Here is a 45,561-nt window from a genome sequence, read left to right as displayed (position 1 = left end):
GGGCGCCTACACCCCCCCCGCGGGGGGGGCCCGGGGCCACCCCCCCCCCCCCCCCCGTTGAGGGGGACGGTGGGGCCCCTTGTTAACACACGTGTGTTAACAAGGGGCCCCTCCTTGCAAGCGGTAGCGGTTCGACTGTCTCGGCCCGAGGCCGGCACGCTGCCGACTACGGTGGGTGAGGAGAGCGCGGTCGGGAGGTGAGGCGGGATGGCCACGCCCACCAACGACGCGGTGGTGGTCGGTGTCGGCGGCTCCGAGGAGAACCTCCAGGTGGTCCGCGTGGCCGCTCGGGAGGCCGCCGCGCACGACCGGCCACTGCACCTGCTGCACGCCTTCGACTGGACGGCGGCCCTCAAGGAGCCCTCGGTGGCCGGGCCGCGCGACGCCGCGGAGGAGCTGCTGAAACGCGCCGAGCGGGCGGCCGCGGAGGTCGCCCCGGCCGTCCCGGTGCAGGGTGAGATCGTCGAGGGTTCTGCCGTCGAGGCGCTGCTCCGGGCCGCCGAATCGGCGTACCTGGTGGCCCTCGGCGACGGCGGAATGGCCACCTGCCCGACCTGCGTACCGTCCGACGCCCCGGCGGTGCAGGTCGCCGCCCGGGCCGGCTGTCCGGTGCTGGTGGGCCGGGCCGGGCCGCCACCGCAGGGGCCGGTGCTGGTCGGCGTGGACGGCTCGGAGGCGGGCGACACCGCCCTCGGCTATGCCTTCGACTGCGCGGACCGCCGTGAGGCTCGGCTGCTCGCGATCCGGGTCATCGAGCCCGGACGAGCGGACGACAACGGCGACCTGCTCGCCGAGGCGGTGTCCCGGTACGCCGCCCAGCACGCCACGGTGGCCGCCGAGTGTCACACGGTGCGCGGCGATCCGGGCAACGTCCTCGTCGAACAGTCCCGCTCGGCGCAGCTCGCCGTGGTCGCGGCGCGGGGCGAGGAACCACTGCGGGGCATGCTGGGCGCGGTCAGCCAGACGCTGCTCTACCATTCGCCGGCCCCGGTAATCGTCGTCCGTGGACTCGGCTCCGGGGGCGTGGCAGGGTCAGGGTCATGGACAGCCCCCTGACCGAAGAAGAGCTGCGCAGGCTTGACGCCTACTGGCGGGCGGCCAACTACCTCACCGTCGGGCAGATCTACCTGCTCGACAACCCGCTGCTGCGCGAGCCGCTGACGCCGGAGCACGTCAAGCCGCGGCTGCTGGGGCACTGGGGCACCAGCCCCGGCCTCAACCTGATCTACGCGCACCTCAACCGGGTCATCGTCGACCGGGACCTGTCCGCCATCTTCGTCACCGGCCCCGGCCACGGTGGCCCCGCCCTGGTGGCGAACACCTGGCTGGAGGGGACGTACAGCGAGCTATACCACTCGGTGAGCCGGGACGGGACAGGCATGGCCCGGCTGTTCCGCCAGTTCTCGTTCCCCGGTGGCATTCCCAGCCATGTGGCGCCGGAGGTGCCCGGCTCGATCCACGAGGGCGGCGAGCTGGGCTACGCGCTCAGCCACGCGTACGGGGCCGCGTTCGACAACCCGGACCTGCTGGTCGCCTGCGTGATCGGCGACGGCGAGGCGGAGACCGGGCCGTTGTCCGGAAGCTGGCTGTCCAACGTCTTTCTCAACCCGGCCCGGGACGGGGCGGTGCTGCCCATCCTGCACCTCAACGGTTACAAGATCGCCAACCCGACGGTGCTGGCCCGGATCCCCGCCGAGGAACTGCTCGAGCTGATGCGCGGCTACGGCTACCAGCCGTACGTCGTCGAGGGCGACGACCCGTCCAGGGTGCACCAGAGCCTCGCCGCGACCCTGGACCGGGCGGTCGACGAGATCGCCGCGATCCAGCGCCGGGCCCGCTCCGGCGGTCCCGTCGAGCGCCCCCGCTGGCCGATGATCATTCTGCGTACGCCGAAGGGCTGGACCGGTCCCGGACAGGTCGACGGCAAGCAGGTCGAGGGCACCTACCGGGCCCACCAGGTGCCCATCGACCAGGTGCGAAGCAATCCCGAGCACCTGGCCGAGCTGGAGCGCTGGCTGCGCGGCTACCGGCCGGAGGAGCTCTTCGACGACACCGGCGGCCCGGTCGCCGAACTGGCCGCCCTGCCGCCTCGGGGCGACCGGCGGATGAGCGCCAACCCGGTGGCCAACGGCGGGCGGCTGCTGCGCGACCTGGACCTGCCCGACTTCCGTGACTACGCGGTGGATGTGCAGCGGCCGGGCGAGCCGATCGTCGGGGCGGCCGGCGCGCTGGGGCCCTGGGTCCGCGATGTGATCAGCCGAAACCCGCAGACCTTCCGACTCTTCGGGCCCGACGAGGTCGCCTCCAACCGGCTCGGCGCCGCCTTCGAGGTCACCGACCGCGCGTTCGTCGGCGACACGGTCCCCGGCGACGACCACCTCTCCCCCACCGGGCGGGTGATGGAGGTGCTGTCGGAGCACCTGTGCCAGGGCTGGCTGGAGGGCTACCTGCTGACCGGCCGGCACGGCATCTTCACCAGCTACGAGGCGTTCATCCACATTGTCGACTCGATGGTCAACCAGCACGCCAAGTGGCTCAAGGTGACCCGGCACATCCCGTGGCGGGAGCCGGTGGCCTCGCTGAACTACCTGCTGTCCAGCCACGTGTGGCGGCAGGACCACAACGGCTTCTCGCACCAGGACCCGGGCTTCATCGACCATGTGGTGAACAAGAAGGCCGAGGTGGTCCGGGTCTATCTGCCGCCGGACGCCAACACCCTGCTCTCCACCATGGATCACTGTCTGCGCAGCCGGCACTACATCAACGTGGTGGTGGCTGGGAAGCAGCCGGCACCGAACTGGCTGACCATGGACGAGGCGATCCAGCACTGCCGGCGCGGTCTGGGCATCTGGGACTGGGCCAGCAGCGACGCCGGCACCGAGCCGGACGTGGTGCTGGCCTGCGCCGGCGACGTGCCGACGCTGGAGACCCTGGCCGCGGCCGACCTGCTCCGCCAGCACCTGCCCGAGTTGAAGGTCCGGGTGGTCAACGTCGTCGACCTGATGCGCCTGCAGCCGCCCTCGGAGCACCCGCACGGCCTGCCGGACAACGAGTTCGACACCATCTTCACCCGCGACCGGCCGATCATCTTCGCCTACCACGGCTACCCGTGGCTGATCCACCGGCTCAGCTACCGGCGGACCAACCACGGCAACCTGCACGTGCGCGGCTACAAGGAGGAGGGCACCACCACCACGCCGTTCGACATGGTGATGCTCAACGACCTGGACCGTTTCCATCTGGTCATCGACGTCATCGACCGGGTGCCCGGGCTCGCCTCGCGGGCCGCGCACCTGCGGCAGGAGATGATCGACGCCCGGCAGTCCTGCCGCGACCACACCCGGGAATACGGCGAGGACGACCCCCGGGTCGTCGAGTGGCGGTGGATCCGGGAGACCGAGCAAGGGCTGCTGAGCGACCGATGAGTTCCGAGGAGATCCTGGTCGGCTACGACGGTTCCGCCGACGCCACGGTGGCCCTGAACTGGGCGCTGGACGAGGCGGACCGCTCGGGCCGCCCGGTCCGGCTGGCGTACGTCTTCGAGTGGCTGACGGTGGTCGGCTGGGTCGGCCCCGGCGTGGCGCCCGGGATCTGGCCGGACGACACCGCCCGCCGGCAGGTCGAGGAGCTGGTCCGGTCGGCGGCGGCGCAGGCCGCCGCCGACCGGCCCGGTCGCACCGTGCACGGCGAGGTCTTCGACGGCCCGCCCGCCCTGGTGCTGCAGGAACGCTCGGCCGAGGCGGGGATGCTGGTGCTCGGCAGCCGGGGGCACGGTGGGTTCGGTGGTCTGCTCGCCGGCTCCACCGCGGTCTCCGTGGCCGCCCACGCCCACTGCCCCGTCGTGGTGGTACGCGACGGCCAGGCGGCCACCTCCGGGCCGGTGGTGGCCGGCGTGGACGGCTCCGAATCCTCGCTGCGGGCCCTCGGCTTCGCCGTCGAGCGGGCGGCCCAGCGGGACGTGCCGGTGCGGGTGCTGCGGGCCTGGGGGCCGCCCGGTGACCGATGGGTGCCCGGCTTCGACCCGCAGGAGGCCGCCGCCACGGCACGGGCGGCGGTCGAGCAGGAGCTGGCCCAGTGGCGCAAGACCTTCCCGGACGTGCCGGTCGAGCTCCGGGTGCCGCCGGGCAACCCGGCCGCGCTGCTGGTCGAGGCGAGCCGCGAGGCGCAGCTGGTGGTGGTCGGCAGCCGGGGCCGGGGCGGGCTGCGGGGCATGCTGCTCGGCTCGGTCAGCCAACAGCTCATCCACCACTCGCGGTGCCCGGTGGCGGTGGTCCGCGAACGCTGAACCTCACCGGCCGGCGGCCGGTCCCTCCTCCGGGTTCAACGAGAAGTAGTCCTCCTCTTCCTGCGCCAGATGCAGCCGCAGCACCGCGTCCAGGCCGTACAGGGCGGCGAGCAGGTCGGGTACCTCGTCGTGGCGCAGCCGGCCGTCCAGGTGCTGGGCCAGGTGGCCGCCGATCCGGTCCACCAGCCGGCCGATCTCCACGTGCCCCCGGCTCATCGTCGAGGTCGCCTCGGCGCTGCCGAGCAGCCCCGCGACAGCCGGATAGAGATGCCGTTCCTCGGCCGCCTCGTGCGGCAGCACCTCGTCGACCAGCCGGCGGTGCACCTCCCGCAGCGCCGGTACGCACTCCGGCGCGTCCGGGCGGGTCGCCACCAGGTCGGCGGTGTCGCGCAGCCGGTCCAGCACGTCGCGTACACCGTGGTGCTCACCCGCGTACCGGTCGAGCAGTTCCCGGGTTTCCGGCGGGACGTCCTGGCGGCGCAGGCCGCCCCGAAGGGCACGCAGCGCGTTGACGATGACGAGCACGTCGATGCCCTCCTGGAGAAACGCGCCGGCGACCGGGGGCAGCCCGCCCGCGGCGGCCGCCACCATCGCCACGACGGCCAGGCCCATCCCGACGGTGGCGCTCTGCACCGCGATGCGGCGGGCGTACCGGGCGATCTCGACGGCGTCGGCGAGCCGGTCCAGCCGGTCCACGGTGAGCACCGCGTCGGCCACGTCGGCGGAGGCGGTCGCCCCGGTGGCGCCCATCGCCACCCCGACGTGCGCCTCGGCCAGCGCCGGCGCGTCGTTGACGCCGTCACCGACCATCACGGTCACCGCGCGACCGGACTCCTCCTTCACCCGGTCGACCTTCTGCTGCGGCGAGCACTCGGCGATCACGTCGTCCACGCCGACGGTCTGCGCGACCTGTTGGGCGGTACGCGGCCGATCGCCGGTGACCATGACCAGGCGGTTCAGCCCGCTCTCGCGGAGCCGCCGCACGGTACGCCGGGCGTCGGGGCGTACCGGATCCTCCAGCAGGATCGCGCCGAGCGGGGCACGGTCATCGCTGACCCAGACGGTGGACCGGCCCGCCAGCTCCGCGCGCTCGCGTACCCGATGCGCCCAGTCGGGGGGCTCGCCGGCGAGCTGGCCCACCCGGACCAGGCGGCCTGCCACCCGGCCGGTCACCCCGCGCCCCGGCTCCTCCGTGACGTCCGTCGGCTCTTGCAGGCGAAGCCCCTGCTCGCGGGCCTGCCGGACCAGGGCGGCGGCCAGCACGTGCGGGGAGAGCTGCTCGACGGAGGCGGCCAGCCGCAGCACCTCGTTCCGGTCTCCGCCGGGCGCGACCACCGTCTCGGCGGCGCGCGGCCGGCCGGCGGTGAGTGTCCCGGTCTTGTCCATCAGCAGGGTACGGGCGCGGCCGAGCAGCTCCAGCGACCCGCCGTCGCGGACCAGCACCCCGCGCCGGGCCACCCGGGACAGCCCGGAGACGATGGCGATCGGGGTGGCCAGCAGCAGCGGGCAGGGGGTGGCCACCACCAGCACCGCCACCGCGCGCAGGAACTGGCCGGACAGCGCCCAGGCCACCCCGGCCACCACCAGGGTGAACGGTACGAACGCGGCGGCGTACCGGTCGGCGAGGCGGACCATCGGGGCCTTGCGCGCGGTGGCCTCCTCGGCGAGCCGGACGATCCCGGCGTACGTGCTCTCCGCCGCGCTCTTGCGGGCCCGCAGCCCGAACCCGGCGCCGGCGTTGACCACCCCGCTGGCCACCTGCTCGCCCGCGGCGCGGGTGACCAACCGCGACTCGCCGGTGACCACCGACTCGTCCAGCGTCGCGGGCTCCTCGACGGTCCCGTCCACCGGCACCACGTCGCCGGGGCCGACCACCAGCCGGTCCCCCACCGACACCTGGTCCAGCGGCACCACCTCGATACTCCCGTCGGCGGTACGCCGGCGGGCCCGGCGCGGGGCGCGTTCCAGCAGCGCGCGCAGGTCCCGGCTGGCCCGCCGCTCGGCGTAGTTCTCCAGCGCCTGCCCGGTGGCGACCATCACCGCGATCACCGCACCGGCCAGGTACTCCCTGGTCAGCAGCGTGCCGAGCAGGGCCAGCACGGCGATCACGTCCACCCCGAACTGCCGGCGCCACAACTGTCGCAGCGTCGCCCAGGTGGTGGGCACCAGCGCCACCACGGTCACCGCCGCCCAGATCAGCTGGGCCACGCCGCGCAGCCCGGCGAGCCACAACCCGGCGCCGACCAGCCCGGCCACCGTGAGCAGGGTCAGCGGGGCCCACTGCCGCCAGTCCACCCGGCGCCGCCGCGCCGGCCGCTCGGATACGCACTCGCGCGGTTCCGCGTCCACGTGCGGATCGTCTCAGCGGTCCGGCAGGGGGAACAGGGCAAACGCGGGTATTCCAGCGGGTCGAAAGGCCCGGGCGGCGCGGGGCTCCCGTACCCTGCGACCGGCCACCGGATGGCAGAGGATGAAGCGGCATACCCCGCTCGGGCGCCACCGGCGTGGGGCACGATGGGCAGAAACGGAAAGGTCGAGACGATGAGCCACGAGACGCCGGCTACGGACCAGGCGCTGACCACCGCGCTCGCCAAGGCCGCCGCGACGTCCGGTCGCGCCCCCTCGGTGCACAACACTCAGCCGTGGCGCTGGAAGGTCCTTCCCGACGCGCTGGAACTGCGGATGGTGCGCGACCCCCGGCTCGCCGCCACCGACCCGGAAAACCGGCTGGTCACGCTGAGCTGCGGCGCGGCGCTGCACCACGCGCGCGTGGCGCTGGCCGCCGAGGGCTGGACGGCGCAGGTGCGGCGGCTGCCCGACCCCGAGCAGCCGGAGCTACTCGCCCGGCTCACCGACGTCCGGCACGCCGGGGCGGACCCGGACGCGATGCGCCTCGTGCAGTGCATGCAGGTCCGGCGCACCGACCGCCGGCCGGTGCGCGAGGAGCCGGTGCCGGGCCCGGCCCTCGACGAGATCGTCCGGGCGGCCGACGCGGAGGGCGTACGGCTCCAGATTCTCCACCGCGACCAGGTGATGGAGCTGGCCGCCGCCGCGGCGCAGGCCGCCGCGGTCTCGGCGGAGGACCCGGAGCTGCGCGAGGAGCTGGAATATTGGACCAGCCGGGCCGGCACCGGCACCGGCCTGCCGCCCGAGGTGCTGCCCGAGCAGGCCCCCCAGACCACCGTGCCGGGCCGGGACTTCGGCCGGCCCGGCACCCTGCCGATCAGCTCCGGGCACGACCGGGCCGCCGTCTACGGCATTGTCTGGGACACCGAGGACGAGCCGGAGAACTGGCTGCGCGCCGGCGAGGGGCTCTCCGCGGCCTGGCTGGCCGCCACCCGGCTCGGCGTGTCGATGGTGCCGCTCAGCGGCGTGGTGGAGGTGGAGGGCACCCGCCTCACCGTACGTCGGATACTGGCCGGGCTCGGCTACCCGTACCTGGCGCTGCGGCTGGGGCTCGCGGACCCGGCACACGCGGGACCACCGCACACCCCGCGGTTGGCGACTGAGGAAATCGTCGACACCTCCGCGGTACGCGCCGGCCACGCTTGACGCGTCGTTCCCGGCGGTCGCCGGGCGATATCATCGCCCGGTGGCCAGCGCACCGAATCCCCGGCACGAACACGTCACTCCCTCGCTCGGGCTGACCCCGCTGTCCCGGGTACGGCTCGACGAGCTGTTGCAGGAGATGCTGGACCGGGTCGGTGAGGTGGTCACCAGCCGGGAACGGCTGCGGGCCCTGCTCGACGCGGTGGTGGGCATCGGCACCGACCTCGACCTGCGCAGCACCCTGCAACGGATCGTGCAGGCGGCGTGCGAGCTGGTCGGCGCGAAGTACGGCGCGCTCGGGGTGATCGGCCCCGACCGGCTGCTGCACGATTTCATCGTCCACGGCATCGGCGACGAGCTGCGCGCGACGATCGGCGACCTGCCGCACGGCCGGGGCGTGCTGGGCCTGCTCATCGACGAACCCCGACCGCTGCGCATGCCGGACATCACCCGGCATGCCAAGTCGTACGGCTTCCCGCCGAACCACCCGCCGATGCACAGCTTCCTCGGCGTGCCGGTCCGCATCCGCGACCACGTCTTCGGCAACCTCTACCTCGCTGAGAAGCAGGGCGCGGCCGAGTTCACCGAGGACGACGAGGAGATCGTGGTGGCGCTGGCCGCCGCGGCCGGCGTGGCGATCGAGAACGCCCGCCTCTACGCCCTCGCCCACCGGCGGGAACGGTGGCTGGCCGCCACCGCCGAGATCACCTCGGTGCTGCTCGGCGAGGTGCGGCGCACCGACGCGCTGACCCTGGTGGCCCGCCGGGCCCGGGAGGTCGCCGAGGCGGAGCTGGCGTTGGTGCTGCTCTACGACGAGGACGAGGAGCAGTTCACCGTCGAGGTGGTCGACGGCATGGACGAGGACGCCCGGGCGATGGTCGGCGCGGTGCTGCCGGCCGCCGAGACCACCTTCGCCGGCTCGGTCATCGAGCGCCGCCACGACCTGCTGGGCAACCTCGCCGAGGCCGCTTCCTGGCCACGGCCGGTGATCGCCGGCCCGGCGGTCCTCGCCCCGCTCGCCACGGCGGACATCCTGCACGGTGTCCTGGTGATCGCCCACCGCGCCGACCACGCGGGCGGCGATGACGACGTCGCGCTACTGAACAGCTTCGCCGGCCAGGCCGCGCTGGCCATGGAGCGGGCCCGCGGCCAGGAGGAGCGGGAGCTGCTGGCGGTCCTGGAGGACCGCGAGCGGATCGCCCGTGACCTGCACGACGTGGTGATCCAGCGGCTCTTCGCCACCGGCCTGCAGTTGCAGAGCACCGCGCCGATGAACGCCCGCCCCGAGGTGGCCAAGCGGATCAACGCGGCCGTCGACGACCTGGACGCCACCATCCGGGACATCCGGCGGACGATTTTCGAGCTGCGCACGCCGATGAGCGCCGCCCTGCGCACCGAGATCCGCGACGCGATCGAACTCGCCGCCGAGTCGCTGGGTTACCGGCCCCACCTGGACCTGGTCGGCCCGATCGACAGCGCCGTGCCGGACGGGCTGCGCCCCGAGCTCACCGCCGTGCTGCGGGAGGCGCTGTCCAACGCCGTACGCCACGCGCAGGCCGACCGGGTGTCGGTGACGGTCAAGGTCGACGCCGGCTGGGTGACGGTGACGGTCAGCGACGACGGGGTCGGGTGCGATCCGGAGGCGGCCCGTAGCGGCCTGGTGAACCTGCGCGAACGGGCCGAACGCCTCGGCGGTGAATTCCAGTTGAGCCGGGTGCGGCCGCACGGCACCGAGGTGCGCTGGAGCGTCCCGCTGCACGACTGAGCGGCCGGGCCGCCGGACGCGGCCGTCCGGGGCCGGCGGCGACGCCTCAGTGCCGCTGGCCGAGCAACCGGGTGGCCAGCACGGCCGCCTGGGTACGCCGCTCCAGGCCGAGCTTGGCCAGCACGCTGGAGACGTAGTTCTTCACCGTCTTCTCGGCGAGGAACATCTTGCCGGCGATCTCCCGGTTGGTGAGCCCCTCGGCCACGTACTCCAGGATCCGCCGCTCCTGCTCGGTGAGCGACTTCAGCTCGCGCGGCTGCTCGACGCCGCTGCGGATCCGCTCCAGCACCCGGGTGGTGATCGCCGGGTCGAGGAGGGACTGCCCGGCCGCCACCCGGCGCACCGCGTCCACCAGGTCGGTGCCCCGGATCTGCTTGAGCACATAGCCGGCGGCACCGGCCATGATCGCGGCGAAGAGCGCCTCGTCGTCCTCGTACGAGGTGAGGATCAGGCCCTTGATCGAAGAGTCCACGGCACGAACGTCCCGGCACACGTCGATGCCGTTGCCGTCGGGCAGCCGGGCGTCGAGGATCGCCACGTCGGGGCGGAGCGCCGGGATGCGGCGGGCCGCCTCCGGGGCGGAGCCGGACTCGCCCACCACCTCGATGTCACCGCTACTGGTGAGCAGGTCGGCAAGGCCACGACGGACGACCTCATGGTCGTCGAGCAGGAACACCCGGATCATTCGTCCTTTCTACCGCCACGCCCCGGTGTCGCGCACGGGCCGAAGGTCCCTACCCGTGACGCGGCCGTGTGGGCAGACGGTCCCGCCGAGGTGGGGACCTTGGGCCCTGCTCGCAAAACCCCTGGTTGACGCAGTGTTGAGGGGAACCAACCGGGCGGCGGCACCGCCCACCGCGGAAGGAGCAGCACCATGACCACCGGCTTCACCGTCGAGCAGCTGCGGTCCGCCGTCACCGACGCCGTCCGGGCACCGTCCCTGCACAACACCCAGCCGTGGCGCTTCCGGCTGCGCGACGGCGGAATCGAGCTCTCCGTTGACCCGCTGCGCCGGCTGCCGGCCACCGACCCGAGCGGCTGGGGCGCCCGGATCGCCGCCGGGGCGGTCCTGTTCAACCTGCGGCTGGCGCTCGCCGTGGCAGGCACCCCGGCCACGGTCCGGCTCCGCCCGTACCCCGCCGACCCGAACGTGGTGGCCCGGCTGGTCCCGGACGTGCCGCGCCGCCCCACCCCCAACGAACAGATCCTCCACGCGGCGATCAGCCGCCGGTTCAGCAACCGCGCCCCGTTCTGGCCCGATCCGGTCCCCGCCGATGCCCGGTGGCGGATCGGCGAGGCCGCCCGGGCCGAGCACTGCTGGCTGGAGCTGCTGATCGGCACCGGCGCGGTCAACGCGTTCGCCGAGATCACCCGCAGCGCCCACCGCGTCCTCGAACGCGACCCCGCGTACGTGGCCGAGCGGACCGCCTGGATCCGCTCCGAGCCCGCCCCCGACGGCGTGCCGGCCGCCGCCGGCGGTCCGCGGGGCGAGCCGCAGGACCTGCTGCCGCAGCGCGGCTTCGGAGGCCGCGACCGGGCCCCGGGACGGGACTTCGAGCCGGAGCCGCTGGTCGCGGTGCTGGGCTCGGCGGGCAACACCACGGCCGACCAGATCGTCGCCGGCCAGGCCCTGCAACGGGTGCTGCTGACGGCCACCGACGCCGGGCTGAGCGTGTCGATGATCTCCCAGCCGATCGAGGTGTCCGGGGCGCGGGAGGCGCTGCGGCTCTCCCTGGGCCGGTTCGGCACCCCGCAGATGGGCCTGCGGATCGGTTACGGCCAGCCCGGCACCGCCACCCCGCGCCGCCCCGTCGACGAGGTGCTCGACCTGCCGGTGGCGTCGGCCTGAGCCCGCCGCCCTGCCTCCCTCGACGGGGAGCGGCCGGCGGCACCCCTCCTCAGACCGCCCGGTCGACGCCGGCCAGCAGTTCCGCCTCGCGCTCGGAGTCGAGCCCCACCGGGGCCCGGGCCGGCCGGCCGGCGCGGGGCGGCACCTGGCCCACCTCGCACAGCCAGCGCCAGGTGTCGGCGACCGTGTCCGCGACCGGCCGGCAGACCAGCCCCGCCGCGTACGCGCGCTCGACGTCGCGCTCCTGCATCCACCGGAACTCGTGGCCCGGTGGAATCCAGATCGGCAGGTCGTTCCAGGGCATGACGCCCGCGGCCAGGATCGGCTCCGGGTCCGTCCAGCGCAGCGCCGCGTCGGCACCGGTCACCGCCACCGCCGCGTCGAGCAGCTCACCCATCGTCGTGTGCCCGCTGCGGCCCACCACGTTGTACGCCCCGCCGACGCCCTCGGCACACCGATCCAGCAGCCAGCTCGCCAGGTCCCGGACGTCGATGTACTGCACCGGCAGGTCGCGTGGCCCCGGGGCCAGCACCTCCCCGCCCCGGGCGATTCGCCGCAGCCACCACGGCAGCCGCCCGATGTCCTCACCCGGCCCGAGGATCAGCCCGGCGCGGGCCAGCAGCGCCCGCTCGCCGAAGACCTCCACCGCGGCCCGCTCCGCGCCGGCCTTGAGCTGCGGATAGTCGCCGTCGACCGCGTCGGCTGACGCCTCGACGACCGGCGCTTCCTCGGCCGAGCCCGGCTGCACCGGCTCGGCGTAGACCGAACCGCTGGAGACGTAGCCGTAGTGCCCTACCGAACCGGCGAGCGCGCGGGCGGCGTCCCGCACGGCCCGGGGCGCACCGTCCCAGGTGTCCACCACCAGGTCCCACTCACCGCTGGCGAGCGCCGCCAATCCGTCGGGTGCCGTCCGGTCACCCCGCAACCGGCGTACGCCCACCGGCACGCCGCCGTGCAGCCCCCGGTTGAACACCGTCACCGACCAGCCACGCCCTACCGCCTCGGACACCACGGCCCCACCGACGAATCCCGTCCCACCCAACACCAGCAGTCTCATACGCCCCAGCCTGCCCCGGGGCGGCCTGGCCAGGGTGTCCCGTTCACGGTGAGCGGATCTGCCCAGGGCAGAAGGCACAACCGGGGCGCCCACCCGTGATCAGGCCGCCTCGAGAAGCCCGCAATCTTGGGGTTTTAGGGGTGTCGCCGGTTCCGCGCCGCACGTTACTGTCCGTCAAGCCCGAACCCCGACGGGTGTTCCTCGGGCACATCGATACGTGTGAGAGTGGGGAGGCTCAGCGGTGTTCGAGCGTGTCGCGATCGTCAACCGAGGCGAGGCCGCGATGCGGCTCGTCCACGCTGTCCGGGATCTCTCGGCGGAAACCGGTACGCGCATCCAGACGGTGGCTTTGTACACCGACGAGGACCGTAGCGCGACCTTCGTCCGGGAGGCGGACCTCGCCTACCCCCTGGGTCCCGCCGCCGCCCGACCCTACCTCGACCACGCCGTGCTGAAGAGAGCCCTGGTCGAGACCGGGGCGGACGCCGCCTGGGTGGGCTGGGGCTTCGTCGCCGAGGATCCGACGTTCGCCGAGTTGTGCGAGTCGATCGGGGTCGCCTTCGTCGGGCCGAGCCCGGAGGCGATGCGCAAGCTCGGCGACAAGATCGGCTCGAAGCTGATCGCCGAGGAGGTCGGCGTGCCGGTCGCGCCGTGGAGCCGCGGCGAGGTGGCCACGCTGGAGGAGGCGCTGCGCGCCGGCGACGAGATCGGCTATCCGCTGATGCTCAAGGCCACCGCGGGCGGCGGCGGGCGCGGCATCCGCATGGTGGCCTCGGCCGCCGACCTGACCGAGGCGTACGAGCGCACCAGCCAGGAGGCGCTGCGAGCGTTCGGCTCCGGGGTGGTCTTCTTGGAGCGCCTGGTCACCGGCGCCCGGCACGTCGAGGTGCAGGTCATCGCGGACGGCCAGGGCACCGCCTGGGCGCTGGGCGTCCGCGACTGCTCCGTGCAGCGCCGCAACCAGAAAGTCATCGAGGAGTCGGCCTCCCCCGTCATGACTCCTGAGCAGGCCGCCGAGTTGAAGTCGTCGGCCGTGCGGCTGGCCCTGGCGGTGGGCTACCGCGGCGCCGGCACGGTCGAGTTCCTCTTTCACCCCGGGGAAAAGCTGTTCGCCTTCCTCGAGGTCAACACCCGGCTCCAGGTGGAGCACCCGATCACCGAGATCACCACCGGCACCGACCTGGTCAAGCTCCAGTTGCACGTGGCCGCCGGCGGCCGGCTGGAGGGCGCGCCGCCGGCCGAGGCCGGGCACGCGGTCGAGGCGCGGCTCAACGCCGAGGACCCCGACCGCGACTTCGCGCCGTCGCCCGGCCGGATCACCCGACTGTCGCTGCCGGCCGGGCCCGGCATCCGGGTGGACACCGGGGTCAGCGAGGGCGACCGCATCCCGGCCGCCTTCGACTCGATGATCGCCAAGATCATCGCGTATGGGCGGGACCGGGCCGAGGCGCTGGGCCGGCTGCGCCGGGCGATGGCCGACACGACCGTCATCATCGAGGGCGGCGCCACCAACCGGAGCTTCGTGCTCGACCTGCTCGACCAGCCCGAGGTCATCGACGGTAGCGCCGACACCGGCTGGATCGACCGGGTACGCGCACAGGGCCGCCTGGTCTCCCACCGGCACTCGGCCGTCGCCCTGGCCGCCGCCGGCATCGAGGCCTACCAGGACGAGGAGGAGGTCACCCGGCAGCGGCTGCTCGCCACCGCCCGGGGCGGGCGTCCGCAGACCCGGCACGAGAGCGGCCGCCCGCTGGACCTCAAGCTCCGCGGCGTCGGCTACCGCGTCCAGGTGGCCCGGGCGGACGGCAACCGTTTCCGGGTCGGCATCTCCACGGCTGGCGGTGACGTCCACCACGCCGACGTTGCGGTCGAGCGGCACGACGCGCACACCGGCCGGCTGACCGTCAACGGGCGCCGGTTCCGGGTGGTGTCGGCAACCCACGGCCCGGTCCACACCGTCCAGGTCGACGGCGTGACCCACCGGATCAGCCGGGACGAGGGCGGCGTGGTCCGCGCCCCGGCCCCGGCACTGGTGGTCGCGACGCCCCTCGCGGTGGGTGACGAGGTGGCCGCGGACGCCCCGATCCTGGTGCTGGAGAGCATGAAGATGGAGACCGTGCTCCGCGCCCCGTTCCGGGCCCGGGTGCGCGAGTGCCCGGTCGCCGTGGGCAGCCAGGTCGAGACCGGCGCGCCGCTGCTGCGCCTGGAGCCGATCGCCGGTGCGGAATCCGCCACGGCCGACGCGCGACCCGACGCGAAGATCGAGATCGACCTCCCGGCCGAGCCGCCGCAGGCGCCCGCGACCGACCGGGTCGAGCGTGGCCTGCGCGAGCTACGTGCCCTGTTGCTCGGCTACGACACCGACCCGGAGCACCGGAAGCAGGTCCTCGCCGGATACCTGGCCGCTCGCGCGGAGCTCGACAGCACCCCCCTGCCCGGTGAGCTCGACCTGCTCACGGTCTTCGCCGACCTGCTCGAGCTGAGCCGCAACAAGCCCGGCGTCGACCTGAAGACCGAACCGGGCAGTGCGGTGCACAGCCCGCGCGAGCACTTCCACAGCTACCTGCGCAGCCTGGACGCCGAACGGGCCGGCCTGCCCGCGGCCTTCGAGAGCCGGCTGACCCGGGTGTTCGGCCACTACGGAGTCGGCAGCCTGGAGCGCACCCCGGAGCTGGAGGATGCCGTCTTCCGGGCCTTCCTGGCCCAGCAGCGGGTGCCGGACGACGTCGCGGTCGTCTCCGAGGTGCTCCGGCGCTGGCTGGCCGACCCACCACCGGTGGAGCCCGAACGCGCCGGGCGAGTCCTGGAGCACCTGATCGAGGCCACCCAGGTGCGCTTCCCCTCGGTCTCCGACCTCGCGCGCGGCGTGGTGTTCCGCTGGTTCGCCCAGCCGCTGCTGCGCCGCGGTCGGGCCGAGGTGTACGCCGCGGTCCGTGCCGACCTGCGCTATCTGGACCAGCACCCGGACGCACCGGACCGGGCGGACCGGATCGAGCGTATGGTCGCCCGCTCCGAGCCACTGGTCCGGCTGTTCGGGCAGCGGATCGGGCGGCCCGGCCGGGATCATGCGGCGCTGCTGGAGGTGCAGGCCCGCCGGCACTACGACGACGGCGGGCTCGGCACGGTCGTGGCACGGTCGTCCGGGGGCTGCTCGTTCGTGGCCGGGTCGGGGCTGATCTCGGCCGCCGTGGCCTACGACGAGCTGGACCGCGTCCTGGCCGGGCTGGCCACGCTGGCGGCCGGCGAGGGCGCGGTCGACGTCGACCTGTACGTCGCCTGGCCCGGGCAGCCCGACGCCGACGCGATGGCGGCCCGGCTCGGGGAGTTGATCGCCGGGCATCCGCAGCCCGAGGACGTACGCCGGGTCACCGTCGTGGTCGCCGCTCCCGGCGGCGCCGTGCACCATCACTTCACCTTCCGCCGCGAGTCCGGGACCTTTACCGAGGACCTGCTGATCCGGGGCCTGCACCCGCGGCTCGCCGAGCGCCTGCAACTGCCACTGCTGAGCGAGTTCGACCTGACCCGGCTGCCGGCCGCCGACGAGGAGATCTACCTGTTCCGGGCGACGGCGCGGAGCAACCCGGCGGACGAGCGGCTGATCGCGATGAACCAGATCCGCGACCTGACGCCGCTCTGCGACGCGGACGGCCGGCTGGTCGCGCTGCCCACCGCGGAGGCGGCGATCGCGTCCAGCCTGGACGCGATCCGCGCGGTCCAGGCGCAGCGGCCGGCGCACCGGCGCTTCGACTCCAACCGGATCGTGATGTACGCCTGGCCCGAGGCCGACCTCTCCCGCGACGACCTGGACGCGTTGGTCCGCCGGATCCTGCCGACCACGGCCGGGGCGGGCCTCGAAGAGATCCTGGTCATCGCCCGGCGGCCGGACGAGGTGGCGGTGCGGATCGTCCTCGACCCGGGGCAGGGCGCGCGCATCGAGGTGGGCAAGCCGGTGAGTGAGCCGGTGCGGCCGCTGGACGAGTATCGGCAGAAGGTGTTGCGGGCGGCGCGGCGCGGGACGGTCTATCCGTACCAGCTGACGGAGTGGCTGGGTGCGTTCCAGGAACACGACCTCGATGAGCGGCACGCGCTCGTGCCGGTGGATCGGCCCAAGGGCAGAAACTCGGCGGCCCTGGTCGCCGGTGTGGTGCGGACAGTCACCGATCGTCACCCCGAGGGTGTCACCCGGGTGGTGCTGCTGGGGGATCCGACCAAGTCGCTGGGGGCGCTGTCCGAACCGGAGTGCCGGCGGGTGATCGCGGCCCTCGACCTGGCGGAACAGATGCGGGTGCCGCTGGAGTGGTACGCGCTGTCCTCGGGCGCTCGGATCTCAATGACCTCCGGCACCGAGAACATGGACTGGGTGGCCGCGGCGTTGAAGCGGATCGTGGAGTTCACGCAGGCCGGCGGTGAAATCAACATCGTGGTCGCGGGGATCAATGTGGGGGCGCAGCCGTACTGGAACGCTGAGGCGACGATGCTGATGCACACCAAGGGCATCCTCGTGATGACGCCGGACTCGGCGATGGTGCTCACCGGGAAACAGTCACTGGACTTCTCGGGTGGGGTGTCGGCGGAGGACAACTTCGGTATCGGTGGCTATGACCGGGTGATGGGACCCAACGGGCAGGCGCAGTACTGGGCGCCGAACCTGACGGCTGCCCGGGACCTGCTCATGGCCCACTACGCCCACACCTATGTCGTGCCCGGCGAGTCCGGGCCGAGGTCGACCGTCAGCTCCGACCCGGTCGATCGTGACATTTCAAACTTCCCGCATACGGCGGCCGGCAGTGAGTTCACCACCATCGGAGAGATCTTCTCCGCGACGGCGAACCCGGATCGGAAGAAGCCGTTCGACATCCGTAGCGTCATGCGGGCCCTCGCCGACCAGGACCACGCCGTGCTCGAACGCTGGGCCGGAATGGCCGACGCGGAAACCGCGGTCGTGCAGGACGCGCACCTCGGTGGCATGCCGGTCTGCCTGCTCGGCATCGAATCCCGCTCGGTGTCGCGGCGCGGCTTCCCGCCCACCGACGGGCCCGACACCTACACCGCGGGCACGCTGTTCCCCCGCTCGTCGAAGAAGGCCGCCCGGGCGATCAACGCGGCCAGCGGCAACCGCCCGCTGGTCGTGCTGGCCAACCTGTCCGGCTTCGACGGCTCCCCCGAATCGATGCGCAAACTCCAGCTGGAGTACGGCGCGGAGATCGGTCGGGCCATCGTCAACTTCCGCGGCCCGATCGTCTTCTGCGTCATCTCCCGCTACCACGGCGGCGCGTTCGTGGTCTTCTCCAAGGCGCTCAACCCGAACATGACGGTGCTGGCCCTGGAAGGATCGTTCGCGTCGGTGCTCGGTGGCGCGCCGGCGGCGGCCGTGGTCTTCACCGGCGAGGTGAACAACCGCACCGCCGCCGATCCGCGGGTGACCGCCTTGCAGGCCGAGGTCACCGCCGCGACCGGCGCCGAGCGGGCCACGTTGCACGCCCGGCTCGCCGAGCTGCGCGTCGCGGTCCGAGCGGAGAAGCTCGGTGAGGTCGCGGCCGAGTTCGACCGGGTGCACAGCGTCCAGCGGGCCGTCGACGTCGGCTCGGTGGACGCGGTGATCCGGGCCGCCGAGCTGCGGCCCAGGATCATCGAGGCGATCCGGAACGGCCGGCGGCGGTGACTTCCGGCCCGAGCGAGCCGCCGCGCTCCGGCGGGGCTACCCGGGGGGCGCTCTCATGCCGGAGCACCAGCCCGGCCAGGCCCGCCGCCAGCAGAAACAGTCCGGCGACGGCGAGCCAGGCCGGGCCGTACCCGAGGGTGTCGGCGATCGCGCCGAGCGGGATCGGCCCGAGTACGAATCCGGTGAAGAACCCCAGCGAGAGCAGCGCCGAAGACGGACCGAGCGGGCCGGACCGCCGGTCGCGCACGATCAGGACCATGGTGACGGCGTTCGCGCCGACCGCGGTGGCGCCGACTCCGACCGTGCCGATCCACAACGCGGCCGGCCCGAGCTCGGCGCCGGCCCAGATCAGCACCGCGGACACCGCCGCGCCTGCCGCCAGCCGGCGCAGCAGCGGGCTCAGCAGCGGAAGCGCCGCCGCATGACGTGACCAGATCAGGCGGGACGCCACCCCGGCCACGCCCAACGCCGCGATCAGCAACGCGGATGTCCCGGGTGGCTGGTGCAGCCGTTCCTGGCCGTAGAGCGTGGTGAAGGTGGCCACCGCGGACACCCCGCACCCCAGCGCGGCCAGGAACGCCATCAGCAATGCCAGATAGCGGTTGGGCCGGGCGGGACGCCAGCCGGGTGCCCGCCGGACGGCCGGCCCGAGCGGCCGGGCCGGCAGCGTCGACGCGGTCATCACCAGGGCGAACAGCGCCAGCGGCGCACCGGCCAGCAGCACCGCCCGCCAGCCGGCGAGCCCGCTGAGCAGCGGTGCGGCCAGGCCCACCACCAGTGCCGAGAGCTGCACGCCGGCCTGTTTGCGGCCGACCGCACCGGCTCGGGCGGCGGGCTCGACGTTCTCGGTTATCGCCAGATTGGTGGCCGGGTTGGACATGGCCTGGCCGACGCCGCTCAGGATCATCGCGGCCAGCAGCCCGGCGTAACCGGAGGCCAGCCCCATCAGCACGAACGCGGTGGTGGCGACGCTGAAGAGGGTGAGCAGCGCGGCCCGGGCGCCGATCCGGTCGACCAGGCCTCCCGACCACAGCGACAACATCGCCGCCGTCCCGAACACCGCCGTCGGCAGGGCGCCCAACGCGGACCGGGAGACGCCGAGCGCCGCGGTGAGCTGCGCGCCGACCGCCCCGACCGAGTAGAGCACCGAGGTCGGCAACGCCATCGCCAGCACCAGCGTCGGGCCGAGCAGCCGGGCCTTGGGGCGCAGCGCCGCACTCATTCCGAGGGCCGGCCGGGGGCGGGAGGGGGGTCGGCGGCGCACCGCTCCCGCAGGATGGCGAGATCGTCGTACGAAAGTTTCGAAGGGATCGGGGCAGTGATCATCGAAGTCACCTGGTTCCTCGGGCGGAGCGCGGCGCGACCACCAACGCTGGAGGCGGGAGACGGTGCCCGGTGCCGGTGCGCAACGGCGCACCGGATGCCATCGACCGTAATCAAGCGCTCACCGCGTCGTACACCCCTGACTCCGTGGTACGAGGCGACCCCTATCGACGTGTGGCCCGCGCCGTCGGCGCGGGCCTGCCACGTGCGATGAGCTCAGCTGGCGCGTTCCCAGCGCCGCGTCATCGGGGTACGCCGGGGTGCCTCGGCCGGCAGCGCCCGGGTGATCGCGGCGCGCACCGCGGCCCGGGCGGCGGCGTCCAGATCGGCGGCGGTGCCGACACCCCAGACCCGGCGCTGCTCGATCAGGCACTCGGCGTAGACGACCACGTCGTTCCGGCGGGAGTCGGCGGCGCTCACGCCGATCCGGTGCACCTCGTGCACCTGCATGCCCCAGGACGCCAGGTGTGCCTCCAGGTCACCGAGCGCGTCGGCCCGGCTCGCCCCGACGGCGAAGGCGTCTCCCTGTACGTGCAGGGTGGTCGGCACCGGCTTGCGGAACGTGACCGGGACGGTGACGAACCGGGGTGAGGCGTACTCGTCCAGGAACATCCGGCTCACCTCGTCCGGCTCGATCTCGCAACCCCGCTCGTCGGCGGCCGCCTGCACCCTGCCGGCGAACTCGATCCGCAACTCCCGGGGCAGTTCCAGGCCCTGGCGAGAGCTGAGCACGTACGCCACCCCGCCCTTGCCGGACTGGCTGTTGATCCGCACCACCGACTCGTACGTCCGGCCCACGTCGTGCGGGTCCAGCGGCAGGTACGGCACCTCCCACCGCAGCCGCTCCGGGTCCGCGCCCTGGCCAACGGCCCGGGCCCGCGCGTCAAAGCCCTTCTTGATCGCGTCCTGGTGTGAGCCGGAGAACGCGGTGAAGACCATGTCCCCGCCGTACGGGTGCCGCGGGTGCACCGGAATCTCGTTGCACCACTCCACGGTCCGGCGGATCCGGTTCAAATCACTGAGGTCCAGCCCCGGGTCGACGCCGTGGGTCAGCAGGTTGAGCGCGAGCGTGACCAGGCAGACGTTGCCGGCCCGTTCGCCGTTGCCGAACAGGCAGCCCTCGATGCGTTGGGCGCCGGCGAGCACCGCGAGTTCGGCGGAGGCCACCCCGGTACCGCGGTCGTTGTGCGGGTGGACCGAGAGGCAGACGTGCTCGCGGCGGGACAGCCGCCGGTCGAGCCACTCGATCTGGTCGGCGAAGACGTTGGGCGTGGTCCGCTCCACGGTGGTCGGGAAGTTGAGCGTGATCGGCCGGCCCGGCTCTGGCTGCCACACGTCCATGACCGCCTCGCAGACCTCCAGGGAGAAGTCCAGCTCGGTGTCGGCGAACAGCTCGGGCGAGTACTGGAAGCCGAGGTCGCAGTCGGCGAGTGTGCGCTCGGCGTATTTCATGAATAGTCGGGTGCCCTGCACCGCGAGGTCCTTGCATTCCGAGCGGGACAGCCCGAATACCATTTGGCGGAACTGCGGCGAGGTCGCGTTGTACAGGTGCAGGGTGGCCTGCCGGGCACCCGCCAGGCTCTCCACGGTTTGCCGGATCAGCTCGTCGCGGGCCTGGACCAGAACCGAGATGCGAACGTCGTCCGGGATCAGGTCACGCTCGATGAGCAGCCGCAGGAAGTCGTGATCGTCCTGGCTGGCCACCGGGAAACCGACTTCGATCTCGGTGAAGCCCATCTCCACCAGCAGGTTGAACATGGCCAGCTTGCGGTCCGGGGTCATCGGATTGACCAACGACTGGTTGCCGTCGCGCAGGTCGGTGCTCAGCCAGCGGGGCGTGGTGTCGATGGTGCGGGCCGGCCAGGTGCGGTCGGGAAGGTCCACGGTCGCCGGCATCGGGTAGCGCCGCGAAATGAACGGGTTGCTCCTCACTGGCCATTCCTCTCTGAGCCGGTCGGGTCAGGCCCGATCGCCGAAGTACAACGAGTACGAGTACGGAGTCATCAGCACCTGGACCTGGCAGGTGCGCGATTCGCTTCGCAGCCGGAAGACGATGATGATTTCCGGATAGGCCGCGCTGGCGCCCAGCGCGGAGAAGTACTGGTCGCTGTCGAAGATGATCCGGTAGGGGCCGCGCAGCAACCGCCCGGTCACGAAATCGTCGATGGTGCCGTCCGCATTGGTCTCCGCGTCCGCGATGGGCAACCAGCATCCATCCACCGACTGTTCGAGGCGCGCGCGCAGACCTGTGGCGGGCGTGCCGTATACACCGTCGAGGGCCCGAGCCGAGATGCCCATGCTGATCACCTGCCTGTCGTTGTCCAGGGTCACGTCCCTGTACGGGCCGGGATAGCCGGCCGCGTCGCCGATCCTGCAACTGGGCGTTATCGCACGGCCTTCGACCTCTTATCGCGCGCGTCGCCCCGTTATCGCCCCGGCCGAAGACCCGGAAAGCCCTGCCGATGCCGGATGCGGCAGCGCGGGGATAAGGAGGCGATGGGCGGGGTCCCCTAGCGTTCGTCTCAGCACCGGCGAGGAGCAAACGGCCCGCCGGGATCCGCGAACAAGAAAGCAGGAGGAACCATGAACACGCACACCCGCACCGCGTCCGTTAAGCTCGCTTTCGGCATGATTTTCGCCGCCGCCGCTGCCGCCCTCATCTTCGGCAACGCGACGACCGGCACCGGCACCGGCACCGGCACCGAACGGGTCGCCATCGTGGCCGACGGCACCACCCCGCCCAGCGGCCCGGAAGGCAACTCGCCCTGGTCCTGACACCCGCTCGCATTACCGCCGCGAGTGACCCCCGGGACCGGCCGGCCGGGTCGTCACCGCGCGGGTCAGGATCGGTCACCGCCCGGACTGCGGTGGCTCCGACATCGGACGTACCGGCACGATCACCACGTCGGCCGGGTTGCCGGCAGCGGCGTACGCGTCGCTCAGCAGCTCCAGCACCTTCGTTTCGAACTGCGGCGCGCAGATGGCCCGGAAGAGACCCAGCGACCGGTGCAGGTGGACCACCGCCTGCGGCGGCTCGTCGTTGGCCAGCGCCAGTTCGCCCAGCAGCATCGACACCCTCGCCTCGATCAGCCGTTCCCCCGTCGCGCAGGCGAGACGCATGGCCTCCCACAGTGCCGTACCGCATTCCTGCGGGTTCCCCGCCCGCAACTGCGCGGCGCCAAGACTCTGCAGCGCGTACGCCTCCCCCACCGGGTCGCCCAGGTCGCGGACGACGGCGAGCGCCTGGCGCAGCACGTCGATGGCGGCGGCGAACTCCTCCGCCTGTAGGTGCACCTCGCCGAGCCGGTGCAGCACCTGCGCCTCGATGCGGCGGCTGCCCGCGCGCCGGGCGTGCTCGAGCGCCTCCGGCAGCAGCCGGCGGGCCGCGTCCACGTCGCCCTGCTCCAGTTTGATCAGCGCGAGGTTGTTCAGCACGTACGCGACCGCGACCAGGTCGCCGCTGCTGCGGAAGGTCTCCAGCGTCCGGCTGTAGTTGTCGGTCGCCTCTTGATAACGGCCGCTCATCCGGTCGATGAAAGCCAGATGCCGCCGGGCCAACGCCGAGCCCAGGTCGTCGCCGGCCCGCTCGAACAGCTCGTCGGCGGCGACGAGTTCCCGCAGCGCGTCGGCGTACCGCTGCTCCACGATGTGCAGCGAGCCGAGTGAGTAGAGCATCGCGGCCTGCCCCCGATCGTCGCCGGCCGCGCAGGCGGCCTCCAGCGCTATCTGGTGGGTCTCGCGCCAGTCGCTCAGGTAGATCCGCGACTCGAAAAGCGTGACCGCGGTCACCGCCAGGCTCCAGCAGTGCTCGACGAGCCCGGCCTGCGCCGCCTGGCGGACGGCGGCGACGATGGTCAGCCGTTCCCGCTCGAACCACGGCAGCGGCGGGGTGACCAGCTGGCGGACCTGCCGCTCAGGCAGCGGGTGCAGCGAGGCGCTGATCCGGACCCGCAGGTAGTCGCCGCCGTAGACGCCCCGGTGCGCCTCCCCGGCCAGGAACAGCAGGGCGCTGACCACCCGCCGCAGCGCCTGCTCCCGCTCCTGGACCGGGTCCTCGGCTACCAGACGCTCGCGGGCGAAGACCCGGATCAGGTCGTGGAAGCGGTACTGGGCGTGCACGCCGCGCCCGGAGTCGGTGGTCTCGATGAGTTGCGCGTCGGCCAGGTCGTCGAGCAGGTCCTGCGCCTCGTAGAAGTCCGTGTCCAGCGCCGCCGCCGCGACCCAGGCCGAGAACTGCGCGAAGTCCAGGACGGTGAGCAGGCGAAACAGCCGCCGCGCGTCGTCCTCAAGGTGGTCGTACGTCAGTGAGATGCTGGCCCGGATACCCATGCCGCTGTGCTTGAGCTCGTCCAGTCGGCGTGCCTCGTTGGCCAGCCGATCGACGAGGTGGTCAACGCTCCAGTGCGGGCGGGCGGCCAGCCTCGCCCCGGCGATCCGCAGCGCCAGCGGCAGATGCCCGCAGAGCTCGGCCAGCTCCGCGGTCGAGTCGGGCTCGGTCTTCACCCGTTCCGGCCCGGCAATGCGCGACAACAGCTCCATCGACTGGTCGGCCTGGAACACGTCGATGTCGATGTGCACCGCGCCGGGCAGCCCTGCCAGCCGGCTGCGGCTGGTGATCAGCACGGCGGAGTGCGACGTGCCGGGCACCAGCGGACGGACCTGACTCTCGTCGCCCGCGTTGTCCAGGACGACGAGCACCCGGCGATCGGCCAGCATGGTGCGGTACAGCTCGGCGCGCTCCTCCATCGTCTCGGGCATCTGGGTGCCGGGCACGCCGAGGGCTCGCAGGAAACGCTCGAGCACCCGCATCGGCTCGATCTGCTCCGGGTGCCGGCCGTGCAGGTCCGCGAAGAGTTGACCGTCGGGGTAGCGGGCGGCGAGACGGTGCGCCGCGTGCACGGCGAGGGTGGTCTTGCCGATGCCCGGCTTGCCGGCCATCACCACCACCGGCACGGCGTACTGGGCGGTGTCGCCGGTGGCGAGCGCGAACTGCTGCTGGATCGCCTCGATCTGCTGGCTGCGGCCGGTGAAGTCGGCGATGTCGGTGGGCAGCAGGCAGGGCACCGGCGAGATGCCAGGGCCGGCCGGGGTGGCGGTGACCGGGGGCGCGGTGGGCACCGCCGGAACCGGTACGGCACTCGGCTTCGTCGGCGCGGCCGCAACGTCCGGCTCGATCGGCTTGGTGATCACCGGCGGCACCGCCACGGCGGCCTGCTCCGGGAGGGCGAGCTTGGGGTCGCCGGTGAGGATCGCGTGCTCCAGCTGACGCAGCTCCTCGCCCGGCTCCAGGCCCAGCTCGTCGATGAAGAGCCGACGGCCGGTGCGGTAGGTGTCCAGCGCCTCGGCCTGCCGGCCGGACCGGTAGAGGGCGAGCATCAGCTGCTCGCGCAGCCGGTCCCGCAGCGGGTGCTCCTCGACCAGAGCGCCCAGCTCGTCGAGGACCTTCCGGTGCCGGCCGAGCTTGAGTTCGAGCTCGATGCACTCCTCGGTGGTGGTCAGCCGCCGCTCGGCCAGCCGGTCTGCGGCGCTCTGCACCACCCGGCTCTCGATGCCGTCCAGGGCCGGCCCGCGCCACAGGGCCAGGGCCTGACGGTACTGGCCGACGGACTCGTCCAGCCGGCGGAACTCGCGCAACTGGCGGGCCTGGGTCAGCGCCTCCTCGTACCGGTGGAGGTCGAGGCTGCCCTCCGGGATCTGCAGGGAGTAGCCCTGGGTACGGGTGACGATGGCGTCCGGACAGCCGTGCGCGGTGAACAGTCGGCGCAGCGCCGAGATGCAGATCTGCACCTGCACTCGCGAGGTGGATGGCAGGTCGTCGCCGTACAGAGCCTCCGCCAGCCGGGCCACGCGGATCACCCGGTTGGACTCGAGGGCCAGCATCGAAAGGATGATCTGCTGACGCTGCCCGCCGAGCTCGAGCTGACTCTCGCCGATGAGCACCTCGAGGATTCCCAGGATGAGAATCTGCACGTGCGCCTCCTCTTCGGGGGTCGCGCGTCATGGGTGCTGCAGGCGTGAATCATGCGTGGGTGGAAGCGCGCCCGTGTGCCGGCCGGACCCGTCGCCGAGAAGGCAGCGGAGCAGGCCGGGGTGAACCGCATATGGGTGAGAGGATATGCAACCGGCGGGCCACGGCGCCACCCACTGTGGATAGTGGATGTCCGAGCTGGACCCGACACTATAAAGAAATGCCCGGTTTACCGCTTGCGGTACTAACTGATCCTGGCGCTAAAGATCCAGACGTGTCTGATTCACGATAAGGCGCACCACATTCTTTATCCCGTGACAGCCCCTACGCGCCATCCGATGTCCGCCGGAACACAGCCTGGCCGTTCGGTGGACACCCGCTCGTCCGGCGGGCAATCCATGGCAGCCGCAACGGCGGCCGGTCGCTATTTCGGAAACGTCGCGAAATCCGTCACCGGGCGCCGATATTCTCCCCCACCCGGTTCGCGCGAGCGGACACCGTCACCGGCACGACGATCGCGGTCAGGATCAGCCCCTGCTCGACCAGCCACCGGCCGGTGAACCCAGTGAGCCGCCGACCGCCGACCCGTGGACCGGCCACCAGCAGCCGTGCGTCGAAGACGCCGCTGGACGCGCCGGCCGACCCGGGCCGCAACGTGACGACCGCGTCCTCGAAGTCCAGCCAGCGCCGCGCCAGCGGGAACCACGACTTGTAGACGGCCTCCTTGGCGCAGAACAGCATCCGGTCCCAGCGGATCTCCGGCCGGGCCTCGAGCAGATCGGCCACGTGGATCCGCTCGTCGGGCAGCGCGACCGACTCGAGCACGCCCTTGGTCAGCGGCTCGTTGGGCTCCGCGTCGATACCCACCGTAATGATCTTGGAGTCGGACGCGACCACCACACCCCGGTAACCGGTGCAGTGGGTGATCGTGCCGACCACGCCGGCCGGCCACAGTGGCTCGTTGAGCCGCCCGGCCAGAATCGGCGCCGGCGGCACGCCGAGCCGGACCAGCGCCGCGCGAGCGCAGTGCCGGGCGGTGGTGAACTCCCGGCGTCGCTTCTCGATCGCCTTGGCGACGATCCGCTCCTCCTCGGGCAGCAGCGCCGCGTCCGGCGGATCGTCGAACGTGTCGACCGCCACCACATCGACGGGAAGGATTGCCTCGATCATGATGTCCCCGCAGTGGCTCGGTGGGTCCTCGGTCAGCGGCGCCGATGTCGACATGTCCGGCCATCGTGCCTGCACTCATCGTAGGTTCGCGATGCGGGCCGGCGACATCCTGGCGAGGGCTTTCACGGGCCGGTGCACGCCGGGGTAAGGGAGCCACCCACGCAGCTAAGGGGGCTCCGGGTTGAGTCACGCAGGGTAGTGAAGGAGCACCGCCCACACCACCCCTAGCCACGGGGGTGGCGCAGGGCAGGGGTGCCCGGGAGGGGTGCGTGACCGGCACCACTGGGGTGTACGCGCCATGGATGCCGAGCCTAGCTTCGGTGGTACCGGTTGCCGGCTCGACGACCGGCCACCGCGGACCCGGCGGCGGACGTCAATTCGTACGCAATGGCCCTGGAGGCATCCCGATGACCGTGACCACCCTCGACACCAGCCTGTGGCTGCGCAGCTACCACCCGACCGACGTCGCCCCGATCAGGTTGGTGTGCCTGCCGCACGCCGGCGGATCCGCCGGCTACTACTTTCCCGTCTCCCGGGCGCTGTCGCCGCACGTCGAGGTGCTCGCAGTGCAGTACCCCGGCCGGCAGGACCGCCGGCACGAGCCGGGCATCGGCTCCCTGCAGGAGCTCGCCCGGGACGTGTACGAGCAGCTCCGCTATCCCGACGAGCGCCCGCTGGCGCTGTTCGGGCACAGCATGGGCGCCTCGGTCGCGTACGAGGTGGCCCGCCTGCTGGAGGAGGACGGGATCGTGCCCGCGCATCTGTTCGTCTCCGGGCGCCGGGCACCGTCCCAGCACCGCGACGAGCGGGTCCACCTGCAGAACGACGCCGGGCTGGTGGCCGAGATGCACCGGCTTGACGGCACCGCCGGCGGTCTGCTCGACGACCCCGACGTACTGCGCATGGTGCTGGGGGTGATCCGCAACGACTACCGCGCCGCGGAGACCTACCGCTGGCAGCCGGGACCGAGGCTGCACTGCCCGATCACCGCACTGACCGGCGACAGAGATCCGAAGGTGAACCTGGTCGAGGCGGCGTCCTGGCGCGACCACACCGAGGCCGCCTTCAGACTGTCCGTCTTCGACGGCGGCCACTTCTATCTCAACTCCCACCAGGCCGATGTGCTGGACACGATCCGGACGGCCCTGACCCGGTAACGCACCGACAGCTCCCGCAAGGCGACGTGCCGCGCTCACGAAGCCATCGGCGCGAAACGGCCCGGACTCCACCGAGTCCGGGCCGTCCGCCTGCCCGAGGGGAGGGATTGCCTCAGGCAGTGGGGGTGAGATTGGTGTAGAGGTTGGCCGGCAGGTCGCTGCGGCGGCTGACGCTCAACTTCCGATACGTACGGGTGAGGTGCTGCTCCACCGTGCTCGTCGTGATGTACAGCTTCTCGGCTATCTCCCGGTTCGTGTACCCGACCGCGGCCAGCGCGGCCACCCGGCGCTCGGCGTCGCTGAGCGTCGCCGCGGCGCCACCGGCCACCGGCGCCTGGGCCGGTTCGCCGGAGTCCCAGTCGTCGTTCTGCGACAGCGCCCGCCGCAACGGGGCGGCCTCGCAGCCCTCGGCGAGCGCGCGGGCCCGGTGCCCGATCATCCCGGCCCGGCGGGACTCGCCGAGCGCGTGGTACGCCTGGGCCAGGTCGGCGAGGGCGCGCGCCAACTCGTACAGGTCACCGCTGTTCTGCAGCAGGTCGGCGGCCTGCCGCAGCAGCATCGGCCGGTGCCGGGGCTGCTCGGTCGCGGCCAGCAGCCGGAGGCCGACGCCCTGCGCCCGGGGCATCTGGCCGGTGCACCGGTTGAGCTGTTCCTCGGCCAGCTTGCGGGCCTGCAGCGGGCGGCCCATCCGCAGGTACGCCTCGGCCGCGTCGGACCGCCAGGCGACCAGGCCGGGCGTGTCGACCCCCCAGGCGCTCATCAGGTCCCCGGCCCGCTGGAAGTCGCGCAGGGCCAGGCCGGGGTGTTCGGCGGCGAGGCTGTATCGGCCCCGTGCCTGCAGGTAGTGCAGGCCGTAGCGGGTCTGGAACATCGCCTCGGGCACCGGCTTGTCGAGTTGTTCGCGTACGTCGTCGAAGTCACCCATCGCGACCGACGCGATGATCAGCAGGGACAGCGGGTGGCCGATCGCGACCCCCCAACTGGCCGGGGGCATGATCTCCATGGCGGTGCGCGCGTAGCGCGCCGCGCCCGCGAGGTTGCCCATCCGCACCGCGACCTCGGCGCGGACCACCGCGAGCCGGGCCTGCCGGCTGGGCGCGCGGCGGGTGTACGCCTCCTCCACGAACATGTCGCACCAGCCGGCCGCCTTGTCGGCGTGCCCGGCGTAGGTCAGCGCCAGCAGCGCACTCTCCACGGTGTCCAGGGACATCTCGTCGAGCCGGGACCCGCGCAGGATCCGCTCCAGGGTGTCACTGAGGTCGGGGCCGGGGCTGGAGCTGATCACCGAGGAGAGCGCCCGGGCCGCGGCCAGCCGCCGGCTCGCGGAGACCGTGGCCACCGTCGCGGTGGTCTTGGGCAGGTGCGCGACGAACGGGGCGTACGTGCAGCGCAGCCAGGGGCGGGTGGCGGCCAGCTCGGCGGCGGTGTCCGGGTCGAGCTCGTCGCCGAGCGCGGCCAGGTGGTCGAGCACGTGCTCGGCGTCGCGGAACTGCCCGTGCCACAACAGCGCCTTGGCCAGCACGATCACGTCGCTACCGCGGAGCACGCCTTTCTCCAGCGCCCCGGTCAGCTCCGGGAGGTAACCGGCCGAGGTACGCGGGTTGATCCGCCACTCGGCACGGACCAGGGTGGTCATGATGCGCACCCGGTGCCGGTCGTCGGTGCAGGCCTTCCAGGCCAGCTTGAGATAGCGGATCGCGGCGTCGACCCGGCCTTCGCGCAGCGCCTGCCGGGCGGCGTCCTCCAGCACCGTGACGCCCCAGCTCTCCCGCACGTCGCTGGCGTTGACCAGGTGCTCGGCCACCACCCGGGTGGACGCGCCGCGATCGTAGGTCAGCACCGCCGCCCGCCGGTGCAGCTCGGCGCGCTGCTCCTGGTGCACGTCGGCGAGCACCGCGGCACGCGCCGCAGGATGCCGGAAGGCGCCCATGCTGAGCAGGCCGGCCGCGGTGAGCGCGCGGACGGTCTGGGCCACCTGCTGCGGGTCGAGCCCGATGAGCCGGTCCAGGCTCTCCGGGTCGTCCAGCACCGCGATGCCCCGGGCCACCTCGAGCAGCCGCTCCTCGCCCCGGTGCAGGCAGGACATCACGGCCGACGCGTACCCGTCGCCGGCGACCGCGTCGTCCGGCTCGGCGCCGGTCTCGGCGACCGCCTGCCGGTGGTCCGCGATCAGGCCCTCGACCAGCAGCGGGTTGCCGCCGCTGAGCTGGTGCCAGCGGCCCGCCAGCCGCTCGGCGACCTCGGTGCCGGCCCGCTGCTCGGCGAACTGCCGTACGCCTTCACCGGTGAGCGGCTCCAGGTGGATCCGGTTGCTCTGGCCGGGCCGCAGCAGGTCGGTCTGCCAGGCCGGTTCGGTGACGGCGCCGAAGGTGGTCCGGCTGAACACCACCAGGAGCTTGGCCAACCGGGCCCGGCGGGCCAGGTAGGCGAGGCAGACCAGCGACGCGCGGTCGGCGTGCTGGACGTCGTCGACGAGCAGCGCGAGCGGGTACCGCTCGGCCAGCTCCAGGAGAAGGGTGCACAGGCCGTGGATGACCTGCGCGTCCAGGTTGTCGCCGTCGCTGTCGCCGGCAGCCAGCCCGGCCTTGGTGCCCTCGAACAGCAGGCTCATGGCGCGGTCCCGGTCATCGGCGGACAGCGGCGCGTCGTGGAACAGTTGGCCCAGCAGCGCGAGCGGCATGTCCCGCTCCACCGCCGAACCGGTCGCCGTGACCGCCAGCGCCCCGCGCTCCATCGCCCGGTCGGCGAGGACGTTCAGCAGTTCGCTCTTGCCGGTCGCCACGGTGCCGCTGACCAGGGCCACCCGACCGCGCCCGGCGACCGCGTCGGCCAGGAGCTGGTCGAGGCAGGCCAGTGCCTCGTCGCGCTCGATCAGTCCCATTCCTGGACCTCCTGTGGGATCCCCGTTCCCGGCGCTCGATGCCCTACCTGCCGGGAGGCGACCGGACAGCCCGGTGCCTGAGACCACTGTCGGGCCGACCGTTATCGGGCCGCCTTCGCGCCCTTATTGGCGGCCCGAAGCGCAGGTCAGGGCCGCTGCGAGCGGGTGTCGTAGGCGGGGATCTCGATGGCGTTGGCCGCCTTGTGCAGCGGCGCCATCATCGCGGCCATCATCCGGTCGCGGCCGGGCAGCCGGGACATCACCCCGAGCATCATCATCGACATCCGCACCTGGCCGGCGCTGCCCAGAACCATCCGCTTGATGTTGGCGGGTCCGAGCTTCTGGTTGCGCTCGACGAAGGGGCGCATTCGCCTCTCGTACGCCGGGAGGCCGGCCGTCTGGTCGCCCCCGGCCGCGGCCAACTCGCCGGCCAGCACGTACGCCCCGACCAGCGCCAGGCTGGTGCCCTGGCCGGAAGCCGGGGACGCGCAGTGGGCGGCGTCGCCGACCAGCGCCACCGGGCCGGCCGACCAGCGGTCCACGTGCACCTGGCTGAGCCGGTCGTAGTACAGGTCGGGCGCGTCCGCCACCGCCTCGAGCAGCCGGGGCACCTCCCAGCCCTGCCCCGCGTACGCCTCCTGGAGCGCGCGGCGCGGGTCGCTCTCGTCGATCCCGGTCGGCTCGGTGAACAGGAACATGGCCTTGGCGGTGACCTCCCGGGCGGTGCTGTAGACCAGCGTGGTGCGGCCGGGGCTGACGTAGGTCAGCTCCTCGCGATCGAGGCCCAGGTGGTTGGGGACGGTGCAGATGGCGACCCGATAGCCCATGTCGCGGACGAAGCCGGCCTCCGGGCCGAAGGCCAGGGCCCGGGTGCGCGAATGCACGCCGTCGGCACCGATGATCAGGTCGAACGTCTCGGTGCGGCCGCTGTCGAAGGTGACCGATCCGCCGTCCAGGGCGGCGATCGAGTCGCCGAAGCGGTAGTCCACCTCGTTCTTGGTCGCGTCGTGGAGCAGCCGGGTGAGGTCGCCGCGCAGGATCTCCGCGTCGTGCTCCTCCCGGCCGCCGAAGACGTCACCGTTCATGCTGGCCACCCGCTTGCCAGTGCGGTCGACCACCGAGCCGGCGCGTACGTCGGTGCGCAGCTCACGAATCTGCTCCAGCAGCCCGGCCCGGCGCACCACCTCAAGGGCCGCACCGCGGATGTCCACCTTGTAGCCGCCGTCGCGCAGGGCGGGCGCCCGCTCGACGACCGTGGGCGTGAAGCCGTGGCGACGCAGCCAGTACGCCAGCGTGACACCGGCGACGCCGGCTCCGGAAATCAGGATCGTCTTCGTCATGCGTCGATGATACGCATGTGTTAGACGCCTGTGCAAGACATTCGTTCCGGCACTCTGGACGAAGCTGCCACCCCGACAACGACGAACGGCCCGGGATCGATCCGGGCCATCCGTGGTCTCGTGGTGGAACGGTCACTTACCCGCGACGGCGTAGTCCTCCTTCCGGGCGGCCGGCTCGGCGACCACCGACCCCGACTCGGACGAATCCGACTCGGAGGATCCCGGCTCGGCGGGCGGCTTCGGCGCGTCCTTCACGTGCCGCAGGGCGACCACCGCGAGAACGGCGCCCACCACCATCAGCAGCGCGGCAGCCAGCGCGGCCACGTGCATCTCCTGGACGAAGGCCAGACGCGCCTTGGCGACCAGCTCCCCGGCCGCCTGCGCGGGCAGCTTCTGGGCCGCCGCGACGGCACCGCCGAGCGTCTCGCGGGCCGCCTCCGGCAGCACCCGCGCCATCTGGTGGCCGTAGACCGCGCTGCCGATGCTGCCCAGCACCGCGACGCCGACCGCCCCGCCGAACTCCTGGCCGGTCTGCAGCACGGCCGAGGCCGCGCCGGCCTTCTCCGGCGGAGCGGTGGCCACCACCATCTCGGTGATCATGGTCATCACCACCGCGAGCCCGGCGGAGAGCGCGACCAGACCGGTCAGCAGGACGGCGAGGCCGTCCTCGACCGGGGTGAAGGTCACCGTGAAGAAGCCGCCCGCGGCCAGGATGAAACCGCCGGCCACGACGTACGCGGGCCGGACGAACCGGACGATCGCCGTCGCGATCGGCACGGCGACACCGACGGCGACCGTGCCCGGGATGGTCCAGAGCGCGGCCCGGAACGGGCTCAGACCCAGCACCGTCTGCAGGTACTGCGTGCTGAACAGGGAGAACCCGACCATGCCGAAGAGCGCCACCAGGTTGATCGCGATCGAGGCGCCGTACGCCCGCTGACGGAACAGCTTCAGGTCGATCATCGGGTCGGCGGCGACCTGCTGGCGCCGGATGAACACCACCGCCAGCAGCAGCCCGATCACGGCCGCGGCGACCGGCACCGGGGCGAGGCCGTTGATGGCGATCCGCTTCAGGCCGTAGATCACCGGCAGCACCGCGCCGAGCGAGAGCGCCGCGCTGATCAGGTCGAAGCGGGGTGCGTTCGGCACCTTGAACTCGGGCAGCAGCACCGGGCCGAGCACGATCAGCAGCACCATCACCGGGACGTTGATGATGAAGACGGAGCCCCACCAGAAGCTGTCCAGCAGCAGCCCGCTGATGATCGGGCCGAGGGCGGCGCCCGCCGCCATCCCGCCGGACCAGGCCGCCACCGCGGTGCGGCGTTGCGTCTGGTCGTGGAAGAGGTTGCGGATGAGCGCCAGGGTCGAGGGCATCAGGGTGGCGCCGGCGACGCCCATCGCGGCGCGCGCGGCGATGAACTCGCCGGCCGAGGATGCGTACGCGGCGATCAGCGAACCGACGCCGAACGCCAGCGCACCGGCCAGCAGCAGCCGGCGACGGCCGATCTTGTCACCCAGAGTGCCCATGGTCAGTAGGAGACCGGCCAGTACAAACGCGTAGATGTCGACCATCCACAGTTGCTGAGCGCCGGTCGGCCCCAGTTCCGCGCTCATGGCCGGCAGTGCGTAGTAGAGCACCGTCAGATCCATCGAGACCAGCAGAACCGGAAGCAGCAGTACGCCGAGGGCAAACCATTCCTTGCGGCCTGCCTTCGCCTGAAGTGCTTCAGTTTCCGTCATGGCACGACGATAGGAAGACCGGCATGGATGCGTCCAGCGCAATAACCGCAGGCAGGGGTACGAGTCATTCCGCTAGGGGTATCGGAGGCCGAATAGGGGTTGCCCGGGTCGCGTCAATGGGCGACCCAGCCAGATAGGGGTATGTCCCGTACGTCGGCGGCAATACCGTCAGCTCCGGGCCGGTGCGGCCGTTTCCCTTTTTCTTTAGCGACGATTTCGCCGACCGAAGTTGTGGGGTGTCCCGAATGGACGAATCCGGAACCTTCGCCGTTGACGCCGAGCCCGGTGCGCTCGCCGGCCGGCTCTCACCGCTGTCCGAACCCGAGCGCCGCCGCCTGGTCGGCGACCTGGTCCGTGAGTCGGCCGCCGCGGTGATCCGGCACCTGATGCCGGACGAGTCCCCGGCGGTCGAACCGGGGCGGCCGTTCCGGGACATGGGCATCGACTCGATGGGCCTGGTCGCCCTCCAGTCCCGGCTGAGCCGGGCCACCGGCCTGGCGCTACCGCCCACGGTCGGCTTCGACTTCCCCACGCCGGAACTGCTGGCCGGTCACCTGCTCGCGCTGGCGACCGGCACGAACGACGACGCCGACGAGCGACCGGCCGGCGGCACGGCCCTGGACGAGCCGATCGCGATCGTCGGAATCGGCTGCCGCTACCCGGGTGGCGTGCACTCCCCCGAGCAGCTCGGTGACCTCCTCGCCGACGGCCGGCACGTGCTCGGCGACTTCCCCACCGACCGCGGGTGGGACCTGGACCGGCTCTACGACCCCGACCCGGACAAGCCCGGCTCGATGTACGTGCGGAACGGCGGTTTCCTGCCGGACGCCGCCGACTTCGACGCCGGCTTCTTCGGCATCAGCCCTCGCGAGGCCCAGGCCATGGACCCGCAGCAGCGGCTGGTGCTGGAGACGGTGTGGGAGGCCGTCGAGCGGGCCGGCATCGAGGCGGACACCCTGCGCGGCAGCCGCAGCGGCGTGTTCATCGGCGCCGAGGCGCAGGAGTACGGCATGCGCCTGCACGAGGCTCCCGACGGCCTGGACGGCTACCTGATGACCGGCAACGCCCCGAGCGTCGTCTCCGGCCGGGTGGCGTACACCATGGGCCTGCGGGGACCCGCGCTGACCATCGACACCGCCTGCTCGAGCTCGCTGGTGGCGCTGCACCTGGCCGTACAGTCGCTGCGCCGTGGGGAGAGCGACCTGGCGATCGCCGGCGGCGCCGCGGTGATGGCCGGCCCCGGCACCTTCACCTCGTTCAGCCGGCAGCGCGGTCTGGCCCCGGACGGGCTCTGCAAGCCGTTCGCGGCGGCGGCCGACGGCACCGGCTTCGCCGAGGGCGTCGGCGTGCTGGTGCTGGAGCGGCTCTCCGACGCTCGGCGCAACGGGCACCCGGTGCTCGCCGTGGTCCGGGGCAGCGCGGTCAACCAGGACGGCGCCAGCAACGGCCTGACCGCCCCGAACGGTCCGGCGCAGCGGCAGGTGATCCGGCAGGCGCTGGCCGACGCCGGGCTGACCGCCGGGGACGTCGACGTGGTGGAGGCGCACGGCACCGGCACCACGCTCGGCGACCCGATCGAGGCGCAGGCGGTGATCGCCACCTACGGCGCCGGGCACTCCCCCGAGCAGCCGCTGCTGCTCGGCTCGATCAAGTCGAACATCGGACACACCCAGGCCGCCGCCGGCGCCGCCGGCATCATCAAGATGATCGAGGCGATGCGCCGTGAGGTGCTGCCGCCGACCCTGCACGTCGACCGGCCCACCCCGCACGTCGACTGGTCGACCGGCACGGTACGGCTGGCCACCGACGCGGCCCCGTGGCCCGCCGGGGAGCGCCCCCGCCGCGCGGCCGTCTCGTCGTTCGGGGTCAGCGGCACCAACGCACACGTGATCATCGAGGAGCCGCCGACCGCCGAGGCCCCGAAGCCGGCCCCCGCCGAGTACCGGCCGGCCGGCACGCCGGTCCCGCTGGTCGTCACCGCGCGCGACGACACCGCGCTGCGCGCCCAGGCCGAACGCCTGCTCCCGCTCCTCGACGAGCCGGTCTCACTCGACGACCTCGGCTTCTCCCTCGGCACCACCCGTACCAAACTCGACGCCCGCGCGGTCGTCCTGGCCACCGACCCGGAACGGGCCCGGCTGGGCCTGCGGGCCCTCGCCGACGGCGCGGACCTGCCCACCGTGCTGCGCGGGTCGCTGCCCGCCGGTCGCCTCGCCGTCCTGTTCACCGGCCAGGGCTCCCAGCGCCTGGGCATGGGCCGCGAACTGGCCGAGACGTACCCGGCCTTCCGCGACGCCCTCGCCGACGCCATCGCCGCGCTCGACGTGCACCTGGACATCTCCCTCTGGGACGTGCTGTTCGCGGCCGAGGGCACCGCCGAGGCCGCGCTGCTGGACCGCACCGAGTACACCCAGGCCGCCCTGTTCGCCGTGGAGACGGCCCTGTACCGGCTGGTCACCGCCTGGGGCGTACGCCCGGACTACCTGGCCGGCCACTCGGTGGGCGAACTCGTCGCCGCGCACGTCGCCGGGGTGCTCGACCTGAACGACGCGGCCATGCTGGTCGCCGCGCGCGGCCGACTGATGGGCGCGCTGCCCACCGGCGGCGTGATGATCGCGGTCGCCGCGTCCGAGGAGGAGGTGTCCCCGCTGCTCACGCCGGGGGTCGACCTCGCCGCGGTGAACGGGCCCCGCTCGGTGGTGCTCTCCGGCGACGACACCGCGGTGCAGGCGGTCGTCGCGCGGCTGAACGCCAAGACGACCCGGCTGAACACCTCGCACGCGTTCCACTCGCATCTGATGGAGCCGATGCTCGCCGAGTTCGCGGAGATCGCCGAGGTGCTCGACTACCGGGCGCCCCAGGTTGCGGTGATCTCCAACGTGACCGGGCGACCGGCGACCGCGCAACAGCTCCAGGATCCGGCGTACTGGGTCGAGCACGTGCGCGCCTGCGTACGCTTCGCGGACGGGATCGCCACGCTCGCGGCCGAAGGCGTCACCACGTTCCTGGAGCTGGGACCGGACGCGGTGCTCAGCGCGATGGGCGCCCGCTGCGTGGACGGCGACGTGCACTTCGTACCCGCGCTGCGCCGGGGGCGGCCGGAGGCCGCCGAGGTGGTGACGGCGATCGGGGCGGTGCACGCGCACGGCACGCCGATCGACTGGGCGGCGTTCTTCGCGGGGCACGGCGCCCGGCGGATCGCCCTGCCGACGTACGCCTTCCAGCGCCGCTCGTACTGGTTGCACGCGCCGGCCGGCACGGACACCGCCGGGCTGGGCCAGGCGGACGCGGACCACCCGCTGCTCGGCGCGGTCGTGCACCTGGCCGGCGGCGGTGTGGTGCTGACCGGCCGGATCTCCACCCGCACCCACCCGTGGCTCGCCGACCACGTGGTCGCCGGAGCCACCCTGGTGCCCGGCACCGCCCTCGTCGAGCTGGCCGTGCGGGCCGGGGACGAGGCCGGCTACGCCCGGCTGGAGGAGCTGACCCTGCAGCAGCCGCTCGTGCTGCCGGACTCCGGCGCGGCGGTGGATGTGCAGGTCGTCGTCGGGGAAGAGGGCGCCGGCGGGGTCCGTACGGTGGAAATCCACGCCCGACCCGCGGCTCTCGCCACCGAGCAGTGGATTCTGCACGCGGCCGGCACGCTGGCGCCCGAAGGCGCCGAACCGCGCGCGGAGACCGACGCCTGGCCGCCGGCCGGCGCCGAGCCGGTCGACGTCAGCAACCTGTACGACGAGCTCAGCGCCGCCGGGTACGGCTACGGCGTCACCTTCCAGGGCCTGCGTGCCGTGTGGCGGCGCGGCCGCGAGGTCTTCGCCGAGGTCGCGCTGCCCGAGGCGGCCACCGGCGCGGACGCGTTCGGGCTGCACCCGGCACTGCTGGACGCGGTGCTGCACGCCACCGACTTCGCCACCGGTGCCTCGCTGAGCGGCGCGACCCGGCTGCCGTTCGCCTGGACCGACGTCACCCTGCACCGGTCCGGAGCCACCGCGGTACGCGCCCGGATCACCGCCACCGGCGACGACCTGGTCACCATCGGCCTGAGCGACCCGGCCGGTGCCCCGGTGGCCACCATCGGCTCGTTCGTCGCCCGGACCGTGGGCGCCGACCGGCTCGCCTCCACCGCCTCCGGCACCCTGTACGAGGTGACCTGGCGGCCGGTCCCGGTGCCGGCCGACACCCCGGGCGGCCGGACCTACCAGGGCTTCGACACGCTGCGGGCGGCGCTCGGGTCGGGCGAGCGGTTCCCGGGCTGGGTGGCCGTCTCCCCCGCGCCCGCGACCGGAAATGTCCCGGCTGACCTGCACGAACGCACCGGCGCGCTGCTCGACCTGTGCACCGCCTGGCTCCGCGAGGACGCCGTGGCCGGCACCCGCCTCGTCGTGGTGACCGGCGGCGCCTGGGCGGTCCGGGCCGGCGAGACGCCCGACGTCACGGCCGCCGCGCTGGCCGGTCTGATCCGCTCCGCGCAGGCCGAGAACCCCGGCCGGTTCCAGCTCGTCGACCTGCCCGGCGGCGACCCGGCGCTGCTCGCCGCCGCGGTCGCCACCGGAGAGCCGGAGCTGGCTGTCCGCGACGGTCAGGTGCTCGCCGCCCGACTCGCCCCGGTCACCCCCGGCGAGCCGACGGAGCGGCCCTGGGACGCGGACGACACCGTGCTGATCACCGGCGGGACCGGTGGGCTCGGCGCGCTGCTCGCCGAGCATCTGGCCGGGCGTCATGGCGTACGGGAACTGGTGTTGACCTCGCGGCGCGGCCTCGCCGCGCCCGGCGCGGAAGCCCTGCGGGACCGCCTCGCCGAGCTCGGCGCGACCGCGCGGATCGTCGCCTGCGACGTCGCCGACCGGAACGCGGTCGAGCGGCTGATCGGCGAGATCGGCGACCGGCTGACCGGCATCGTGCACACCGCCGGCGTGGTCGCCGACGGGATGATCGGAACGCTCACCCGGGACGCGCTGGACACCGTGCTGGCCGCCAAGGCGGACGGCGCCTGGCACCTGCACGAGCTGACCGTTGGCCTGCCACTGCGCGCGTTCGTGCTGTTCTCCTCGGCGGCCGGCACCCTCGACGGCGCGGGCCAGGGCAACTACGCCGCGGCCAACGCCGCCCTCGACGCCCTCGCCGCCCACCGGCAGGCGACCGGTCTCCCGGCCACCGCACTGGCCTGGGGGCTGTGGACCGGGGACGCCGGGATGGGCAGCCGGCTCACCACTGCCGACCTGCAGCGGGTGGAGCGCTCCGGGCTGGCGCCGCTCACCCCCGAGGAGAACCTCGCACTGCTGGACGCGGCGCTGGCCGGGGCGTACCCGGCGGTGCTGCCACTGCGTTTGGACCCGCAGGCGCTACGCGCGCGCGGCGATCAGCTTCCGGCGATGCTGCGGAGCTTGATTCGTACGCCGGCCCGCCGGGCGTCGGCGGCCGGTGCCGTCGCCGCGCCAGCGCAGGGCGAGCTGGCCCACCGGCTGTCCCAGCTCCCGCCGGCCGACCGCCCGGCCGTGCTGCTCGATCTAGTCCGCACGCACGTCGCCGCGGTGCTCGGCTTCGACGACCCGGCTGCGGTCGACCCGCGCCGGGCGTTCCAGCAGATCGGTTTCGACTCGCTGGCCTCGGTGGAGCTGCGCAACCGGCTCACCGCGGCGACCGGCCTGCGGCTGCCCGCGACGCTGACGTTCGACTACCCGACGGCGCGGGCGCTCGCCGAGCACCTGGGCGAACTGGCCCTCCCGGAAGCGGCCCCGGCCACCGTGGCCGCAGCCGCCGCCCCCGCCGCCTCCGACGAGCCGATCGCCATCGTCGGGATGGCCTGCCGTTATCCCGGCGGGGTCACGACGCCCGAGGAGCTGTGGCGCCTGGTTGCCGACGGCACGGACGGGGTCACGCTCTTCCCCGACAACCGTGGCTGGGACACCGAGGGGATCTACGACCCCGAGCCGGGAAGACCCGGGAAGACGTACGCCAACGAGGGCGGGTTCCTGCACGACGCCGCCGAGTTCGACCCCGCCTTCTTCGGCATCTCGCCGCGCGAGGCCCAGGCCATGGACCCGCAGCAGCGCCTGCTGCTCGAGGTCGCCTGGGAGGCCGTGGAACGCGCCGGGATCGACCCGCAGTCACTGCGCGGCAGCCGGACCGGGGTGTTCGCCGGCGTCATGTACCACGACTGGGCGACCCGGCTCGGCGACGTTCCCGAGGAGCTGGCCGGCTACCTCGGCAACGGCAGCCTGGCCAGCGTGGTGTCCGGCCGGGTGGCGTACGTCCTCGGCCTGGAGGGCCCTGCCGTCACGGTCGACACGGCCTGCTCGTCGTCGCTGGTCGCGCTGCACTGGGCGATCCAAGCGGTCCGGCAGGGCGACTGTTCGCTCGCGTTGGCCGGTGGCGTCACCGTGATGGCCACCCCGGACACCTTCACCGATTTCAGCCGCCAGCGCGGTCTGGCCGCCGACGGGCGTTGCAAGTCCTTCGCCGACGCGGCCGACGGCACCGGCTGGGGCGAGGGCGCCGGCATGCTGCTGGTCGAGCGGCTCTCCGACGCGGTCGCCCAGGGGCACCCGGTGCTGGCCGTGGTCCGTGGCTCGGCCGTCAACCAGGACGGGGCCAGCAACGGGCTGACCGCCCCGAACGGGCCCGCGCAGCAGCGGGTTATCCGGGCCGCGCTGGCCGGCGCCCGGCTGACCGCCGCCGAGGTGGACGCGGTCGAGGCGCACGGCACCGGGACCACGCTAGGTGACCCGATCGAGGCGCAGGCGCTGATCGCGACGTACGGGCAGGACCGCCCCGACGACCAGCCGCTGTGGCTCGGCTCGATCAAGTCGAACATCGGGCACACCCAGGCCGCCGCAGGCGTCGCCGGCATCATCAAGATGGTCGAGGCGATGCGGCACGGGGTTCTTCCGCGCACGCTGCACGTGGACCAACCGTCGACCAAGGTGGACTGGACCGACGGCGACGTCCGGCTGCTCACCGAGGCGATCGAGTGGCCGGCGGTGGACCGGCCGCGCCGGGCGGCGGTGTCGTCGTTCGGCATCAGCGGCACCAACGCGCACGTCATCATCGAGCAGGCACCCGAGGTGGCAGCCGGGGAACCGGCTCCGGTGACCGGCGCGCTGCCGTGGCTGGTCGCCGGGCACACCGCGCAGGCACTGCGCGGGCAGGCCGCGCGGCTGGCCGAGCATTTGGCCGCGACCGCCGAACCCGACCTGACCGGTATCGGGCGGACCCTGGCGACCGGGCGGGCGGCGCTGGAGCACCGGGCCGTGATCGTGGCGTCGACCGAGGCCGAGTTCGCGGCCGGTCTGGCGGCGATCGCCGACGGCACCGGGACGATCGTCGGTGAAGTGACCGTTGGCAAGCTGGCGTTCCTGTTCACTGGTCAGGGTTCGCAGCGGCTGGGTATGGGTCGTGACCTGCACAAGCGTTTCTCGGTGTTCGCGGAGGCGTTCGACGCGGCAGCCGCCGCGACTGGTCTGCCGGTGTCGGATGTCGCCTGGGGTGACGACGGTGACCTGCTCGCCCGGACGGTGAACACGCAGGCGGTGGTGTTCGCGTTCGAGGTGGCGTTGTTCCGGCTTCTCGAATCCTTCGGTGTACGCCCGGACTACCTGGCCGGGCATTCGATCGGTGAGATCGCGGCAGCCCACGCCGCCGGGGTGCTGTCGCTGGCGGACGCGGGCCGTCTGGTGAGGGCTCGTGGCCGGTTGATGCAGGCGTTGCCGTCCGGTGGCGTCATGGTCGCGGTCGCCGCGCCCGAGTCTGCCGTGCTGCCGCTGCTGGTCGACGGGGCGGACATCGCCGCCGTCAACGGGCCGACCTCCGTCGTCCTGTCCGGCGTCGAGGAGGCGGTGCAGGCGGTGGTGAACGCGCTGGGGGTGAAGGCCACCCGCCTGAACACCTCCCACGCGTTCCACTCACACCTGATGGAACCGATGCTGGACGAGTTCACCCAGATCGTGTCCACCCTGTCGTTCCACCCGCCGCAGATCCCCGTGGTCACGACCGGTGAGGTGACCGACCCGGCCTACTGGGTCGCGCACGTACGCGACACGGTCCGCTTCGCCGACGTGATCGGTGACCTGGCCGGTCGGGGTGTGACCACGTTCCTGGAAGTCGGACCGGACGCCACCCTGACCGGGCTGGGCCGGCAGATCACCGACGACGCGGTCTTCATCAACCTGCAACACCGCACCCGCCCGGAAGAGACCGAACTGCTCACCGGCCTGGCCACCGCCTGGACCCGCGGCACCACCATCGACTGGACCCCACTACTGGCCGGCGGACAGCGGGTGAACCTACCCACCTACGCCTTCCAGCGCGAGACCTACTGGCTGGATGCGATCGAGTCGACCACCGGCGGAATCCGTCAGGCCGGTCTGGGCACCACCGACCACCCCCTGCTCAGCGCGGTCGTCGTGGCCGCCGACGGGGGCGGGGTCACGCTCACCGGGCGGCTGGCGCTCGGCACCCAGCGGTGGACGGGCGATCACGTCGTACTCGGGTCGGTCCTGCTGCCCGGCACCGGCTTCGTGGAACTCGCCCTTCGCGCCGCCGACGAGGTCGGCTGCGGACTGCTGGAGGAGCTCACCCTGGAGGAGCCGCTGGTGCTCCCGGCCCGTGGCGGGGTGGCGGTGCAGGTGACCGCCGGCACCGCCGACGCGTCCGGGCGACGGCCCTTCGCCGCCTACACCCGCCCGGACGACGCCGCCGACACCCCGTGGACCCGGCACGCCGTCGGCTTCCTGGCCCCCGGCGAGCCGGTCACCACTGACTCGCTGGCCGCGTGGCCGCCCCCGGGCGCGACCGCGCTGCCCGTCGACGGCGCGTACCAGCGGCTCGCCGAGCGCGGCTACGGATACGGCCCGGTCTTCCAGGGGCTGCGCGCCGCCTGGCGACGGGACGACGAACTGTACGCCGAGGTCGAGCTGCCGTCCGAGGCCCACGCCGACGCGGCCCGATTCGGCATCCACCCGGCCCTGCTGGACACCGCCATGCACGCCGACCTGCTGCTGGAGGACGCCGACGACAGCAAGGACACCCTGCTGCCGTTCGCCTGGACCGGGGTCACCCTGCACGCCGCCGGGGCCACCGCGCTGCGCGTCCGGGTCCGCCGGATCCGAGGCGCCGAAGTGTCCTCGATGCTGGTCGCCGACGCGGCCGGCGAGCCGGTGCTGAGCGTGGAGCGACTGGTGTCCCGTCCGGTGCACGCCGACCGGCTGGCCGCGCCGGCCAGCACCGACGCCCTGTTCGGCGTCGAGTGGCGGCCGGCGCCGGAGAGCACCGGAACCGAGCTCCCGGAGGTCGTGGTGCTCCGCTCGCCGGACGGCGCCGACCTGCCGGGCCGTACCCGGGCAGCGGTCACCGAGGCCCTGGCCGTGCTCCAGGATCGGCTCGCCGGCGACCGGACCGCGCCGCTGGTCGTGGTGACCCGGGCCGCGGTCGCCGTCGGCGACGAGGACCCGGACGTGGTCAGCGCCCCGGTGTGGGGGCTGGTCCGGGCCGCGCAGGCGGAAAACCCGGGCCGGTTCGTGCTGCTCGACAGCGACACCGAGGTGCCGGACGAGCTGCTGGCCCGAGCGTTCGCCACCGGCGAGCCCGAGCTGGCCGTCCGCGAGGGCCGGCTGCTCGTGCCCCGACTGGCCGCCGCCCCGGCGACAACGCCGATCACCTGGACGGCCGACGACACCGTACTGATCACCGGTGGCACCGGCGGCATCGGCGCCCTGCTCGCCGAACACCTGGTCCGGCACGGCGTCGGCGGCCTGGTCCTCACCAGCCGCCGGGGCCCGGCCGCACCGGGCGCGACCGCCCTGGTGGACCGGCTCACCGCGCTCGGCGCCACGGTGCACGTCGAAGCCTGCGACGCCACCGACCGGGTCGCTCTGGCGGCCTGCCTGGAAACGTACGGCGACGCGCTGACCGCCGTGGTGCACGCCGCCGGGGTGTCCGACAACGCACTCACCGCCGACCTGACCCCGGAGCGGGTGGCGGCGGTGCTGGCGCCGAAGGTCGACGCCGGCTGGCACCTGCACGAGCTGACCGCCCGACTGCCGCTGAAGGCGTTCGTGCTGTTCTCCTCGGCGGGCGGCCTGGTCCTCGCCGCCGGCCAGGGCAACTACGCCGCGGCAAACGTCTTCCTGGACGCGCTGGCCCAACACCGCCGGGCCCGGCACCTGCCGGCGACGGCGATCGCGTACGGGCTGTGGGCTGCGGAAACCGGGCTGGGCGGGGCGATCACCGCCGCCGACCTGGACCGGATGCGCCGGCTGGGCACCCCGGCGATCGAGACCACGGATGCGCTCGCGCTCTTCGACCAGGCGCTGGGCAGCGCCCTGCCGCTCGCGGTGGCACTGCCGGTCGACCGGTCGGCGCTCGCCGCCCGCGGCACCGAGCTGCCGGCGCTGCTGCGCGGGCTGGTGCGTACGCCGGCCCGCCGGGTCGCCGCCGGGTCCACCGGAGCCGTCGGCAACCCGCTGGAGCAGCGGCTCGCCGGGCTGGACGAGGCGGCCCGCGAACGTCTGGTGCTGGAGCTGGTACGCGGGCACGTCGCCACGGTCCTCGGGCACGCCTCGGCGGACGCGGTCGCGGCCGATCGGGCGTTCAAGGAGTTGGGTTTCGACTCCCTCGCCGCGGTGGAGCTGCGCAACGCGTTGAACGCGGCGACCGGGCTGCGGCTGCCGGCCACGTTGGTCTTCGACCACCCGACGTCGCGGGCCGTCGCCAACGTCGTACTGGAAGCCTTCGGTGGGGTGAAGGCGCCGGCAGCGCGGGCGGCCACGCCCACCGCGACGGTCACCGGCGACCCGATCGCCATCGTCGGGATGACGTGCCGTTATCCGGGTGGGGTCCGCTCGCCGGAGGACCTGTGGCGGCTGGTCGCCGACGGCGTCGACGCGGTCGGCGCGTTCCCCGCCGACCGGGGCTGGGACGTCGGCAAGGTGTACGACCCGGAACCGGGTCTGCCCGGCAAGACGTACTCCCGGGACGGCGCGTTCCTCTACGACGCCGCCGACTTCGACCCGGCGTTCTTTGGCATCTCCCCGCGCGAGGCGCAGGCGATGGACCCGCAGCAGCGGCTCACGCTGGAGACGGCGTGGGAGACGTTCGAGCGGGCCGGCATCGACCCGACCGCCATGCACGGCACGCAGACCGGCGTCTACCTCGGGGTCATGTACCACGACTACGGCAGCTGGTTGCAGGAGGTGCCGGACGACATGGCCGGCTACGTCGGCAACGGCAACGCCGGCAGCATCCTCTCCGGCCGGGTGGCGTACGCCCTGGGCCTGGAGGGCCCGGCCGTCAGCGTGGACACCGCCTGCTCGTCGTCGCTGGTCGCGCTGCACATGGCCACCCAGGCGCTGGCCTCCGGCGAGGTGACCATGGCGCTGGCCGGCGGGGTGACGGTGATGTCCACGCCGGAGATCTTCATCGAGTTCAGTCAGCAACGCGGGTTGGCGCCGGATGGCCGGTGCAAGTCGTTCGCGGGTGCGGCCGATGGCACCGGCTGGGGCGAGGGCGTCGGCCTGCTGCTCCTGGAGCGGCTCTCCGACGCGCGGCGTAACGGGCACGAGGTGCTCGCGGTGATCCGTGGATCGGCGATCAACCAGGACGGGGCCAGCAACGGGCTGACCGCCCCGAACGGGCCGTCGCAGCAGCGCGTCATCCGGACCAGCCTGGAGCGGGCCGGACTGACCACCGCCGACGTGGACCTGGTGGAGGCGCACGGCACCGGCACCACGTTGGGGGATCCGATTGAGGCGCAGGCGTTGTTGGCGACGTATGGGCAGGGTCGTCCGGTGGGTCGTCCGTTGTTGTTGGGTTCGATCAA

21 protein-coding genes are annotated in these 45,561 nt (G+C 73.1%); 10 read left to right on the top strand and 11 right to left on the bottom strand.

Annotated features, from left to right (window positions below):
- The first annotated feature begins 207 nt into the window (after window positions 1–207).
- Genes ABZ671_RS26710 through ABZ671_RS26700 form a run of 3 tightly spaced genes read left to right on the top strand, consistent with a single transcriptional unit; the run spans window position 208 to window position 4,285 of the window.
- Complete coding sequence (locus tag ABZ671_RS26710) at window positions 208–1,056, top strand: universal stress protein (RefSeq protein WP_357863090.1); 849 nt, start codon at window positions 208–210, stop codon at window positions 1,054–1,056.
- Window positions 1,041–3,425: a phosphoketolase family protein gene (locus tag ABZ671_RS26705; protein WP_357863087.1), complete on the top strand. Its 2,385-nt coding sequence runs from the start codon at window positions 1,041–1,043 to the stop codon at window positions 3,423–3,425. The genes ABZ671_RS26710 and ABZ671_RS26705 overlap by 16 nt, the downstream gene beginning before the upstream one ends.
- Entirely contained in the window at window positions 3,422–4,285 is an 864-nt protein-coding gene (locus ABZ671_RS26700) for a universal stress protein (RefSeq protein ID WP_357863084.1), read from the top strand. Before ABZ671_RS26705 ends, ABZ671_RS26700 begins: the two co-directional genes overlap by 4 nt.
- 3 nt (window positions 4,286–4,288) lie before the next feature.
- Here the strand turns inward: ABZ671_RS26700 and ABZ671_RS26695 are convergent, their stop codons facing one another.
- Window positions 4,289–6,634 (bottom strand): heavy metal translocating P-type ATPase, encoded by a 2,346-nt coding sequence (locus ABZ671_RS26695; RefSeq protein WP_357863080.1) that lies wholly within the window; start codon window positions 6,632–6,634, stop codon window positions 4,289–4,291.
- Window positions 6,635–6,826: 192 nt separating this feature from the next.
- Here ABZ671_RS26695 and ABZ671_RS26690 point away from each other — a divergent pair, with 192 nt between their 5' ends.
- Both ABZ671_RS26690 and ABZ671_RS26685 read left to right on the top strand, forming a co-directional pair.
- A complete protein-coding gene (locus tag ABZ671_RS26690) occupies window positions 6,827–7,837 on the top strand; it encodes a nitroreductase family protein (RefSeq protein ID WP_357863078.1) in 1,011 nt (336 codons plus the stop codon).
- A gap of 91 nt (window positions 7,838–7,928) precedes the next feature.
- The gene (locus tag ABZ671_RS26685; protein ID WP_357863092.1) at window positions 7,929–9,599 is read left to right on the top strand and encodes a GAF domain-containing protein; all 1,671 of its coding nucleotides are present in this window, start codon (window positions 7,929–7,931) and stop codon (window positions 9,597–9,599) included.
- 46 nt (window positions 9,600–9,645) lie between these two features.
- Here the strand turns inward: ABZ671_RS26685 and ABZ671_RS26680 are convergent, their stop codons facing one another.
- Window positions 9,646–10,284, bottom strand: a complete 639-nt coding sequence (locus ABZ671_RS26680) for a response regulator transcription factor (RefSeq protein ID WP_357863075.1) — start codon at window positions 10,282–10,284, stop codon at window positions 9,646–9,648.
- A 189-nt stretch (window positions 10,285–10,473) separates the two neighbouring features.
- On the opposite strand from ABZ671_RS26680, the gene ABZ671_RS26675 reads away from it, so the two are divergent.
- Window positions 10,474–11,448: a nitroreductase gene (locus tag ABZ671_RS26675; protein WP_357863072.1), complete on the top strand. Its 975-nt coding sequence runs from the start codon at window positions 10,474–10,476 to the stop codon at window positions 11,446–11,448.
- A 49-nt stretch (window positions 11,449–11,497) separates the two neighbouring features.
- Here the strand turns inward: ABZ671_RS26675 and ABZ671_RS26670 are convergent, their stop codons facing one another.
- The gene (locus ABZ671_RS26670) at window positions 11,498–12,505 is read right to left on the bottom strand and encodes an NAD-dependent epimerase/dehydratase family protein (protein WP_357863070.1); all 1,008 of its coding nucleotides are present in this window, start codon (window positions 12,503–12,505) and stop codon (window positions 11,498–11,500) included.
- 241 nt (window positions 12,506–12,746) lie between these two features.
- Between ABZ671_RS26670 and ABZ671_RS26665 the strand changes: the two genes are divergently transcribed.
- Window positions 12,747–18,167 carry a carboxyl transferase domain-containing protein gene (locus ABZ671_RS26665; protein ID WP_357863067.1) on the top strand — a complete coding sequence of 1,807 codons (5,421 nt, stop codon included), beginning with the start codon at window positions 12,747–12,749 and terminating at the stop codon, window positions 18,165–18,167.
- Here ABZ671_RS26665 and ABZ671_RS26660 read toward each other — a convergent pair.
- The 3 genes from ABZ671_RS26660 to ABZ671_RS26650 all read right to left on the bottom strand — a co-directional run bounded on the left by ABZ671_RS26660 (window position 18,133) and on the right by ABZ671_RS26650 (window position 21,821).
- Entirely contained in the window at window positions 18,133–19,431 is a 1,299-nt protein-coding gene (locus tag ABZ671_RS26660) for an MFS transporter (protein ID WP_357863064.1), read from the bottom strand. The two genes, ABZ671_RS26665 and ABZ671_RS26660, sit on opposite strands and share 35 nt — an antisense overlap.
- 275 nt (window positions 19,432–19,706) lie before the next feature.
- On the bottom strand, window positions 19,707–21,422 hold the full coding sequence (locus ABZ671_RS26655; protein WP_357863061.1) for a 2-isopropylmalate synthase: 1,716 nt from the start codon (window positions 21,420–21,422) through the stop codon (window positions 19,707–19,709).
- 27 nt (window positions 21,423–21,449) lie between these two features.
- The gene (locus ABZ671_RS26650) at window positions 21,450–21,821 is read right to left on the bottom strand and encodes a hydroxyisourate hydrolase (protein ID WP_357863057.1); all 372 of its coding nucleotides are present in this window, start codon (window positions 21,819–21,821) and stop codon (window positions 21,450–21,452) included.
- Between the two features lie 252 nt (window positions 21,822–22,073).
- On the opposite strand from ABZ671_RS26650, the gene ABZ671_RS26645 reads away from it, so the two are divergent.
- A complete protein-coding gene (locus tag ABZ671_RS26645; RefSeq protein ID WP_357863054.1) occupies window positions 22,074–22,265 on the top strand; it encodes a hypothetical protein in 192 nt (63 codons plus the stop codon).
- A gap of 75 nt (window positions 22,266–22,340) precedes the next feature.
- Here the strand turns inward: ABZ671_RS26645 and ABZ671_RS26640 are convergent, their stop codons facing one another.
- The gene (locus tag ABZ671_RS26640; protein ID WP_357863051.1) at window positions 22,341–25,460 is read right to left on the bottom strand and encodes a BTAD domain-containing putative transcriptional regulator; all 3,120 of its coding nucleotides are present in this window, start codon (window positions 25,458–25,460) and stop codon (window positions 22,341–22,343) included.
- 448 nt (window positions 25,461–25,908) lie between these two features.
- Window positions 25,909–26,682, bottom strand: coding sequence for a 4'-phosphopantetheinyl transferase superfamily protein (locus ABZ671_RS26635; protein WP_357863048.1), 774 nt, complete (start codon window positions 26,680–26,682; stop codon window positions 25,909–25,911).
- A 353-nt stretch (window positions 26,683–27,035) separates the two neighbouring features.
- Between ABZ671_RS26635 and ABZ671_RS26630 the strand changes: the two genes are divergently transcribed.
- Entirely contained in the window at window positions 27,036–27,785 is a 750-nt protein-coding gene (locus ABZ671_RS26630; RefSeq protein ID WP_357863046.1) for an alpha/beta fold hydrolase, read from the top strand.
- A 112-nt stretch (window positions 27,786–27,897) separates the two neighbouring features.
- Here ABZ671_RS26630 and ABZ671_RS26625 read toward each other — a convergent pair whose 3' ends face one another.
- The 3 genes from ABZ671_RS26625 to ABZ671_RS26615 form a co-directional block, all read right to left on the bottom strand.
- The gene (locus tag ABZ671_RS26625) at window positions 27,898–30,666 is read right to left on the bottom strand and encodes an AAA family ATPase (RefSeq protein WP_357863044.1); all 2,769 of its coding nucleotides are present in this window, start codon (window positions 30,664–30,666) and stop codon (window positions 27,898–27,900) included.
- A 146-nt stretch (window positions 30,667–30,812) separates the two neighbouring features.
- Entirely contained in the window at window positions 30,813–32,006 is a 1,194-nt protein-coding gene (locus ABZ671_RS26620) for an FAD-dependent monooxygenase (RefSeq protein WP_357863041.1), read from the bottom strand.
- A gap of 132 nt (window positions 32,007–32,138) precedes the next feature.
- Complete coding sequence (locus ABZ671_RS26615) at window positions 32,139–33,746, bottom strand: MFS transporter (protein WP_357863039.1); 1,608 nt, start codon at window positions 33,744–33,746, stop codon at window positions 32,139–32,141.
- 245 nt (window positions 33,747–33,991) lie between these two features.
- Here ABZ671_RS26615 and ABZ671_RS26610 point away from each other — a divergent pair.
- Window positions 33,992–45,561, top strand: an 11,570-nt coding sequence (locus ABZ671_RS26610) for an SDR family NAD(P)-dependent oxidoreductase (RefSeq protein ID WP_357863037.1), incomplete at its 3' end; no start/stop codon positions are given.

The organism is Micromonospora sp. NPDC006766 (assembly GCF_040636055.1).
GTDB lineage: Bacteria > Actinomycetota > Actinomycetes > Mycobacteriales > Micromonosporaceae > Micromonospora.
Note: the sequence above shows the minus strand (reverse complement) of the source record. Positions and strands in the feature narration are given on the sequence as shown.

Bases quoted from the DNA above. Each gene is read 5' to 3' on its own strand.
- ABZ671_RS26670 (WP_357863070.1), bottom strand. From the start codon at position 12,505: ATGAGACTGCTGGTGTTGGGTGGGACGGGATTCGTCGGTGGGGCCGTG.
- ABZ671_RS26675 (WP_357863072.1), top strand. From the start codon at position 10,474: ATGACCACCGGCTTCACCGTCGAGCAGCTGCGGTCCGCCGTCACCGAC.
- ABZ671_RS26635 (WP_357863048.1), bottom strand. From the start codon at position 26,682: ATGTCGACATCGGCGCCGCTGACCGAGGACCCACCGAGCCACTGCGGG.
- ABZ671_RS26630 (WP_357863046.1), top strand. From the start codon at position 27,036: ATGACCGTGACCACCCTCGACACCAGCCTGTGGCTGCGCAGCTACCAC.
- ABZ671_RS26615 (WP_357863039.1), bottom strand. From the start codon at position 33,746: ATGACGGAAACTGAAGCACTTCAGGCGAAGGCAGGCCGCAAGGAATGG.
- ABZ671_RS26705 (WP_357863087.1), top strand. From the start codon at position 1,041: ATGGACAGCCCCCTGACCGAAGAAGAGCTGCGCAGGCTTGACGCCTAC.
- ABZ671_RS26625 (WP_357863044.1), bottom strand. From the start codon at position 30,666: ATGGGACTGATCGAGCGCGACGAGGCACTGGCCTGCCTCGACCAGCTC.
- ABZ671_RS26690 (WP_357863078.1), top strand. From the start codon at position 6,827: ATGAGCCACGAGACGCCGGCTACGGACCAGGCGCTGACCACCGCGCTC.
- ABZ671_RS26645 (WP_357863054.1), top strand. From the start codon at position 22,074: ATGAACACGCACACCCGCACCGCGTCCGTTAAGCTCGCTTTCGGCATG.
- ABZ671_RS26700 (WP_357863084.1), top strand. From the start codon at position 3,422: ATGAGTTCCGAGGAGATCCTGGTCGGCTACGACGGTTCCGCCGACGCC.
- ABZ671_RS26620 (WP_357863041.1), bottom strand. From the start codon at position 32,006: ATGACGAAGACGATCCTGATTTCCGGAGCCGGCGTCGCCGGTGTCACG.
- ABZ671_RS26680 (WP_357863075.1), bottom strand. From the start codon at position 10,284: ATGATCCGGGTGTTCCTGCTCGACGACCATGAGGTCGTCCGTCGTGGC.
- ABZ671_RS26710 (WP_357863090.1), top strand. From the start codon at position 208: ATGGCCACGCCCACCAACGACGCGGTGGTGGTCGGTGTCGGCGGCTCC.